Source organism: Streptomyces nanhaiensis (assembly GCF_046614825.1).
Lineage (GTDB): Bacteria > Actinomycetota > Actinomycetes > Streptomycetales > Streptomycetaceae > Streptomyces > Streptomyces radiopugnans.
This window is the reverse complement of sequence record NZ_JBKJFM010000036.1, coordinates 1-40,805: the sequence shown is the minus strand read 5'-3', so window position 1 is coordinate 40,805 and position 40,805 is coordinate 1. Positions and strand designations below refer to the sequence as shown.

Sequence of the window (40,805 nt, the reverse complement as noted above, 5' to 3'; positions counted from 1 at the left end):
GGGGACGCCCTCCGCGGGACGGACGGGCTGACCGGTGCGGGAAGGCTGACCGGGGCCGGAACGGCCGGGGGCGCCGAAGCCCCCGCCCGCGGGACCGCCTGCCGGGCCACCCGCCGCGGGACCGCCTGCCGGGCCGCCGGGGAGCGCGGCGCGCGAGGAGGAGCCGCCCTGGACCTGGTTGCGGGTGGGCAGCGCGCCGAGCCTGCTGGTACCGGCCGGCGCACCGCCGCCCTGCGGCTCGCGCCGCAGCGTGGCGGACGGACCGGCGCCCTGGCCGCCGTCGCCGGAGGGCCTCTTCTGCTGGCCGTTCTGCTGACCGTTCTGCTGGCCGCCGCGCTGGGTGACGTCGACCGGGAGCATGACCAGCGCGGTCGTACCGCCGGAGTCGGAGGGGCGCAGCTGGATGCGGATGCCGTGCCGCAGGGACAGGCGGCCGACCACGAACAGGCCCATGCGGCGGGAGACCGAGACGTCGACCGTCGGGGGGTTGGCGAGCCGCTCGTTGATCGCCGCGAGGTCCTCGGGCGACAGCCCGATGCCGGTGTCGTGGATCTCGACCAGCACCCGCCCGTCGGGCAGCGCGTGGCCGGTGACCTTGACCTTGGTCTGCGGCGAGGAGAACGAGGTGGCGTTCTCCAGCAGCTCGGCCAGCAGGTGCACCAGGTCGTTGACGACCCGGCCCGCGACCTCGGTGGTGGGAACGGCGTTCAGCTCGATGCGCTCGTACTGCTCCACCTCGGAGGCGGCGGCGCGCAGCACGTCCACCAGCGGCACCGGGCGGGTCCAGCGGCGGCCGGGCTCCTCGCCCGCGAGGACCAGCAGGTTCTCGCCGTTGCGGCGCATACGGGTCGCCAGGTGGTCCAGCTTGAACAGGGAGGAGAGCTGGTCCGGGTCGGCCTCGCGGGACTCCAGCTCGGAGATGAGCGAGAGCTGACGCTGGATCAGGCCCTGGCTGCGGCGCGAGAGGTTGGTGAACATCGCGTTGACGTTCCCCCGCAGCAGCGCCTGCTCGGCCGCGAGGCGGACCGCCTCGCGGTGGACGTCGTCGAACGCCGCGGCCACCCGGCCGATCTCGTCGCGGCTGTGGACGCCGACGGACTCCACGGAGGTGTCGACGTCCTGCGGGTCGGCCTCGGAGAGCTGCTTGACCAGCTCGGGCAGGCGGCGGTGGGCCACGTCCTGCGCGGTGTCCTGCAGCCGGCGCAGCGAGCGGATCATGGAGCGGGCCACGACGAACGCGCCGACCAGCGAGATACCGAGGACCAGCAGCACCAGGATGCCGTTGAAGAGGGCCGACTGCTGGGCCTCGGCCCGCAGCGTACGGGCCTGCTCGTCCATCTGCGTGAGCAGCGAGGCCTCGATCTTCCGCATCTGCTCGATCTTGACCTGGTCCTGGTCGAACCAGTCCAGGTAGGAGCGGTTCTCGCGGGAGATGCCCTTGGGGTCCTTCACCACACGCTCGGCGTACTCGTCGGCCGAGGTGATGTTGACGATGCCCTCGTCGAGCGGCTTGGTGAGCTCGGCCGCCTCGTTGTTGCCGTAGATGTCGTCGAAGCGCTTGCGGGCCGCGCTCTCGCTCTCCCAGGCGGTCCTGATGTACAGGTGGTCGTTGTCCGAGAGCTTGGGGCCGTCCTCGCGGGCCAGGCCGGCGCTGATGATCGCCCGCTGCATGGAGGCGTACTCCTTGGCGGAGGAGAACGCGGCCAGCGCACGGGTGCTCTGGATCATCTCAGGGTTGCTGGTGGCCTGCGCCATGTCCTGGGACAGGCTCAGCAGCGACTGGATCAGCTGGTTGTAGTCGTTGACCGTCTGCGAGATGTTGTCCGGGTTGTCGTACGCCCGCTCCCGGATGGTCTTGAGCCGGTTCAGCTGCCGGGTGATGTCCGTGATCGTGGCCCGGACGCCGGAGAGGAGCCCGGCGTCGGCCTCCTCGAGCGCGGGGGTGGCGTCGAAGAACGCCGCCTTGACCTGGTCGGTCTCCTCGCGGGGGCCGACGACCGCGTCGTCCTTGGGGTTGCCGGTGCCGGTCAGGGGGCCGGCCGAGCGGTCCCGCTCCTCCTGGAGCGCCGTCGCCAGCTCGGTGGCGCGCTCGGTCATCTCCGTGAGGAGCTTCATGTTGTCGAGCTGGTCGACCTCGGCGAGCGAGTTGTTGATGCTCAGCGCGCCAAGCGAGGTGGCCGTGACGACGGGAAGGGCCAGCAGCGAGACCAGCCGGGTGCTGATGCGCCAGTTGCGCAGGGCGAGGCGGGAGCCCGTCGCACCGGGCTCCTTGGGCTTCGGGGCGCCCTCGGCCTCGCCGTCCGGTCGCGCCTTGGCGCGCTTGCCCTTGTCGGCGTCGAGGGCCTGCTCCCGGCCACCGCTCTCCTGGGCGCGCTGTGGTGAGGAGCCGCGGTCGGTCGCACCGCGCAGCTCCGGGTCCCCCACAGCGCTGCCATCCCTCTTGAAACGTCCCTGCACTAGCGTCGCAACCTCTGGACCAGGCGTCCCCCCGCGAACGGCGGAACGGTATCGAGTCGGGAAGGCCCGAAGGACCCCCCTGACGGTCGTGAGTGACCGGCGCGCCCCCAAGTCTCCGCCACGCGGCGCTCCTGTGCGCCCCTTGCGCGCCGGGTCGTCTCCTGCGGCGGTCCGTGGAATTCCAGCACAGTGCCGGATCTCCAACAAGGTCCGTGGATAAGGCTGTGACATGCGTGACGCTACGCAGACACCCCGTGGCGCAGGGTGTAGGCGCATACGGCGCATCACGGACTTTTGGCAGTTGGCGCCACACGTGAGCCGCTACAGTGCCCACTGCCCCGGTAGCGACACCGGAGGGCGGATCGCCCGACATCGGGGCTTATGACCGTTTGGGCCACCACCCTTGACGGTCCGTTATGCGGCTTTTGCCCGCGGTTTCGTGAGTAAAATCACAGGCGGATCGTTATACGAGTCATCCCTGGAGGGGAATGGGGCCCCTTACGCTCAGCTTTACACAAGGCATGTAAACGACAAGAAGGCGAACGAGGCAGACTCGGTGAAGACCACGATGATCACGCGCAGTGTTGCCAACCCGCAGCGCACCACCCTGGCCCACCTCAGGGACGCCGGCGAACTGGCCCCGGCCGTCCCGGCCGAGGGTGCGGAGAACGGGGAGGGGACCGGGAGCCTTCCGGCCCAGACCGCCAACCCGCGCCGGACCGTCCTGGTTGACGCCCCCGTCGGCTGACCGGCTCCGCGACGACGGACCTCGTCGGCCCCGTACGCCTCGGGCGTACGGGGCCGAGCTGTGCCAGGGGGCGGTTCGCGCGGGACCGGCGACCGGTTCCGCTCCCGGTTCCCCGGCCTCCGGTCAGCCCTGCCAGCTGTGGGGGGCCCGGAAGCCGGAGGTGCGCTCCAGGCGGCGCCAGGGCGCGGTGCTGCGGCGCGGGCGGGAGGCGGCCGGGCCGGCCTGGTGGGCTGCTGCGCGGGCCATGAGCAGGGCGGTGACCGCGGCGAGCTCCTCCTCGCTGGCGTGACCCTTCTCCACACGGACCACGTCGGTGACGGCGGTGGCAGTGGCGGTGGCGGGAACGTTCACAGGGCTGGTCCTCACAGGTGTCACTGGGGCGGGTTGCCGTGCTTGCGGGCGGGCAGGTCGGCGTGCTTGGTACGGAGCATGGCCAGGGCGCCGATGAGGACACCGCGGGTGTCGGCGGGGTCGATGACGTCGTCGACCAGGCCGCGCTCGGCCGCGTAGTAGGGGTGCATCAGCTCTGCCTTGTACTCCTTGACCAGCTCCGCCCGGGTGGCCTCGGGGTCGTCGGCGGCGGCGATCTGCCGCCGGAAGATCACGCCCGCCGCGCCCTCGGCGCCCATCACCGCGATCTCGTTGGTCGGCCAGGCGTAGGTCAGGTCCGCGCCGATGGACTGGGAGTCCATCACGATGTACGCGCCGCCGTAGGCCTTGCGCAGCACCAGCGAGATCCGCGGCACGGTGGCGTTGCAGTACGCGTACAGCAGCTTCGCCCCGTGCCGGATGATCCCGCCGTGCTCCTGGTCCACCCCCGGCAGGAAGCCGGGCACGTCCAGCAGGGTGACGATGGGGATGTTGAACGCGTCGCACATCTGCACGAAGCGGGCGGCCTTCTCCGAGGCGTGGATGTCCAGCACCCCGGCCAAATGCTGGGGCTGGTTGGCCACCACGCCCACCACCTGCCCGTCCAGCCGGGCCAGCGCGCAGATGATGTTGGTGGCCCAGCGCTCGTGGACCTCCAGCATCTCCCCGTCGTCGACGATCTCCTCGATCACCGCCCGCATGTCGTAGGGGCGGTTGCCGTCGGCGGGGACGAGGTCGTACAGCACCTCGCTGCGCCGGTCGGCCGGGTCGGCGCACTCGGTGCGCGGCGGGTTCTCCCGGTTGTTGGACGGGAGCAGGGAGAGCAGGTAGCGGACCTCCTCCAGGCAGGTGGCCTCGTCGTCGTAGGCGAAGTGCGCCACCCCGGAGGTCGCGGCGTGCACGTCCGCCCCGCCCAGCCCGTTCTGGCTCACCTGCGCGCCGGTGACGGCCTGGACGACGTCGGGGCCGGTGATGAACATCTGCGAGGTCTCGCGGACCATGAACACGAAGTCGGTCAGCGCCGGGGAGTAGGCAGCCCCGCCCGCGCACGGACCCAGCATCACCGAGATCTGCGGGATGACGCCGGACGCCTTGGTGTTGCGCTGGAAGATGCCGCCGTAGCCGGCCAGCGCCACCACGCCCTCCTGGATGCGGGCGCCGGCCCCGTCGTTGAGGGAGACCAGCGGCGCACCGGCCGCGATGGCCATGTCCATGATCTTGTGGATCTTCTGTGCGTGGGCCTCGCCCAGCGCCCCGCCGAAGATCCGGAAGTCGTGGGCGTAGACGAAGACGGTGCGGCCCTCGACCGTTCCCCAGCCGGTGACCACCCCGTCGGTGTACGGCTTGCGGTCCTCCAGGCCGAAGCCGGTGGCGCGGTGCCGCCGCAGCGGCTCCACCTCCTGGAACGACCCCTCGTCCAGCAGCAGTTCGATCCGCTCACGCGCGGTCAGCTTGCCCTTCGCGTGCTGGGCCTCGGTGGCCCGCTCGCTCGGACCGCGCCGGACCTGCTCACGGATGGCGTGCAACTCCGCCACACGGCCACGGGCGTCACTCGCCGCGGGCGGCGTCTGGGACAGATCGGTCATGTTCAGACCCTACGAAACGGCCACGCTGTTCGCCGTCGTCGGATTCGTACAGTCTCAGCCCGCGATTCATGGCCACGCTGGACAGAACCATGCCCCTGACGCCTCTACACCAGGGAGGATCCCCAGTTTCCCCCGGTGTGGACTGTGGGAATCCCACAGTCCACACCGGGGGAGGCGTTCAGACCTGGGTGGGCGTGTCGTGACGGCCGGTCAGCCCTGGGGCTCGACGCCGGCGCGCAGCAGACCGTAGGTGTAGGCGTCGACGAGGGCCTGCCAGGAGGCAGCGATGACGTTGTCGGCCACTCCGACGGTGGACCACTCCCCGCCTCCGTCGCCGGTGGACACCAGCACCCGTGTGGTGGACTCCGTGCCGTGGGTGCCCGCCAGGATGCGGACCTTGTAGTCCACCAGCTCCATCTGGGCGAGTTCGGGGTAGATCCGCTCCAGGGCCAGCCGCAGCGCCCGGTCCAGGGCGTTGACGGGCCCGTTCCCCTCGGCGGTGGAGACGATGCGCTCGCCCTTGGCCCACAGCTTCACGGTCGCCTCGTTGGCGTGGGACCCGTCGGGGCGGTTCTCCACGATGGCGCGCCAGGACTCGGTGGTGAAGAAGTTCCGGGGACTCCCCTCCTCCCCGTCCCGCAGCAGCTCCTCCCGCAGCAGCAGCTCGAAGGAGGCGTCGGCGGCCTCGTAGCTGTAACCGCGCAGTTCGCGCTCCTTGACGCGCTCCACGATCCGGCCGACCAGCTCGCGGTCGCCGCCGAGGTCGATGCCCAGTTCCTGGCCCTTGAGCTCGATGGAGGCGCGGCCGGCCATGTCGGAGACCAGCATCCGCAGGCGGTTGCCGACCAGTTCGGGGTCGATGTGCTGGTAGAGGTCGGGATCCACCTTGATGGCGGAGGCGTGCAGTCCGGCCTTGTGGGCGAACGCCGAGACGCCCACGTACGGCTGGTGGGTGGAGGGCGTGAGGTTGACGACCTCGGCGATGGCGTGGGAGATCCTCGTCATCTCGCGCAGCGCGCCCTCGGGCAGGACCTTCATGCCGTACTTGAGCTGGAGGGCGGCGACCACCGAGAAGAGGTTGGCGTTGCCCACGCGCTCGCCGTAGCCGTTGGCGGTGCACTGCACATGGGTGGCGCCGGCGTCCACGGCGGCCAGGGTGTTGGCGACGGCGCAGCCGCTGTCGTCCTGGGCGTGGATGCCCAGGCGCGCGCCGGTGTCGGCGCGCACCGTCCGCACCACGGCCTGGACCTGGGCGGGGAGCATGCCGCCGTTGGTGTCGCACAGCACGACCACGTCGGCGCCGGCCTCGTACGCGGTGCGCACGACCTGCTTGGCGTACTCGGGATCGGCCAGGTATCCGTCGAAGAAGTGCTCGCAGTCGACGAAGACCCGCCGGCCCTGCTCCCGCAGGTGCTCCACCGTGTCGCGGACCATCGCCAGGTTCTCCTCCAGCGTGGTGCGCAGCGCCAGTTCGACGTGGCGGTCGTGTGCCTTGGCCACGATGGTGACCACCGGCGCCTGCGAGTCGACCAGCGCCCGCACCTGCGGGTCGTCGGCCGCCGCGACGCCCGCCCTGCGGGTGGCGCCGAACGCGACGAGCCGTGCGTGGCGGAAGTCGATCTCCTCGCGGGCGCGCCGGAAGAACTCGGTGTCCCGGGGGTTGGCACCGGGCCAGCCGCCCTCGATGAAGCCGACACCGAAGTCGTCCAGGTGACGGGCGATGGTCAGCTTGTCGGCGACGGAGAGGTTGATGCCCTCCCGCTGTGCCCCGTCGCGGAGCGTGGTGTCGAAGACGTGGAACGCGTCGCCGGGGGACGCGTCCCCCGGCTGCCGGGAGGCCGCGGCGTCGGTCATGCTGGTCTGGCTCCTGTCGATGGATGTAGGTCCGGAATGCTTGGCCCTACTTGTCCCCATCATCCCTCACGCCCTCGTTCCGGCCGGGTGGCGCCGGAAAACGAAAAGACCCCTCGCGGGTGCGAGAGGTCTGCGCGCGGGTCTGGGACACGGTGTCCGCCATCGCACCGGGTGTGTGCGTAGGCGGTCACTGCGGACCGGCGCGCCTGCTGCCGATAATCATGGCGAGGTGAGGCACGGGCACAGTCTGGCACGGATCCGCTCCGCGGATCGGGCGGTCTCACGATGTGGTCGGCCACGGTCGGCGGGGACCGGTGGAGGTGGGCGGTGGGAGGGGGCGGGACGGGAGGGCCGGGACGCTCGCGGCCCTCCCGCCCCGCCGGGCCGGACCCTCAGGCCAGCTTGTGCATCCAGCCGTGCGTGTCCTGCGCGCGGCCGGTCTGGACCGCCAGCAGCGCCTCGCGCAGCTCCATCGTGATCTCGCCCGGCTCGCCGTCGCCCACCGTCCAGTTCCCCGCGGCGGACTTCACCGCGCCGACCGGGGTGATGACGGCGGCGGTACCGCAGGCGAAAACCTCGGTGATCGAGCCGTCGGCGTTGCCCTCGCGCCAGTCGTCGACGGAGATGCGGGCCTCCTCGGTGCGGTAGCCCAGGTCGGAGGCGATCGTCAGCAGCGAGTCGCGGGTGATGCCCGGCAGCAGGGTGCCGGTCAGCCTGGGCGTGACGATGGTGGCGTCCCTGCCCGACCCCTTCACGAAGTACAGGTTCATGCCGCCCATCTCCTCGATCCAGCGGCGCTCGCCGGCGTCCAGCCAGACCACCTGGTCGCAGCCGTGCTCGGCGGCCTCGGCCTGGGCGACGAGGGAGGCCGCGTAGTTGCCGCCGGTCTTGGCCTCACCCGTTCCGCCGGGGGCGGCGCGCACGTACTCCTGCGACAGCCAGACCGAGACGGGCTTGACGCCGCGCGGGAAGTAGGCGCCCGCGGGCGAGGCGATCACCACGAACAGGTACTCGTTCGCGGGCTTGACGCCGAGCCCGACCTCCGCGGCGAACATGAAGGGACGCAGGTACAGGGACTGCTCGCCCTTGCCGGGCACCCACGCCCTGTCCTGCTGCACCAGCAGGTCGCACGCCTCGACGAAGGTCTCCACCGGCAGCTCGGGCATCGCCAGCCGGCGCGCGGAGCGCTGGAAGCGCCGGGCGTTGGCGTCCGGGCGGAAGACGGCGACCGAGCCGTCGGGCTGGCGGTACGCCTTCAGCCCCTCGAAGATCGTCTGGGCGTAGTGCAGCGTCATGTTCGCCGGGTCCATCTGGAACGGGGCGTACGGCTGGAGCTGCGCGTCGTGCCAGCCCCGGCCCTCGGTCCACCGGATGGTCACCATGTGGTCGGTGAAGTGCCGGCCGAAGCCGGGGTCGGCGAGCACCGCCTCGCGCTCCGCGGCGGACAGCAGCTGCGCGGAGGGCTTGAGGTCGAATTCGATACGGGGCGTCGTCATGGTGAGCGCGTCCTTCACTGGGTGTCGTGGTGGACCGCGCTCCCGTCGCCCCGGTCGGTACTAGGACGTCCGAGCTTCCCTGCGTACAGCGGCCCCATGTCCGATTATCGGGGGCAGCAGACCGCATGGGGTCACGGGTGGGCGGTCCTGGTGGTAGATGTTCGCACCCAACCGCCGAGTAGCCCAGCGGCCGGGCGCCTGCGGCCCGGCCGGACGGAGCGTACGGCCGGGCGTCAGCCGGCTACTCGCGCCGCGAGGGCGTCGCCGATCTCGTCGGTGGTGCGGGCGGCGGAGCGCTCCGCGAGGTCGGCCGAGACCGCGTCCTCGATGCGGGCCGCCTCGGGGTCGAGGCCCAGGTGCCGCAGCATCAGCGCGACGGACAGGATCGTCGCGGTGGGGTCGGCCTTGCCGGTGCCGGCGATGTCGGGCGCGGAGCCGTGGACCGGCTCGAACATCGACGGGAAGGCGCCGGTGGGGTTGATGTTCCCGGAGGCGGCCAGTCCGATGCCGCCGGTGACGGCGGCGGCGAGGTCGGTGAGGATGTCGCCGAAGAGGTTGTCGGTGACGATCACGTCGAAGCGCTCGGGCTGGGTGACGAAGAAGATCGTCGCGGCGTCCACGTGCAGGTAGTCGGTGGTGACCTCGGGGTACTCCTCGCCGACCCGGTCGAAGATGTTCTTCCACAGGTGGCCGGCGTGCACCAGGACGTTGTTCTTGTGGACCAGCGTGAGCTTCCTGCGCGGCCGGGCCTTCGCCCGCTCGTAGGCGTCCCGCACCACGCGCTCCACACCGTAGGCGGTGTTCACGCTGACCTCGGTGGCCACCTCGGCCGGGGTGCCGGTGCGCAGGGAGCCGCCGTTGCCGGTGTACGGGCCCTCGGTGCCCTCCCGGACGACGACGAAGTCGATGTCCGGGCGGCCCTCCAGCGGGGTCGCCGTGTTCGGGAAGAGCTTGGAGGGGCGCAGGTTGACGTAGTGGTCGAAGGCGAAGCGCAGCTTGAGCAGCAGTCCGCGCTCCAGCACTCCGGAGGGGACCGAGGGGTCGCCGATCGCGCCGAGCAGGATGGCGTCGTGCCCCTTGAGCCGCTCCAGCTCCGCGTCCGGCAGGGTCTCTCCGGTGGCGTGCCAGCGCTTCGCGCCGAGGTCGTACTCCCGTGTCTGCAGCTTCGCGTCCTGCGGGAGGACGGCGGACAGGACCTTCAGGCCCTGGGCCACGACTTCCCGGCCGATGCCGTCACCGGGGATCACTGCGAGGTCGATGCTGCGAGACATGGGAGGGACCATACCGCTCGTCCCAGGAGATGACACGCACTGTCCGCGATGCGGACCGGGTGCTCAGGCGCCGTACGAGTGCCGCCCGAGCATCGCCGTACCGCCGCACGAGCCGCGGCCGGGACCCTTCGGTTCCGGGCGCGGCCCGCACGGCGGCTCGTACGGCGGTGCGGCCTGGGGCGGCCCGCGTCCGGGCGGGCGTGGGCCGGAACGGGCGGCGGAGCCGGCCTCAGTGGCCGGTGGCGCCGCCGTTGTCCCGGCGGTCCAGCGCCCGCTGGAGGGCGGCGGCCGCGTTGCGGCGGTCGGCGTTGTCGTGGTGGTCGCGGGCGGTGTGGCGGGGGCGGCGGCGTGCGGTCGCGTCCATGGCGAACTCCCTGGGGGACGGAAGAACCGGAGGGTGGAAAGAGGAGGGATTCCCAAGCGCGCCGTAAGGGCGGGGGCGGCCGGTGCGGCAGGGGTCACCTGCGACGGGCACGGCGCCTCATCCGCCATTCGCTGATGGAGCGAGACGTTCGGCTCCTACCAAAGTAAGGGCTGAAAGCTGTAATGTCCCGCCGATTAGTTGGCCTTCCTACTATCTGAGACGGAACCTTCTCCGACCTGCGGTTTCGTCACTGTGACGCCGCACACTTCACCCGTTCGGGCGGGGGTTGGGGTCTTGTGGGCGCGCACGGGCGGACGGGCTCTAGCGTCACCGGCGTCGCACCCGTACCGCCGTACGCGCTGTACCGCGACGAAGAGCCCGCCCATACTTCAAGGAGGAGGTGCTACGCCATGACCGCTCTCACGCACGAGGCGCCCGAGGTCACCGAGGTCGACGAGACCGAGGAGGAGCCGGAGGCCCACGGAGGCCCGGAGGCCCCGCCCCGTGCCGATCTGGACGAGGCTCTGTGGCAGGCGTGGAAAACCTTGGAACTCCCCGAGGGCTTTCACGCCGAGATCGTCGAGGGGTCCATCGAAGTGTCTCCCACCGGCCGTCACTGCCACGGTCAGATCGTCAACCGCCTGCGCCGCGCCCTCGATAAGTTCCTCGACGGCGGCGACCACGCCGCCTACCAGGACATGAACGTCATCCACGAGCTGACGGCCTACGTCCCCGACCTGTTCGTCGCCCCCGAGGACGACGCCGAGCACGTCACCGAGGACGGGCTGGGGCTGAAGGCGTCCTGCGTGGAGATGGTCGTCGAGGTGGTCTCCCCCGGGCACCGCGCGATCGAGCGCGATCGCATCCACAAGCGCCGCGCGTACGCCCGCGCGGGGGTGCCGGTGTACGTCCTGATCGACGACCACGACGGCCACGGCACCGTCACCGTGCTGACCTCCCCCTCCCCCGGCGAGGCCGTCTACGCCGCCGAGACCCGCGTCCCGTACGGGACCGAGGTGGCGATCCCCGACGGCGCGGCGAAGGGCTTCGTGATCGGGGAGGCGATCACCGGCCCGCGCCGCAACGCCTGACACCGCCTGTCCCGCGCGCGGCGGCGCCCCCGTCCGGACGGATCCGGGCGGGGGCGCCGCTCATGGGCCGCTGAGGGAGGTCAGCCCATGTGGGGGTAGCGGTAGTCGGTCGGCGGGATCAGGTTCTCCTTGATGGAGCGGGTGGACGTCCAGCGCGTCAGGTTCTGCTTGGAGCCCGCCTTGTCGTTGGTGCCCGAGGCCCGGCCGCCGCCGAAGGGCTGCTGGCCGACGACGGCGCCGGTGGGCTTGTCGTTGATGTAGAAGTTGCCGGCGGCGAAGCGCAGCTTCTCGCAGGCGTGCGCGGCGGCGGCGCGGTCCTGGGCGATGACGCAGCCGGTCAGGCCGTAGGGGGCGACCGACTCCATCTGCTCCAGCACCGCCTCGTACTCCGCGTCCTCGTAGACGTGGACGGCCAGGATCGGGCCGAAGTACTCCTGCCGGAAGACCTCGCCGGCCGGGTCGGTGCAGGTGATGACGGTCGGGCGGACGAAGTAGCCGACGCTGTCGTCGCAGCTTCCGCCGGCGACGATCTCGCAGGCGGGGTCGGACTCCGCACGCTCGATGGCGGCCTTGTTCTTGGCGAAGGCGCGCTCGTCGATGACGGCGCCCATGAAGTTCGACAGGTCGGTGACGTCGCCCATGGTCAGGCCCTCGACCTCGGCCGTGAACTCCTCCTTGAAACCGCCCTCCCAGATGGAGCGCGGCACGTAGGCGCGCGAGGCGGCCGAGCACTTCTGGCCCTGGTACTCGAAGGCGCCGCGGGTCAGCGCGGTCCTGAGCACCGCCGGGTCGGCCGACGGGTGGGCGACGACGAAGTCCTTGCCGCCGGTCTCGCCGACCAGGCGCGGGTAGGTCTTGTAGTTCTCGATGTTGTTGCCGACCGTCTTCCACAGGTACTGGAAGGTCTTCGTCGAGCCGGTGAAGTGGATGCCGGCCAGGTCGGGGTGGGCCAGCGCCACCTCCGAGACCTCCTTGCCGTCACCGGTCAGCAGGTTGATGACGCCGTCCGGCAGCCCCGCCTCCTCCAGCAGGCGCATCAGCAGCACGGCGGCGTGCGTCTGGGTCGGGGACGGCTTCCAGATCACCGTGTTGCCCATCAGCGCCGGTGCGGTGGGGAGGTTGCCCGCGATGGCGGTGAAGTTGAAGGGCGTGATCGCGTAGACGAAGCCCTCCAGCGGACGGTGGTCCATGCGGTTCCACACGCCCGGGGAGTTGGCGACCGGCTGCTCGGCCAGGATCTGGCGGGCGTAGTGGACGTTGAAGCGCCAGAAGTCGATCAGTTCGCAGGGGGTGTCGATCTCCGCCTGCTGCGCCGTCTTGGACTGGCCGAGCATGGTGGAGGCGGCCATCGTCTCGCGCCAGGGACCGGCCAGCAGTTCGGCGGCCCGCAGGAAGACCGCGGCACGGTCGTCGAAGGAGAGCGAGCGCCACATCGGGGCGGCGGCCAGCGCCGCGTCGATGGCCTCCTGCGCGTCCTGCCGGGTGGCGTGGGCGGCGGTGCCCAGCACCGCCTTGTGGTTGTGGGGCTGTACGACGTCGAAGCGCTCGCCGCCGCCCAGCCGCCGCTTCCCGCCGATCGTCATCGTCAGGTCGATCGGGTTCTCGGCCAGCTCCCTGAGCCTGGTCTCGAGACGGGCGCGCTCCGGGGTGCCGGGTGCGTAGGTGTGCACCGGCTCGTTCACCGGCGTGGGGACCTGGGTCACAGCGTCCATGAGCCGTGCCTCCTTCGAGGGTTCGGTTCTGTCGTCGTGCGTCGGGGCCTTGCGCGGTCGCGCCCCGCTCAGCCTCTGGTGGCCAGCGAGCGCAGGAAGAACGCCAGGTTGGCGGGGCGCTCGGCCAGGCGCCGCATGAAGTACCCGTACCAGTCGGTGCCGTACGGGACGTACACGCGCATCCGGTGGCCGGCGCCGGCCAGCCGCTCCTGCTCGGCGGTGCGGATGCCGTACAGCATCTGGAACTCGTACTCGTCCGGCTTGCGGCCGGCGCGGCGGGCCAGTTCCTGGGCGATGGCCACCATCCGCGGGTCGTGGGAGCCGATCATCGGGTAGCCCTCGCCCGCCATCAGGATCCGCAGGCAGCGGACGTACGCCCGGTCGACCTCGTGCTTGTCCTGGAGGGCGACGGAGGCGGGCTCCTTGTAGGCGCCCTTGACCAGCCGGACGCGGGAACCCTCGCCGGCCAGGGCGCGGCAGTCGTCCTCGGTGCGGTACAGGTACGACTGGAGCACCGCGCCCGTGGCGGGGAAGCGCTCGCGCAGCTTCGCCAGGATGGCCAGCGTGGAGTCGACCGTGGTGTGGTCCTCCATGTCCAGGGTGACGGTCGTGCCCGCCTCGGCGGCGGCCTCCGCGACCCGCAGGACGCCCTCGTAGGCGATGTCGTCGCCGTCCGGCAGGGACTGCCCGAAGGCGGAGAGCTTCACCGACATCTCGGCCCGCACCCCGAGGCCGGCCTCCCGCAGCGCCTCGGCCAGGGCCAGGTAGGCGTCGCGGGCGCGCAGGGCCTCGGTGCGGTCGGTGACGTCCTCGCCCAGGTGGTCGAGGGTGACCTCCAGGCCCCGGCCGGTCAGGGAGCGGACGGTCTCCATGGCCTGGTCGAGGCGCTCTCCGGCGATGAAGCGGTCCACCACGGGACGGGTGACCGGTGCGGCCGACACGACGCGGCGGATGTTGTCGCTGCGCGCGGCCGCGAGGAGCACGGGACCCAGCACGGGGCACCTCCACGGGCGGTTCTCTGACGGTGTTCGAGCGGCTGGTGAGCCTCCGTCGAAACTAAGGATCGCTCCGCTTTCCCGCCATCGACAGCTGTCACGCTTCCGTGGCCCGGATCTCATACACCTGTATGACAATGGCGGTGTCCGCGGGTGTGCCGCGGGCGGTGTGCGAAAGGCGGCGCGGAACGGTGCGCGAGGACTACCAGGCGCTGATCGACGAGGTGACCGCTCTCCTCGGTACCCCCGCGACACTGGAGAACCGCGACTTCGGGCTGATCGCCTTCGGGGCACACGAGGGGGAGGGCGACGAGGAGGACGGCGCCCTTCTGATGGACCCGGTGCGCACCCGCTCGATCCTCCGGCGCCGCTCCACCGCCCGGGTGCGGGCGTGGTTCGAGAGTTTCGGCATCACCCGGGCGGTGGAGCCCGTACGGATTCCGCCGGACCCGTCGGCCGGGGTGCTGCGGGGCCGGATCTGCGTGCCGGTGCGGCACGGCGGTGTGGTGCTGGGCTACATCTGGCTGCTGGACGACGGTGCGCTGGAGCTGTCCGACCCCCGGCTGGCGGACGTACAGGCCGTCGCGCGCCGCATCGGCGCGCTGCTGGCCGACGAGTCCCGGGCGGGTGCGCGCCGGGGCGAGCTGCTGTGCGCCCTGCTCACCGCGGCGCCGGGGCACCGGGCGGCCGCGGAGCTCGCGGAGGCGGAACTGGCCGGGGAGCTGGGGCCGGTGGCGGCGGGGCCGCTGGCGGTGGTGGCCGTGGTGCCGTGGGAGGGCGAGGCGGAGACGGAGGACCGGTCGGCGGCGGCGCCCGGGATCCCCGGCGCGGTCGCGATGTGCGCGGTGCCGGGGGCGGGGGGACTGGCCGTGCTGGTGCGGCTGCGCACCCCCGGCGGCACGGATCCGGCCCGCACCGCCGCCGAACGGCTGCTGCGCTCACCGCGTGCCGGGGCTGCGGCGGGGATCGGCGAGCCCTGCACGGGGCTGCGCGGGGTGCCCGGCGCCTGGCGGCAGGCGCTGGCCGCGGCGCGGGCGGCACGGGCGGAGAGCAGGTTCGGACCGGTGGCGCGGTGGGACCGGATCGGGCCGTACCGGCTGCTGGCCCTGCTCGCCCGCCCGTCCGGCTCGCCGGCGGCCGGTGCGCCGGACCCGTCGGTGCGGGCGCTGCTGGAGCCAGGCAACCGGGAGATGGCCCGTACCGCAGAGGCGTTCCTGGACTGCGCGGGCCAGGCGGGCCGCACCGCGGCGCTGCTGGGCGTCCACCGGCAGACGCTGTACTACCGGCTGTCGCGGGTGGAGCAGCTCACCGGTCTCGACCTGGACGACGGCGAGGACCGGCTGCTGCTGCACATGGCGCTGAAGACGGCGCGGCTGCTGAGGGGCTGACGGGCCCGCCTCCACGGAGGTGCCGGCCCCGGCCGCGGCTCGGCGGAACGCCACGGCCCCGGCGCGGACGTCCGCGCCGGGGCCGTGGCGGTCTGCGGATCCCACCCCGGAAGTTCACCCGGGGGAGGGACCTGTGATCAGTCCTCCAGGTTGACGTTGCGGGCCGAGGTGGCGCCGATCTCCTGGGCGATCTCACCCATCACCGGAGCCGGGATGGGGCCGTCCACGGTGAGGGCGACCAGTGCCTCACCGCCCTCCTCGGCGCGGGAGACCTGCATGCCGGCGATGTTGATACCGGCCTCGCCCAGGATGCGGCCGACGGTGCCGACCACGCCGGGACGGTCCGCGTACCGCAGGAAGGCCATGTGCTCGGCCAGCGCCAGGTCGACGTCGTACTCGCCGACGGCGACGATCTTCTGGACGTGCTTGGGACCGGAGAGGGTGCCCGAGACCGAGACCTCCTGGCCGTCGGCCAGGGTGCCGCGCACGGTCACCACGTTGCGGTGCTCCGGGGACTCCGAGCTGGTGGTCAGCCGGACCTCCACCCCGCGCTCCTGCGCGAACAGCGGCGCGTTGACGTAGCTGACCGTCTCGTCGACGACGTCCTCGAAGACGCCCTTGAGCGCGGAGAGTTCGAGCACCTTGACGTCGTGCTGGGTGATCTCGCCGTAGACCTCGACATCGAGCCGGACGGCGACCTCGCCCGCCAGCGCGGTGAAGATCCGCCCCAGCCGCTCGGCCAGGGGCAGCCCGGGCCGGACGTCCTCGGCGATCACGCCGCCCTGGACGTTGACCGCGTCCGGGACCAGCTCGCCGGCCAGCGCCAGCCGCACCGAGCGGGCTACCGCGATGCCCGCCTTCTCCTGGGCCTCACCGGTGGAGGCGCCCAGGTGCGGGGTGCACACGACGTTGTCGAAGGCGAACAGCGGGGAGTCGGTGCACGGCTCGGTGGCGTACACGTCCAGGCCCGCACCCGCGACCCGGCCCTCCTTCAGCGCCGACAGCAGCGCCGCCTCGTCCACGATGCCGCCGCGCGCGGCGTTGACGATCCGCACGCCCGGCTTGACCTTGTGGAGCGCCTCGTCGCCGATCAGCCCCAGCGTCTCGGGGGTCTTGGGCAGGTGGACGGTGATGAAGTCGGCGGTCTCCAGCAGCTCGTCCAGGGAGAGCAGCTTGACGCCCATCTGCGCGGCCCGGGCGGGCTGCACATAGGGGTCGTAGGCGACGACCTTCATGCCGAAGGCGGACATCCGCTGGGCGACCAGGACGCCGATCCGGCCGAGGCCGACGACGCCGAGGGTCTTCTCCGACAGCTCCACGCCGGTGTACTTGCTGCGCTTCCACTCGCCGTTCTTCAGGGCGGTGTTGGCCTGCGGGATGTTGCGGGCGGTGGCGATGAGCAGGCCGCAGGCCAGCTCGGCCGCGGTGACGATGTTGGAGGTCGGCGCGTTGACGACCATCACGCCGGCCTTGGTGGCGGCGGAGACGTCGACGTTGTCCAGGCCGACTCCCGCCCGGGCGACGACCTTCAGCCGCCGGGCCGCGGCGATGGCCTCGGCGTCGACCTTGGTGGCGCTGCGCACCAGGATCGCGTCGACGTCGGCGATGGCGGTCAGGAGCTCGGCTCGGTCGGCTCCGTTGCAGTGCCGGATCTCGAAGTCCGGGCCGAGGGCGTCGACCGTGGCCGGGGAGAGTTCTTCGGCGATGAGTACTACGGGTTTGCTCACTTCGGTCTTCAGTCCTCACTGGTCCGTGCCGGCGGCCGCGTCCCGACGGCCGAGGGCGGTGGAGGTGGGCAGCCGCGTGGAGACGCACGACGCTGTGAGCCTGTGACGCGCTTGTGTGTGCAGTGTATCGGCGGAGGGGCGGCCCCGGTGGCCGATCACCGGGGCCGCCCCGTCCCGTCGCGGGCCGCGGCGTCCACCTGCGGGCGGGTCGGGCGGCGCCGGGCCGTCCGCGACGGCCCGGCGGTCCGCTCAGTTCTCGTCGTCGACCCAGCTCATGAGCTTGCGCAGCTCACGGCCGGTGGTCTCCAGCAGGTGGTCGCCGTCGGCCTTCTTGTACTCGTTGTACTTGGGCAGGCCGGCGTTGTACTCGGCCATCCAGTTCCTGGCGAAGGTGCCGTCCTGGATCTCGGCCAGGACCTTCTTCATCTCGGCCTTGGTGTTCTCGTTGATGATCCGCGGGCCGGTGACGTAGTCGCCCCACTCGGCGGTCTCGGAGACCGACCAGCGCATCTTCTCCAGGCCGCCCTCGTACATCAGGTCCACGATCAGCTTCAGCTCGTGGAGGCACTCGAAGTACGCGATCTCGGGCTGGTAGCCGGCCTCGACCAGGGTCTCGAAGCCCGCCTTGACCAGGGCCGAGGCGCCGCCGCACAGCACGGCCTGCTCACCGAACAGGTCGGTCTCGGTCTCCTCGGTGAAGGTGGTCTTGATGACGCCGGCGCGGGTGCCGCCGATGCCCTTGGCGTAGGACAGGGCCAGCTGGAAGGCGCCGCCGGTGGCGTCCTGCTCGACGGCCGCGATGCAGGGGACGCCGCGGCCCTCCTCGAACTGGCGGCGCACCAGGTGGCCCGGGCCCTTGGGCGCGACCATGCAGACGTCCACGCCGGCCGGGGGCTTGATGAAGTCGAAGCGGATGTTGAAGCCGTGGCCGAAGAAGAGGGCGTCGCCGTCCTTGAGGTTCGGGGCGATGGACTCCTCGTAGACCTTGGCCTGGATCGGGTCCGGCACCAGGACCATGATCACGTCGGCCTCGGCGGCGGCCTCCGCCGGGGTGACCACGCGCAGTCCCTGCTCCTCGGCCTTCGCCCGGGACTTGGAGCCCTCCGGGAGGCCGACTCGGACGTCGACGCCCGAGTCGCGCAGGGACAGGGCGTGGGCGTGGCCCTGGCTGCCGTAACCGAGGACCGCGACCTTGCGGCCCTGGATGATGGACAGGTCGGCGTCGTCGTCGTAGAACAGCTCGGCCACTTGGGATATCTCCTTGTTGTTCTTGCCGCACCGGCGGTCTCGCCGTACGGGTCGGGGGTGCGGGGCCCGTCCCCGCAGCCGCCGCCTGAGCCACCGTATGCCGGTGCGGGCGGGGACGGGCTGGGGTCTCGCTATGCGGTCCGGTCGAGCGCGCGCAGCGAACGGTCGGTGATCGACCTCGCTCCGCGGCCGATCGCGATCGTGCCGGACTGGACCAGTTCCTTGATGCCGAACTGCTCCAGCATCTTGAGCATGGCCTCCAGCTTGTCACTGCTGCCGGTCGCCTCGATGGTGACGGCCTCCGGGGAGACGTCGACGGTCTTGGCGCGGAAGAGCTGGACGATCTCGACGATCTGCGAGCGCGTCTCGTTGTCGGCGCGGACCTTCACCAGGACGAGTTCGCGCTGGACGGCGGACCCCGGCTCCAGTTCGACGATCTTCAGCACGCTGACGAGCTTGTTGAGCTGCTTGGTCACCTGCTCCAGCGGGAGGTCCTCGACGTTGACCACGATGGTGATGCGGGAGATGTCGGGGTGCTCGGTGACGCCGACGGCGAGCGAGTCGATGTTGAAACCGCGACGGGAGAACAGGGAGGCGATCCGGGCGAGGATGCCGGGGGTGTTCTCCACCAGGACGGAGAGCGTGTGCTTGGACATCGGGCTGGGTGCTCCGTTCCTCTGGGTACTCAGTCGTCGCTGTCGCCGAAGTCGGGGCGGACGCCGCGCGCCGCCATGACCTCGTCGTTGGAGGTGCCGGCCGCGACCATCGGCCAGACCATGGCGTCCTCGTGGACGATGAAGTCCACGACCACGGGGCGGTCGTTGATGGAGTTGGCCTTCTCGATCACCGCGTCGAGCTGCGCGGGGTCCTCGCAGCGGATGCCGACGCAGCCCATGGCCTCCGCCAGCTTCACGAAGTCCGGGACGCGGGTGCCCCTGTTCTCGGGGCTGACGGCGTCCGGGCCGCTGTGCAGCACGGTGTTGGAGTAGCGCTGGTTGTAGAAGAGGGTCTGCCACTGGCGGACCATTCCCAGGGCGCCGTTGTTGATGATCGCGACCTTGATCGGGATGCCGTTGAGCGCGGCGGTCACCAGTTCCTGGTTGGTCATCTGGAAGCAGCCGTCGCCGTCGATCGCCCAGACGGTGCGGTCCGGGACGCCGGCCTTCGCTCCCAGCGCCGCCGGGACGGCGTAGCCCATGGTGCCCAGGCCGCCGGAGTTGAGCCAGGTGGCGGGCTTCTCGTACTTGATGAAGTGGGCGGCCCACATCTGGTGCTGGCCCACGCCGGCGGCGAAGACCGTGCCCTCGGGGGCCAGCGCGCCGATGCGCTCGATGACCTGCTGCGGGGCCAGGGAGCCGTCCTCGGGGTGGTCGTAGCCCAGCGGGTACGTCTCGCGCCAGCGGTTCAGCTGCTGCCACCACTCGGTGTGGTCGCCGGTGTTGCCCGCCTCCTGCTCGGCGCGCACGGCCACGATCAGATCGGCGATGACCTCGCGGGCGTCGCCGACGATCGGGACGTCGGCGGTGCGGTTCTTGCCGATCTCGGCCGGGTCGATGTCGGCGTGCACGATCTTCGCGTACGGCGCGAAGGAGTCCAGTCTGCCGGTGACGCGGTCGTCGAAGCGGGCACCGAGCGCGACGATCAGATCGGCCTTCTGCAGGGCGGTGACGGCCGCGACTGTGCCGTGCATGCCGGGCATGCCCAGGTGCTGCGGATGGCTGTCGGGGAAGGCGCCCAGCGCCATCAGGGTGGTGGTCACGGGGGCGCCGGTCAGCTCGGCCAGCACCTTCAGCTCGGTGGTGGCCCCGGCCTTCAGGACGCCGCCGCCCACGTACAGCACCGGGCGGGCGGCCTCGGTGATCAGCCGGGCGGCCTCGCGGATCTGCTTGGCGTGCGGCTTGGTCACCGGGCGGTAGCCGGGCAGGTCCGTGGCGGGGGGCCAGGAGAAGGTCGTCCGCGCCTGGAGGGCGTCCTTGGCGATGTCCACCAGGACCGGGCCCGGTCGGCCGGTGGAGGCGATGTGGAACGCCTCGGCGATCACCCGCGGGATGTCAGCCGGGTCGGTGACCAGGTAGTTGTGCTTGGTGACCGGCATGGTGATGCCGCAGATGTCGGCTTCCTGGAAGGCGTCGGTGCCGATCGCCTTGGAGGCCACCTGGCCGGTGATCGCGACCAGCGGGACGGAGTCCATGTGCGCGTCGGCGATCGGGGTGACCAGGTTGGTGGCGCCGGGGCCGGAGGTGGCCATGCAGACGCCGACCTTTCCGGTGGCCTGGGCGTAGCCGGTGGCGGCGTGGCCCGCGCCCTGCTCGTGGCGGACCAGGACGTGGCGCACCCGGGAGGAGTCCATCATCGGGTCGTAGGCGGGCAGGATGGCGCCCCCCGGAATGCCGAATACCGTGTCGGCGCCGACTTCCTCGAGAGAACGGATGAGGGACTGGGCTCCCGTGACGTGCTCGACGGTGGCGGGCTGCGGCTGCGCTCCGCCGGTACGGGCCCGCGGCTGCGGGCGGGGGGCCCCGGTGGCCTGCTCGGTCATCACTTGTCTCTTCTCGGAGAGTTGAGGGTTTGACGCTCGTTGTAGATGGCTGTGGGTGGGTCGCGCTCGAGTGCCGCTGGCACCGGTGCAACAAAAAACCCCTCGTGCCGTCAGGCAAGCGAGGGGAGCGCGTCGATGTCGTCCACAGGGCGGGCGTGCCCTGTGTCAGTCGACGCGCTTTCCAAGTACGAGAATTCGGGTGCGCATGGCACTGACCTTCCTCCCGTGGTGCCTGAGGTGTCAAGTGGGTGGGACGGACGTCTCACTATTTGAGCGCAATGGGGGATGTGCCGCCGGGCCGTGCACGGCCGGTCCGCTCCTGCGCGCGGGCAGCGAACCGGCGACCACCACCGAGCGGCCGACCCCGGAGAGACGCTGCTCCTCACCGGAGACGGGGTAGCTCCCGCGGGCCAGTGCACGCCTGAGCCGGTGCTCGTCCAGGGGCTTGGAGAAGGCGGCCCCCTGGGCGTGGGTGCAGCCCAGGGCGCGCAGGGCCGCGGCCTGCTCGGGCAGGTCCACGCCGTCGGCGACGGAGAGCATCCCGAGGTCGTCGGCGATCCGCAGCAGCCCGGTGGTGATTTTCCGCACCCTGGGTGAGTCCAGCACGCCGTCGACCAGGGCGCGGTCCAGCCTGAGCGTGTCGGCGGGGAGCCTGCGGAGCGCGGCGAGGCCGGAGTGGGCGCCGCCGAAGCCCTCCAGGGTGATGCCGACCCCGATCCGCCGCAGCGCGGTGACCCACAGCTCCAGTTCGTCCAGGGAGACGCGGGGGTCGGTGTCGGCCAGCTCGACGACGAGGGCGTCGGGCGGCAGTCCGTGCCGGGACAGCAGCGCCTCGACGGTGGCCGGGGTCGTCGAGCGGTCGGTGAGGCGGCGCGCGTCCAGCCGTACGGACACCGGTACGCGGTAGCCCGCGTGGTGCCGTTCGGCGGCCTGCTCGACGGCCCTGCGCAGCAGCCACCGGCCCGCGTCCGCGCCGCCGTCACCGCGGGCGTCCGCGGCGGGGACGTGCGGGGGCTGCGGGCCGTACTGCCCCGGCGGCGCGGGCTGGGCCTGGAGGGCGGGCTGGGGCCCGCCCGGCGGGAACAGCACGCCCCGGGCGGAGCGCCTGCGGGCCTGGGCCGCGACCGCGGTGATCTTCCCGCTGGAGAGTTCGACCACGGGCTGGTGGAGCAGCGCGAACTCGCTCTCGGCCAGCACTCCGCGCAGCCGGTCGGTGGTCAGCTCCGCCCGGCGGACGGCCTCGGCCTGCGGCTGCGAGGCGTACAGCTCGACCCGGTTCTTGCCCGCCTGCTTGGCGCGGTACATCGCCAGGTCGGCGTGGCGCATCAGCACGGCCGGGGTCACTCCGGGCTCGGCGAAGGCCACTCCGATGGAGGCGGCGACCCGCGCCTCGCCGCCCTCGACCCGGTAGGGCCGGGAGAGGGTGGTGCGCAGCCGCTCGGCGATCTCCAGGACGCGGTACTCGCGCTCGGCCCGGTCGCACTTCCCGTCGCCGACGATGAGCGCGGCGAACTCGTCGCCGCCGAGCCGGGCCGCGGTGTCCCCCGCGCGTACGGCCTCCCGCAGCCGGCGGGCCGCCTGGACCAGCAGCTCGTCCCCCGCCTGGTGTCCGATGGTGTCGTTGACGGCCTTGAAGCCGTCGAGGTCGATGTAGAGCACCGCCGTGTGGCCCGCCCCGGCGTCGCCCCTGCGCCGGCCGCCGAGCGCCTGGCGGACGCGCTCGGTGAACAGCGAGCGGTTGGGCAGGTCGGTCAGCGGGTCGTGGGAGGCGTTGTGCTGGAGCTGGGCCTGGAGCCGCACCCGCTCGGTCACGTCGCGGCTGTTGAAGATCAGGCCGCCCTGGTAGCGGTTGACCGTGGACTCCACGTTGAGCCAGCGGCCCGAGGCGTGCCGGATGCGGCACTCGATGCGGGTGGAGGGCTCCTCCCGGGGCGGGGTGGCCAGGAAGCGGCGCAACTCGTGCAGGACCCGGCCGAGGTCCTCGGGGTGGATGAGGGAGGCCAGTTCGGAGCCGACCAGCTTGTCCGGCTCGCGGCCGTAGACACCGGCGGCGGCCGGGGAGACGTAGCGCAGCATCCCGGCCGGCGAGGCGATCATGATGACGTCGCTGGACCCCTGCACCAGTGACCTGAAGTGGTTCTCCTTCTGGGCCAGTTCCTGGGTGAGGCGGATGTTCTCCATCAGCATGATGCCCTGCCGGAGCACCAGGGCCAGGACGACGGTGCAGCCGGTGAGCAGCACCACCGGGTCGATGGCCCCGCCGCCGCGGACGTTGTAGAGGATCCCCAGGGTGCAGACGGCGGCCGCCAGGTACGGCGCCAGAGCGGCCAGCGATCCGGCCACCGCTCCGTTCACCGGCGCGGGCGTGCGGGCGGCCCGCCCCGGGGGCGCGGACCGCCCGCCGCTCCCCTCCCGGGCCCCGACCCAGGGGGCGTACGCGAGCAGCAGCGAGCCGGCGAACCAGCCGGCGTCGAGGATCTGGCCGGAGGAGTAGTTCTCCCGCAGCAGGGGCGAGGTGAACAGGGCGTCGCAGAGCACGGTGAGGGCGAGGGCCCCGATGACGGTGTTGACCGCGGACCGGTGGGCGGACGAGCGGCGGAAGTGGAGTGCGAGGACCATGCTGATCAGCACGATGTCCATCAGGGGGTAGGCCAGCGAGAGCGCCACCAGGGAGAGGGACTCGCCCCGCCAGTACGAGGGGTGGTCCAGCGCCAGGCTCCAGGAGAGGGTGAGCAGCGAGCCGCCGACCAGCCAGGTGTCCAGGACCAGGCGCGTCCAGCCCGCCCGGGTGACCGGCCGTTTGGCGAGGACCAGCAGTCCGACGATGGCCGGGGGCGCGAACAGCAGGAAGCAGAAGTCCGCAGCCGAGGGGCTGGGCACGGGAACGCCCAGCACGACCTCGTACCAGCCCCAGATCCCGTTGCCGAGCCCGGCCATGGCCGAGGAGATCCCGAACAGCGTCCAGGCGGGCCGGAACGGCGTGTCCGGGTGGGTGCGGGCGTAGTGCACACACGATCCCGCGGCCGTGAAGGCCGCGGCGCTCAGCCCGAAGTCGCCCATGAACAGCGCCACCGCAGGCGATCCCCAGCCCAGCGCCGCGCCAACCGCGTACGCGCCGCACACGGCGGCCAGCAGCAGTCGCGGGAACGCCCGCCCCTCCCCGGCGCCCGCCCCGCCGTGCGGGCGGGCCGTGCGGGGCAGCCGCGGGAAGCGCGGCTGTTCCGCCCCCCGGGCGCTCATCGCGCCGCCTCCGGGTGCGGCAGGCCCTCTCCCGGCCCGGGACCCACGGGCCGGGGCCGTGTCCAACACCGTTCGTGCGTCCGGTGGTTCGTCCGGTGGCCGTGCATGTCGCCCGTCCCCCCTCACTGGTCTGGTACACCCCCGGATCGGACGATACACCAGGTCGGTCACTCAGGGACATAGGTCTTCTACACAGCGTGACGGATGGATGAATTGCCGATACAATCCGCAGCCACTCGTATCCGGAGCGTGCGGGTGACGGTGTGGGCGGTCCTCCGCGCCTACACCACCCGCCTCACGCCCCGCCCCCTCCGCCGCCCGGCCGGTCGCCCGCCCGTCCGGCCGGCTGCCCGGACGGGCCGTCACCCGGCCGCCGCGACGACGTTCTCCGGCTCCTCCCCGGCCGCGAAACGCCGCAGCTGAGTACGGAGCAGCCGCTTGGCGCGCGGCATGAACGCGGACGTCGGACCCCCCACGTGCGGCGTGATCAGGGTGCCGGGCGCCTTCCACAGCGGGTGGTCGCCGGGCAGCGGTTCGGGGTCGGTGACGTCGAGCGCCGCCCTCAGCCTCCCGGACTCCAGCTCCGCCAGCAGCGCGCCGGTGTCCACGACGGCGCCGCGTGCGACGTTCACCAGCAGCGCTCCGTCCTTCATGCGGGCCAGGAAGTCCGCGTCCACCAGACCGCGGGTGGCGTCGGTGAGCGGGGTGGCCAGGAAGACCACGTCGGTCCCGGGCAGCAGCCGGGGCAGGTCGGCGAGGGTGTGCACCGGGCCGCGCGGAGTGGTGCGGGCGGTCCGGGCCACCCGGTGCACCGCCTCCGGTTCGAAGGGCTCCAGCCGGTCCTCGATGGCGGCCCCGATGGAGCCGTAGCCGACGATCAGCGCCGTCCGGTCGGCGAGGGAGGGCCTGAAGGCCTGACTCCACCGGCCGGCGTCCTGGGCGCGGACGAAGGAGGGGATGCCGCGCAGCGAGGCGAGGGCGAGGGTGAGCGCGAGTTCGGCGGTGCTCGCGTCGTGGACGCCGCGGGCGTTGCACAGCAGCGTGCCACGGGGCAGTTGCGGTACGGCGGACTCCACGTGGTCGATGCCGGCGGTGAGCGTCTGCACCACCCGCACGTTCGGCATGTGCGCCAGCGGGCGTACGGCGACGGCCGGACCCTTCAGATAGGGAACGGCGTAGAAGACGCAGTCCGCCGGGTCCGCCGGGAACTCCTCCTCCCCGTCCCAGTGGACGTAGCGGAACGACTCGGGCAGTCCGTCCATCTCGGCGGGCGGAACGGGCAGCCAGACATCTGCGGAAGCCATGGCCAGAGGCTATCCGGAGGCTGTGCGGAAGCGCCGGGAGGCACCCGTTAGGTTGGGAGCGCCCTACGGGGGCGACCCCGCGGGGGCGAGGAGGGAGCACGTCCAGGTGGAGCGCAGGACAATCGGTGCGGGGGCACTGGAGGTGGGTGCCATCGGGCTCGGCTGCATGCCGATGAGCTGGGCCTACACCGCGTCCGAGCGGGACGGCGAGTCCTCGCTGCGCACGGCGCACGCGGCCCTGGACAGCGGGGTGACGCTGCTGGACACCGCCGACATGTACGGGCCGTTCACCAACGAGCTGCTGCTGGGCCGGGTACTGCGGCGGCGCCGCGCGGACGTGTTCGTCTCCACCAAGTGCGGCCTCCTCGTCGGCGAGCAGCACATCGTCGCCAACGGGCGCCCCGGCTACGTGAAGCGCGCCTGCGACGCCTCGCTGCGCCGGCTGCAGACCGATGTGATCGACCTCTACCAGCTCCACCGCGCCGACCCCGAGGTACCGGTGGAGGAGACCTGGGGCGCGATGGCCGAACTGGTCGCGGCCGGCAAGGTGCGCTCCCTGGGGCTGTGCGCGGTGGGCGCGCAGGAGCGGCGCCGCGGCTCCGGCGCGCCGCCCGCGTACGCCGGAACGATCCGGCAGCTGGAGCGGATCCAGCAGGTCTTCCCGGTCGGTTGCGTGGAGGCGGAGCTGTCGGTGTGGTCCCCCGAGGCCCTGGTGTCGCTGCTGCCGTGGTGCGAGGCGCGCGGGATCGGCCTCCTGGCGGCGATGCCGCTGGGCAGCGGCTTCCTGACCGGCACCCTCACTCCGGGCGGCGGCTTCGAACGCGACGACGTACGCGCCCGGCATCCGCGGTTCACGGCCGAGATGATGGCCGCCAACCAGCCGATCGTCGCCGGGCTGCGGCGCGTCGCCGCCCGGCACGGCGACGCCACCCCGGCGCAGGTGGCCCTGGCCTGGCTGCTGGCCCAGGGGCGGCACGTGGTGCCGGTGCCGGGCGCCAAGAAGGAGCGCTGGGCGGTGGAGAACGCGGCGGCGGCGCGCCTGGAGCTGACCGCGCGGGACCTGGCGGAGATCGCGGCGCTGCCCCCCGCACAGGGGTCCTGGGACTGAGACGGGCACACCCGGCGCCTTTCCGTCGTACGGTCGGGTGTACGGGCCGGCCGCGCGCACCGCGCACGACCGGACCGTGCACCGCCGGCCGAGAGCTGCCCGTAGTCGAAAGGCGCACCGATGCTGCGAAGCCGTCCCCTGCCCGTACACCCGCACCCGCGGCCGCCGCTGCGCAAGGCCGCCGCCGCCCTCGCCGGGCTCGCCCTGCTCGCGGCGGGCTGCTCGGACGGCGGGTCCGGTGACGGTGCCCCGGACCGCACCGGCGCCACCTCCTCCCCCTCGCCCGGCGAGTCCCGCTCCCCCGGCTCCTCGGCAGCGCCCGCCGAGGGTTCGGCCGAGGTCACCGGCACCGTGGCGGAGAACCTGGACTCCCCCTGGGGTCTCGCTCCGCTGCCCGACGGCGGCCTGCTGGTCTCCTCTCGGGACGAGGGCACGATCTCGCTGATCGACCCGGAGAGCGGGAAGGCCACCGAGCTGGGCTCGGTGCCCGGGGTCGAGCCGGGCGGCGAGGGCGGCCTGCTGGGCATCGCCGTGTCACCGGACTTCGCCGAGGACCGCTACGTCTACGCGTACTTCACCAGCGCCTCCGACAACCGGGTCGTGCGCATGCTCTACGACGCCGGCAAGGAGGAGGGCAACCGGCTCGGCGCGCCCAGCACGGTCCTGCGCGGCATCCCCAAGGGGATGGTCCACAACGGCGGCCGGATCGCCTTCGGCCCGGACCGGATGCTCTACGTGGGCACCGGCGACTCCGGCGACCAGGGCCTCGCCCAGGACAGGGAGTCCCTCGGCGGCAAGATCCTTCGCATGACACCGGAGGGCGAACCTCCCGGCCGCGGCAACCCCGAGGCGGACTCGGTCGTCTACTCCTGGGGCCACCGCAACGTCCAGGGGCTGGCCTGGGACGCGGAAGGGCGGCTGTGGGCCGCGGAGTTCGGCCAGAACACCTGGGACGAGCTCAACCTGATCCGGCCCGGCGGCAACTACGGCTGGCCCGAGGTGGAGGGCGAGGCCGGCGAGGAGGGCTTCGTCGACCCCGTGGCGCAGTGGAGGCCAGCCGACGCCTCCCCAAGCGGCATCGCCGTCGCGAAGGGGTCGGTGTGGATGGCGTCGCTGCGGGGGGAGCGGCTGTGGCGCGTTCCCTTGGACGGCGCGAAAAAGGTGGCGGAGCCGCAGGCGTTCCTGGAAGGTGAGTACGGGCGGTTGCGGACGGTCGTCTCCGACGGCGGCGACGGGCTGTGGCTGGTGACCAGTGAGACCGACTCGCGCGGTACGCCCGCCGAGGACGACGACCGCATCCTGAAACTGGAGGTCAGTTGATGTTCAACCTGATCGAGGAGCTGTTCAGCCCAGGGCGCCGCCACGCCGACGACGAGCGCAGGCGGCTGGAGAACACCCGGGTGGAAGAGGGCAGCCACGATCCGGGGCGCGGCCCGATCGACCTCTCCTCCGGGCACGTCCTGATCAGGACCCGCGGTTCCGCACCGAAGTCGGCCTGACCCTGGCACCGGTGCCGGGCACCTGCCCCGGACACCGCTCCCGGGTGCCGACCTCCGACACCGGCCCCGGACACGGCGGACGGCCCGGCCCCCGCGCTCCCGGACGGGGAGCGCGGGGGCCGGGCCGCTGCGGCCGGGCGGGCGTCAGCCCTGTACGCCCAGCTTCTCCAGGATGAGTTCGCGCACCCGGGCTGCGTCCGCCTGACCGCGGGTGGCCTTCATGACGGCACCGACGAGGGCGCCCGCCGCGGCCACCTTGCCGCCGCGGATCTTCTCGGCGATCGCCTCGTTGGCGGCGATCGCCTCGTCAACGGCCGCGCTCAGCGCACCGGTGTCCGAGACGACCTTCAGACCGCGCTTCTCCACGACCTCGTCCGGCTCGCCCTCGCCGGCGAGGACTCCCTCGATGACCTGGCGGGCCAGCTTGTCGTTGAGCGAGCCGTCGGCGACCAGCCCGCACACCCGGGCGACCTGCGCCGGGGTGATCGGCAGGGCGGACAGCTCGGTGCCCTGCTCGTTCGCCCGGCGGGCCAGCTCGCCCATCCACCACTTGCGCGCCTGGTCGGCCGGGGCCCCGGCGTCGATGGTGGCGGTGATCAGGTCGATGGCGCCGGCGTTGAGGACGGACTGCATCTCGTGCTCGGAGATGCCCCACTCCTCGCGCAGCCGGTTGCGGCGCAGGCGCGGCAGCTCGGGCAGTCCGGACCGCAGCTCCTCCACCCACTCGCGCGCGGGCGCGACGGGCACCAGGTCCGGCTCGGGGAAGTAGCGGTAGTCCTCCGCCTCCTCCTTGACCCGGCCGGAGGTGGTGGAGCCGTCGTCCTCGTGGAAGTGGCGGGTCTCCTGGACGATCGTGCCGCCCGAGCCCAGCACCGCGGCGTGGCGCTGGATCTCGAAGCGGGTGGCCCGCTCCACGCTGCGCAGCGAGTTGACGTTCTTGGTCTCCGAACGGGTGCCGAACGTCTCGGTGCCGTGCGGCCGCAGCGACAGGTTGACGTCGCAGCGCATCTGGCCCATCTCCATCCGGGCCTCGGACACCCCGAGGGCCCGGATGAGCTCGCGCAGCTCGGCGACGTACGCCTTGGCCACCTCCGGCGCGCGCTCGCCGGCGCCGGTGATCGGCTTGGTGACGATCTCGATCAGGGGGATGCCGGCGCGGTTGTAGTCCAGCAGCGAGTGCACGGCGCCGTGGATGCGGCCGGTGGCACCGCCGATGTGGGTGGACTTGCCGGTGTCCTCCTCCATGTGGGCGCGCTCGATCCCGACGCGGAAGACCTCCCCGTCCTCCAGCTGGACGTCCAGGTAGCCGTCGAAGGCGATCGGCTCGTCGTACTGGGAGATCTGGAAGTTCTTCGGCATGTCCGGATAGAAGTAGTTCTTCCGGGCGAAGCGGCACCACTGGGCGATCTCGCAGTTCAGCGCGAGGCCGATGCGCACGGCGGACTCCACCGCGGTGGCGTTGACCACCGGCAGCGAGCCGGGCAGTCCGAGGCAGACGGGGCAGGTCTGCGTGTTGGGCTCGGCGCCAAGCGCGGTGGAGCAGCCGCAGAACATCTTGGTCCTGGTGCCCAGTTCGACATGGACCTCAAGGCCCATGACGGGGTCGTAGGAGGCCAGCGCGTCCTCGTACGACACCAGTTCGGTGACAGTCACGAAAGTCAAACCTTTCAGGCGCTGCGGTCAGTCGTCGGCGAGGACGTCGTCGATGTCCAGGCGCCGCACCTCGCGGACGAGGATGGCGACGCTGGTCAGGATCGCGGCGCCGGAGACGATGGCGTCCAGGAGCTGGAGCTTGTCGTCCTCCCGCCGGGCGAGCTGCATCTGCTTGACGACGCCGACGGCGCCGAAGAGCGAGGTGCCGATGGACAGGTACAGGCCGGGCCGGGACTTCTTGAAGCCCTTGGCCTTCTTCAGCGCGCTCACAGCCTGTCTCCGTTCGCTTCTCCGCCCGCGCGGCGCGGAAGTACGGCTCCGAATGTCCTCTGCGGCCCGGCGGCCGCGCGTGCGACGCTCACAGCCTGCCTCCGTTCGCTTCTCCGCCCGCGCGGCGCGGAAGTACGGCTCCGAATGTCCTCTGCGGCCCGGCGGCCGCGCGTGCGACGCTCACAGCGAGGGTGCCTCCTCCAGCAGCGGGTGCCCCCAGCGTGCGTGGTACGCGGCCTCGACCGCCGCTCCGACACGGTAGAGCCGGTCGTCGGCCATGGCGGGGGCGATGATCTGCAGGCCCACCGGGAGCCCGTCCTCGGGGGCCAGGCCGCACGGCAGCGACATGGCCGCGTTGCCCGCCAGGTTGGACGGGATGGTGCACAGGTCCGCCAGGTACATGGCCATCGGGTCGTCGGCCCGCTCGCCGATGGGGAACGCGGTGGTCGGCGTGGTCGGTGAGACCAGCACGTCCACCCGCTCGAAGGCGGCGTCGAAGTCGCGCTTGATCAGGGTGCGCACCTTCTGGGCGGAGCCGTAGTAGGCGTCGTAGTAGCCGGAGGACAGCGCGTAGGTGCCCAGCATGATGCGGCGCTTGACCTCGGGGCCGAAGCCGGCCTCGCGGGTGAGGGAGGTGACCTCCTCCGCCGAGCGGGTGCCGTCGTCGCCGGCGCGCAGGCCGTAGCGCATGGCGTCGAAGCGGGCCAGGTTGGAGGAGCACTCCGACGGCGCGATCAGGTAGTAGGCCGCCAGCGCCTTGTCGAAGGACGGGCAGGAGATCTCGACGATCTCGGCGCCCAGCTCGCGCAGCAGCTCCACCGACTCGTTGAAGCGCTGCATGACCCCGGCCTGGTAGCCCTCGCCCGCGAACTCCTTGACCACGCCGACGCGCAGGCCCTTGACGTTCCCGTTGCGGGCGGCCTCGACCACCGGCGGGACGGGGGCGTCGATGGAGGTGGAGTCCAGCGGGTCGTGCCCGGCGATCGCCTCGTGCAGCAGCGCCGCGTCCAGGACGGTGCGGGCGCAGGGCCCGCCCTGGTCGAGGGAGGAGGAGAAGGCGACCATGCCGTAGCGGGAGACGGCGCCGTAGGTCGGCTTGACGCCGACGGTGCCGGTGACGGCCGCCGGCTGGCGGATGGAGCCGCCGGTGTCGGTGCCGATGGCCAGCGGTGCCTGGTAGGAGGCGAGCGCCGCCGAGGAGCCGCCGCCGGAGCCGCCCGGGATGCGGGTGAGGTCCCACGGGTTGCCGGTCGGGCCGTAGGCGCTGTTCTCCGTGGAGGAGCCCATGGCGAACTCGTCCATGTTGGTCTTGCCCAGGATCACCACGTCGGCGGCCTTGAGCCGCTTGGTGAGCGTGGCGTCGTACGGCGGGATCCAGCCCTCGAGGATCTTCGAGCCGACCGTGGTGGGCACGCCCTCGGTGGTGAAGATGTCCTTGAGCGCGAGCGGGACGCCGGCCAGGGGGCCGAGCCTCTCGCCGCGGGAACGCTTGGCGTCCACGGTGCGGGCGCGGGCCAGCGCGCCCTCGCGGTCCACGTGGAGGAAGGCGTGCACCTTCTCGTCCACGGCCTCGATGCGGGCGAGGTGTGCCTCGGCCACCTCGACGGCGCTCGCCTGGCCGGAGGCGATCCTCGCGGCGGTCTCGGCCGCGGTGAGCCTGGTCAGATCGCTCGAATGCGTCACGGTGTTCACTCCTCCCCCAGGATCTGCGGCACCTTGAAACGCTGCTGCTCCTGCGCGGGGGCGCCGGAGAGCGCCTGCTCCGGGGTCAGCGACGGACGGACCTCGTCCGGGCGCATGACGTTGGTCAGCGGCAGCGGGTGGGAGGTCGGCGGTACGTCCTCGTCGGCGACGTCGGAGACGCGGGCGACCGCGCCGATGATGTCGTCGAGCTGTCCGGCGAAGTGGTCGAGCTCTTCGTCCTTCAGCTCCAGACGTGCCAGCCGGGCGAGGTGGGCGACCTCCTCGCGCGTGATGCCAGGCATGCTGCGATTCCTCGGGGTGAGTGGTGGATCGTTCGGGGCTTGGCGGACTCTTCCCGCCGTCCGCCCCGATCCTGTGACTCCTCCGTCTCCTGAGCGGGACGGCTTCCCCCCCGGCCTTCCGGCCGGGGCGCGGCCAAGTCCTGACCGCTGCCCGGAGGGCAGAACAGCATGCTAACAGTTTGGCCGCGGCGCACGGCGGTGCCGGGACGGGGGCGGAGGCCGCCTCCGCCCCCGTCCCGGTGCCCGGGCGCGGTGCCGCGCGCCTACCGCGCGGGCTGTCCTCGGTGTCCCGGGGCGGGCCTGCCGGCCGGTCCCGGCAGCGCGGGGTGCGCCGCCTCGACCGGGGGCGGCGCCCCGTCGCGCGCCCGCAGCCAGGCGGTCGCCTCGGACGGGGGCATCGCGGCCGACACCAGCCAGCCCTGCACGGCGTCGCAGCCCAGGTCGCGCAGGCGCTCCCAGGTCTCGTCGTCCTCCACGCCCTCGGCGACGACGAGCAGGCCGAGGGAGTGCGCGAGGTCCACCGTGCAGCGCACGATCTCGGCGTCCTCGGCGTCCACCGCCAGGCGTGCCACGAAGGAGCGGTCGATCTTCAGCTCGCTCACCGGCAGCCTCCGCAGGTGCACCAGGGAGGAGTAGCCGGTGCCGAAGTCGTCCAGGGACATCCGCACGCCGTGGCCGGTGAGCGCGGCGAGGGTGTCGGCGGCCTGCTGCGGGTCCTCCAGCAGGACGTGCTCGGTGATCTCCAGCTGGAGCGCCCCGGCCGGGACGCCGTGCCGGGCCAGCCGGGCGGCCACCGATCCGGCGAAGCCGGGGCTGTGGACGTCGCGGGGCGAGACGTTGACGGCGACCGGCACGGTCAGGCCCCGGGAGCGCCAGCGTGCGACCTGGGCGAGTGCGGTCTCCAGCACGTAGTCGGTCAGGCGCGGCATCAGGCCGGAGGACTCGGCGATGGCGATGAACTCGTCCGGGGGCACCCTGCCCCGCTCCGGGTGCACCCAGCGCACCAGTGCCTCCAGGCCGCAGACGGAGCCGTCGAAGGCGACCTTGGGCTGGTAGTGCAGCTCGACCTCGCCCGCGTCCAGGGCGCGGCGCAGATCGCCCAGCAGGCCCAGCCGGTCGGGTGTGTTGCCGTCGCGGGTGGCCTCGTAGACCTCCACCCCGCTGCGGTCGCGCTTGGCCTGGTACATCGCGACGTCGGCGCGGCGCAGCAGGCCCTCGGCCTCTCCGGCGTGGTCGGGGAAGACCGCGACCCCCGCGCTGGCCTCCAGTTCCAGGGTCAGCCCGTCCAGGTCCAGCGGCGAGCCGAGGACGCCGACGAGCGCGCGGGCGACGCGCTGGGCGCTGGTGGGCGAGTCGGCGAACGGGAGCAGTACGGCGAACTCGTCGCCGCCGAGCCGGGCCACCTCGGCGCCGCGGGGCAGCGCCGTCCGCAGCCGGTCCGCGATCTGCAGCAGCAGCCGGTCGCCCGCAAGGTGGCCGAGGGTGTCGTTGACCGACCGGAAGCGGTCGAGGTCGATGAGGACGAGGGCGGAGCGGGCTCCCAGCCGGTCGGCCTCGTCCAGGGCGGACCAGGTGCGCTCCAGCAGCCACTGGCGGTTGGCGAGCCCGGTGAGGGGGTCGCGCAACTGCTCCTCGGCGCGGGCCCGGGCGATCCACAGGGCGGAGTCCAGGGCGATCAGCGGTACCGAGAACAGCGGCAGCAGCAGCGGCATGTGGACGGCGACCACGACGATCAGCGGGGAGATGGCCAGCAGGGCGAGGGCGACCAGCCCCTGCCGCGCCAGGGCGGTGCGGGCGACGGTGGGCAGCCCTCCCTGGCGCGGGGCCAGGATGTACCACAGCAGTGTCCGGGTGACCAGCAGGTAGGCGGCGGCGGCCAGGAGGACCTCGGGGAGCGCGTACAGGCTCCAGGCGGCCGGGCGCCAGGGCTCCTCCACCGAGGGGTGCACGCCGAAGGCCGCCAGGCACAGCGCCGCGGCGCCGATGCCGAGGATGTCCACCGCGCCGTGCCGCAGCGCCTGGCGCCAGCGGTGCCGCCTGGCCGCGCCGACCAGGACCACCACCGCGAGGCTGACCAGGGTGGCCGGGATCCAGCCGTACAGCAGCAGGATGGCCAGGGTGAGGGCGGCGCCGGAGCCGGTGCCGCCCCACCAGCGGTCGCGGCCGAGGGCGACCAGGTGTCCGACGATCAGGCCGGTGAGGACGGCGAAGGCCCAGCCCGCCGTGCCGCTGGGGAAGAGGGCGTGCCCCCCGGAGACCACTTGGTGGATCCCGGCGGCCAGCGCGACGGCGGCGGTCGCGACGACCGTGCGGGAGAGCCAGGGCACCTCCAGGGAGGCGACGCGCTGCAGCTTCGGCGCGCCGTCGGGGCTCTCGCCCGGTGGCGCGGTGACCGGCCGGGGCCGCCCGTGGCGGAGCCACTGCTGTCCCCGGTCCCGGGGTTTGTGCTGCATGCGCGTCCCTCTCACAGCCGTCGGTGCCCACGCCACGGCAGGCGCACCCCGTCAACAGTAGGGCGCGGACGGCCGGCTGGGCAGTGATCGTTCGGGGTTGCCCGGATGCAGACCGGTCGATCGCGTCCGTCTGATAAGCGCCGCGCGGCCCCTCCTCATCACTCAGTCAACGGCATTGTCCGAAAAGGGATTTGGCGGCGGTGGCACCACCGCCGCCGATGCACCGTCACTGTGCGGGCTGCTCCGCGGCGGGCTCGACGGGGACGACGGCGGCCTCCCGTGCGGCGTCGGGCCCCTGCTCCAGCAGGACGGCGAAACCGTCGTCGTCCAGGATCGGGACCTTCAACTGCACGGCCTTGTCATATTTCGATCCGGGGCTGTCGCCCGCCACAACAAAACCGGTCTTCTTTGAAACAGAACCGGTCACTTTCGCTCCCAGGCTCTGCAGCGCCTCTTTTGCGCCATCCCGCGTGTACGACCGCAGGGTCCCGGTGACCACCACGGTGACCCCCTCCAGCGGACGCGGCCCCTCCTCGGCGCCGCCCTCCTCCTCCATCCGCACGCCGGCCGCCCGCCACTTCTCGACGATCTCGCGGTGCCAGTCCTCGGCGAACCAGGCCTTGAGCGAGGCGGCGATGGTCGGGCCGACCCCCTCGGTGGCCGCCAGCTCCTCCTCGGAAGCCTCGGCGATCCGGTCCAGCGAGCGGAACTCCCTGGCCAGCGCCTCGGCCGCGACCGGGCCGACATGGCGGATCGACAGTCCCGCGATGATCCTGGCCAGCGGGCGCTCCTTGGCCGCCCGGATGTTCTCCAGCATCGCCAGGGTGTTCTTCTTCGGCTCGCCCCTGAGGTTGGCGAAGAAGGTGACGACCTTCTCCTCCCCCGTCTTCGGGTCCCGCTTGGGCAGGCCGCTGTCCTGGTCCAGCACCAGGGACTTGATGGGCAGCAACTGCTCGACGGTGAGGTCGAACAGATCCCCCTCGTCCCGCAGCGGCGGTGTGGCCGGCTCCAGCGGCTGCGTCAGCGCGGTGGCCGCCACGTACCCGAAGTGCTCGATGTCCAGGCACTTGCGCCCCGCCAGGTAGTAGAGCCGCTCGCGCAACTGGCCCGGGCAGGAGCGGGCGTTGGGGCAGCGCAGATCGACGTCCCCCTCCTTGGCCGGCTTCAGCCCGGTGCCGCACTCGGGGCACTCGGCGGGCATCACGAACTCCCGCTCGCCGCCGTCCCGCAGATCCACCACGGGGCCCAGGATCTCGGGGATGACGTCGCCCGCCTTGCGCAGCGCGACGGTGTCCCCGATCAGCACGCCCTTGGCCCTGACCACGTCCTGGTTGTGCAAGGTGGCGAACTCCACCTCCGAGCCGGCCACCGTCACCGGCTCCACCACGGCGAACGGCGTGGCCCGCCCGGTGCGGCCGATGCTCACCTTGATGTCCAGCAGTTTGGTGTTGACCTCCTCGGGCGGGTACTTCCAGGCGATCGCCCAGCGCGGCGCCCGCGAGGTGGAGCCCAGCCGCCCCTGGAGGGGGATCTCGTCCAGCTTGACGACGACCCCGTCGATCTCGTGCTCCACCGAGTGGCGGTTGGCGCCGTAGTACGCGATGAACTCCCGCACCTCCCCGACGGAGCCGACCACCCTGTTGTGCGCGGCGGTCGGCAGGCCCCACTCGCGCAGCAGCCCGTAGGCGTGCGACAGCCGGTCGATGTCGAAGCCCTCGCGGGCGCCGATGCCGTGCACCACCATGTGCAGCGGGCGCTCCGCGGTGACCTTGGGGTCCTTCTGCCGCAGCGAACCGGCCGCCGCGTTGCGGGGGTTGGCGAACGCCGGCTTGCCCCCCTCGACCAGCCGCGCGTTCAGCTCCTCGAAGCGCTCCATGGGGATGAACACCTCGCCGCGGATCTCCACCAGATCCGGGATGCGCTCCCCCTTCAGCCGCTCGGGGATCTGCGCGATGGTGCGGACGTTGGGCGTGATGTCCTCCCCGGTGCGCCCGTCGCCGCGGGTGGCGGCGCGCACCAGCCTGCCGTGCTCGTACGTCAGGTTGACCGCGAGGCCGTCCACCTTCAGCTCGCACAGGAAGTGGTAGGGCACACCGTCCAGTTCGCGTGCGATCCGGTCGGCCCAGGATTCCAGCTCCTCGTCGTCGAAGGCGTTGTCCAGGGACAGCATCCGCTCGCGGTGCTGTACGGCGGTGAACTCCGTCTCGTAGGAGCCGGCCACCTTCTGGGTCGGCGAGTCGGGCGTGACCAGCTCCGGGTACCTGGCCTCCAGCTCCTGGAGCTCGCGCATCAGGGCGTCGAACTCGGCGTCGCTGACGACCGGCGTCGTCACGTAGTACCGGAAGCGGTGCTCGTCGACCTCCCTGGCCAGCCGTGCGTGCCTCTCGCGCGCCTCGCTGTCCGGACTCACCGTCTCCATGTATCCAAGCCTCCCGTTACTCAGGGTCGTTTGCGAGCGAGCGTGCGGCCCGGACACAGTGCGCGAGCGCGGCCCGCGCGTGGGCGGGCGAGGCGCCCGCCAGACCGCAGGCGGGCGTGACGACCACCGATCGCGCCAGCAGCTTCGGAGACAGCCCCAGCCTGCGCCACAGCGTCCTGACCCCCATGACGCTACCGGCAGGGTCCGACAGTGCCCTCGAGTCCGGCTCCACCGCCGGGACCGCCCCGGCGAACAGCGCCGTGCCCGCCTCGACCGCCTCCCCGACCGCCTCGTCGTCACGTTCGGTGAGCAGCGAGAGGTCGAAGGAGATCCCGGCGGCGCCCGCCCTGCGCAGCAGTGCGAAGGGCACCCCCGGAGCGCAGGAGTGCACCACCACGGGGATCTCCCGCTCCGGCTCCGGGCCCCCCGCCGCGTCCCGAGCCGCCTCGACCACCTGCCGCAGCGCGCCCTCGGCCACGCCGCGGTCCACGGCCGGATGGGTGCGGTACCCGCTGGCGGTGGGCACCCTGCCCAGCAGCACCGCCGTAAGCGACGGCTCGTCGAGCTGGAGGACCAGCCTGGCCCCCGGCACCCTGCGCCGCACCTCGGCGAGATGGGCCCGCAGCCCCTCGGCCAGGGACTCGGCCAGGTAGCGGCAGGCGCCGGCGTCGCCGAGCATCGCCTCGCCGCCGCGGCGCTCCAGCGAGGCCGCCAGCGTCCAGGGCCCGACGGCGGAGACCTTCAGCGCGCCGGTGTGGCCCTGGGTGAACTCCTCCAGCGCGTCCAGGTCCTCCCCCATCCAGGACCGGGCCCGCCGGGTGTCGCGCCCGGGGGCGTCGCCGACCCGCCAGCCGCTGGGCTCCAGGCGGGCGTACAGCTCCACCAGCAGCCCGGCCGTCCGCCCGATCATGTCGGCGCCGGGCCCGCGCGCGGGCAGCTCCGGCAGGTACGGGAAGTGCTCGAGGCTGCCGGTGACGGTCCTGGCCGCCTCACGGGCGTCGGTGCCGGGCATCGACCCGACGCCGGTCGCCGCCCCCTCACCCCACACGTGCTCCCTCACGCCGACGGCCTCACCCTCAGGTCGGTGATCTCCGAGCCCGCCGGCAGGTCGAGTGCGGTGAGGACGGCGGTCGCCACCGCGGACGGGGGGATCCAGCGCGCCGGGTCGTACTCCTTCCCCTCCTGCCGGTGCACCTTGGCCTGCATCGGCGTGGCGGTGCGCCCCGGGTAGACGGAGGTCACCCGCACCCCGGCGCCGCCCTCCTCCGCGCGCAGCGAGTCGGCGAGCGCCTTCAGCCCGTGCTTGCTGGCCGCGTACGCGCCCCAGTCGGCGTTGGCGTTCAGGCCCGCGCCGGAGTTGACGAAGACGACGTGGCCGTGCGCCAGGCGGATCTGCGGCAGCAGCAGCCGGGTCAGCTCGGCGGGGCCGACGAGGTTGACCGCGAGGGTGGCGTTCCAGACCTTCGGCGTCAGCTCCCCGACCTTCCCCAGGTCCACCACCCCGGCGACGTGCAGCAGCGAGTCCACCCGCTCAGGCAGCTCCTGGTGGGACAGCGCCCACGACAGCCTGTCGGGCTCGGCCAGGTCCCCGACGAGGGTGCGGGCGCCGGGGAAGCGCTCGGCCAGTTCCCTGGCGCGGCCCGCGTCCCGCGCCAGCAGCCACAGCTCCTCGCCCCGCTCCCGCAGGCGCTCGGCGATCTCGGCTCCGATGCCGGAGCCCGCCCCGGTGATCACATGCGTTCCCATGGGCCCATCGTCCCATCCGGCGGGCCGCCCGACGGGCACCGCACCCGTCACCGGCGGGCAACGCGTCCGTCAGTAGAGTCCCAGCGTGCGAGCGGTGTCCTCGCCGCGCCGCATGTGCTCCTGGGCCGCCTCGCCCAGCGCGCCGAGCACCCCGGTGACCACGGCCTCGGTGACGGCCAGGGCGGGCACGAGGCTGTCGTACGGCGTGGTGGCCGGGGCCTGGCAGGGCAGCACCACGTCGGCGACGGCCGAGATCGGCGACAGCCAGCCGTCGGTCACCAGCACGACCTTCCCTCCCCGGCCGGCCACCAGCCTCGCAGGCTCCAGCAGGGCGGGCTCGTAGCGCCGGAAGTCGAAGACGGCGAGCACGTCGCGGCGCCCGCCCCGGGCGAGGGCGGCGGTTCGCTCGACCGCGCCCTCGGGCAGCAGTTCCACGTCGTCGCGGATCTGGACCAGGTGCAGGCCCAGGTAGCGGGCGTGCAGCCCGCTGAACCGGCCGCCGGTCAGCAGCACTCGGCGCCTGGGGTCGGCGAGCAGGTCGACGGCGCCCTGGAGGTCCTCGGGGGGCAGCGCGGCGCAGGTGGCGCGCAGGGCGGCGGTGAGGGAGGCGACGGAGGACTCCAGGAGCTCCGCCGCGGGGGAGCCGCCGCGCTCGGCGAAGCCGGTGGCGGTGTAGAGGGCGACCGGGGACGCCTCGCGCTGTTCCAGCTCGTCGCGGAGCGCCCGCTGGAAGTCGGGGAAGCCCCGGTAGCCGAGGCGGTGGGCGAAGCGGATGACGGTGGGCGCGCTGACCCCGGCCCGCTCGGCGACGCGGGCGACGGTCTCGAAACCGGCCGACGGATAGGCGGCCAGCAGGACGCGGGCGACCTTGCGTTCGGCCGGTGTGCACTCGCCGAGCCGCCGCCGGATGGACTCGGCCACCCCGCCGGGCGCCGTACGCCCCGCGGTGTCCGCGCCGGATGCCTCGCCTTCGGCGGCCACTGTGCCTCCTCGCTGATCGGGCCCGGGGCGCCTCCGCGCCCCGGGCCCGAGCCTATCCGGCGCCGGTCAGGGGGCGTACACCTCGATCTCCATGCCCGTCAGGGTGGAGGCGGTGCGGCCGTCGGCCGTCCATGCGGTGTATCCGGAGGCGGGCTTGCGGAACCCGACCGCGAACTCCGGTCCGGTCTCGTAGGTGTAGTCGGTGGTGCGCGTGGACCGTCCGCTGCCGGCGAGGTCGAGGGCGGTCCCGGCGAAGCGGTACGGACCGAAGACGTCGTAGCCCGGCCGCTGGGCGGTCCGGTTGCGCGGCACCAGTCCGGTGCGGCCGGCGGCGGGCAGGGCGCGGCGGGCGTACGGGTCGTAGCCGTCGCCCGCGGTGAGGCGGTCGTAGCGGACGCCCTCGACGGACCACTGGCCGTTGTACGTTCCCGCCGTGGCGCCGGTGAGGTCCAGCACCGTCACCGCGTGCTCGCCCAGGACGCGCAGGCGCTCGTTCCCGGTGCCGACGCCGGTGACCTCCAGGGCGGTGTTCTCGTCGACGCCGAAGACCAGGTCGTGCCCGGTGTCGGCGGCCAGGCGCAGGGACCGGCCCTCCCTGCCGCGGGCGGAGAAGTGGGTGTCGACCAGGCCGTGGGTGAAGAACCCGAAGCCGCCGGTCTCCAGATAGCCGAGCCGGGCGGCGTCCTCGAAGTAGCCGGGCGAGGAGCCGTCGCGCAGCGCCTCGTAGCTCTCCCCGCCGGTGATCATGTCGGCGCCCGCCTGGATCTGGGCGCCGGCGCTGGTGCCCGCGACGACCGCGCCCTCGGCGAGCCGCTGCCGGACGGCCGCGAGCACGGCCGAGTCCCGGGTGCCGCCGTCGCGCAGGAGGGTGGTGACGTAGCGGTACTGGTCGCCGCCGCCGATGAAGAAGCCGGTCATGGCCGAGACGCGCCCGGCCAGTTCGGGGTCGTCGGCCGCCGCCACCCGGTCGAGGTCGACGGGGATCCACTCGGCGGACCCGGCGCCGTGGCTCTCCAGGAGGTCGGCGTAGTAGGCGCCGTTGGCCTCGCTGTTGCGCGCCTGCGGCGTGCCCGCGTCCGGGTCCTGGGAGGGCGGTACGGAACCGGCGGTGAGGACGCCGATGCGGGCGGCCGGACCGCCCGCGCGGTCGACGATCTCGCCGTACACCTCGGTGTTGCGGTCGTCCAGTGCGCCGCCGACCATCAGGAGTGTGCCGCCGGAGGCCTGCGCGGGCGCCGGTGCGGGCCCGGTCGCGGGTGCCGCGGCGGCAGCGGCGGCGGGCAGCAGCAGGGCGAGCGCGGC

Annotated in this window: 31 protein-coding genes; 6 read left to right on the top strand and 25 right to left on the bottom strand. The window is 72.7% G+C overall.

Features of this window, described 5'->3' with window-relative positions; genetic code table 11:
• Positions 1-2,457: sensor histidine kinase (locus ACLIYP_RS11440; RefSeq protein ID WP_412713021.1), on the bottom strand; the 2,457-nt coding region annotated here is incomplete at its 3' end.
• Between the two features lie 556 nt (positions 2,458-3,013).
• Here ACLIYP_RS11440 and ACLIYP_RS11435 point away from each other — a divergent pair.
• Entirely contained in the window at positions 3,014-3,205 is a 192-nt protein-coding gene (locus ACLIYP_RS11435) for a hypothetical protein (RefSeq protein ID WP_412713020.1), read from the top strand.
• 123 nt (positions 3,206-3,328) lie between these two features.
• Here the strand turns inward: ACLIYP_RS11435 and ACLIYP_RS11430 are convergent, their stop codons facing one another.
• The 6 genes from ACLIYP_RS11430 to ACLIYP_RS11405 form a co-directional block, all read right to left on the bottom strand.
• Positions 3,329-3,556 carry an acyl-CoA carboxylase subunit epsilon gene (locus ACLIYP_RS11430; protein ID WP_412713019.1) on the bottom strand — a complete coding sequence of 76 codons (228 nt, stop codon included), beginning with the start codon at positions 3,554-3,556 and terminating at the stop codon, positions 3,329-3,331.
• Between the two features lie 20 nt (positions 3,557-3,576).
• Complete coding sequence (locus ACLIYP_RS11425) at positions 3,577-5,160, bottom strand: acyl-CoA carboxylase subunit beta (protein WP_412713018.1); 1,584 nt, start codon at positions 5,158-5,160, stop codon at positions 3,577-3,579.
• Between the two features lie 210 nt (positions 5,161-5,370).
• Positions 5,371-7,014: a citramalate synthase gene (gene cimA, locus ACLIYP_RS11420; protein ID WP_412713017.1), complete on the bottom strand. Its 1,644-nt coding sequence runs from the start codon at positions 7,012-7,014 to the stop codon at positions 5,371-5,373.
• Positions 7,015-7,406: 392 nt separating this feature from the next.
• Entirely contained in the window at positions 7,407-8,510 is a 1,104-nt protein-coding gene (locus tag ACLIYP_RS11415) for a branched-chain amino acid aminotransferase (protein ID WP_412713016.1), read from the bottom strand.
• Between the two features lie 233 nt (positions 8,511-8,743).
• Positions 8,744-9,781: a 3-isopropylmalate dehydrogenase gene (locus ACLIYP_RS11410; RefSeq protein ID WP_410536280.1), complete on the bottom strand. Its 1,038-nt coding sequence runs from the start codon at positions 9,779-9,781 to the stop codon at positions 8,744-8,746.
• A 229-nt stretch (positions 9,782-10,010) separates the two neighbouring features.
• A complete protein-coding gene (locus tag ACLIYP_RS11405) occupies positions 10,011-10,145 on the bottom strand; it encodes a hypothetical protein (RefSeq protein WP_093663306.1) in 135 nt (44 codons plus the stop codon).
• A gap of 410 nt (positions 10,146-10,555) precedes the next feature.
• Here ACLIYP_RS11405 and ACLIYP_RS11400 point away from each other — a divergent pair, with 410 nt between their 5' ends.
• Positions 10,556-11,236, top strand: a complete 681-nt coding sequence (locus ACLIYP_RS11400; RefSeq protein WP_412713015.1) for a Uma2 family endonuclease — start codon at positions 10,556-10,558, stop codon at positions 11,234-11,236.
• Between the two features lie 80 nt (positions 11,237-11,316).
• On the opposite strand, the gene pruA is transcribed toward ACLIYP_RS11400, so the two are convergent.
• Positions 11,317-12,948: an L-glutamate gamma-semialdehyde dehydrogenase gene (pruA, locus tag ACLIYP_RS11395; RefSeq protein WP_412713014.1), complete on the bottom strand. Its 1,632-nt coding sequence runs from the start codon at positions 12,946-12,948 to the stop codon at positions 11,317-11,319.
• Positions 12,949-13,016: 68 nt separating this feature from the next.
• Positions 13,017-13,943 carry a proline dehydrogenase family protein gene (locus ACLIYP_RS11390; protein WP_093663303.1) on the bottom strand — a complete coding sequence of 309 codons (927 nt, stop codon included), beginning with the start codon at positions 13,941-13,943 and terminating at the stop codon, positions 13,017-13,019.
• 191 nt (positions 13,944-14,134) lie between these two features.
• Here ACLIYP_RS11390 and ACLIYP_RS11385 point away from each other — a divergent pair, with 191 nt between their 5' ends.
• Positions 14,135-15,331, top strand: coding sequence for a PucR family transcriptional regulator (locus ACLIYP_RS11385; RefSeq protein WP_412713013.1), 1,197 nt, complete (start codon positions 14,135-14,137; stop codon positions 15,329-15,331).
• 137 nt (positions 15,332-15,468) lie between these two features.
• On the opposite strand, the gene serA is transcribed toward ACLIYP_RS11385, so the two are convergent.
• The 6 genes from serA to ACLIYP_RS11355 all read right to left on the bottom strand — a co-directional run bounded on the left by serA (position 15,469) and on the right by ACLIYP_RS11355 (position 25,389).
• Entirely contained in the window at positions 15,469-17,058 is a 1,590-nt protein-coding gene (gene serA / locus ACLIYP_RS11380; RefSeq protein WP_412713012.1) for a phosphoglycerate dehydrogenase, read from the bottom strand.
• A 249-nt stretch (positions 17,059-17,307) separates the two neighbouring features.
• Positions 17,308-18,306, bottom strand: a complete 999-nt coding sequence (gene ilvC / locus ACLIYP_RS11375) for a ketol-acid reductoisomerase (RefSeq protein WP_412713011.1) — start codon at positions 18,304-18,306, stop codon at positions 17,308-17,310.
• Positions 18,307-18,437: 131 nt separating this feature from the next.
• Positions 18,438-18,962, bottom strand: a complete 525-nt coding sequence (gene ilvN / locus ACLIYP_RS11370) for an acetolactate synthase small subunit (protein ID WP_101254885.1) — start codon at positions 18,960-18,962, stop codon at positions 18,438-18,440.
• A 29-nt stretch (positions 18,963-18,991) separates the two neighbouring features.
• Positions 18,992-20,845, bottom strand: a complete 1,854-nt coding sequence (locus ACLIYP_RS11365) for an acetolactate synthase large subunit (RefSeq protein WP_412713010.1) — start codon at positions 20,843-20,845, stop codon at positions 18,992-18,994.
• Between the two features lie 240 nt (positions 20,846-21,085).
• Positions 21,086-24,085, bottom strand: coding sequence for a putative bifunctional diguanylate cyclase/phosphodiesterase (locus ACLIYP_RS11360; protein WP_412713009.1), 3,000 nt, complete (start codon positions 24,083-24,085; stop codon positions 21,086-21,088).
• 362 nt (positions 24,086-24,447) lie between these two features.
• The gene (locus ACLIYP_RS11355; RefSeq protein ID WP_412713008.1) at positions 24,448-25,389 is read right to left on the bottom strand and encodes a 2-hydroxyacid dehydrogenase; all 942 of its coding nucleotides are present in this window, start codon (positions 25,387-25,389) and stop codon (positions 24,448-24,450) included.
• A gap of 106 nt (positions 25,390-25,495) precedes the next feature.
• Here ACLIYP_RS11355 and ACLIYP_RS11350 point away from each other — a divergent pair, with 106 nt between their 5' ends.
• The 3 genes from ACLIYP_RS11350 (at position 25,496) to ACLIYP_RS11340 (ending at position 27,996) form a co-directional block, all read left to right on the top strand.
• A complete protein-coding gene (locus ACLIYP_RS11350; protein ID WP_412713007.1) occupies positions 25,496-26,497 on the top strand; it encodes an aldo/keto reductase in 1,002 nt (333 codons plus the stop codon).
• A 120-nt stretch (positions 26,498-26,617) separates the two neighbouring features.
• Positions 26,618-27,817 carry a PQQ-dependent sugar dehydrogenase gene (locus tag ACLIYP_RS11345; RefSeq protein WP_412713006.1) on the top strand — a complete coding sequence of 400 codons (1,200 nt, stop codon included), beginning with the start codon at positions 26,618-26,620 and terminating at the stop codon, positions 27,815-27,817.
• Positions 27,817-27,996, top strand: a complete 180-nt coding sequence (locus ACLIYP_RS11340) for a DUF6191 domain-containing protein (RefSeq protein WP_093663295.1) — start codon at positions 27,817-27,819, stop codon at positions 27,994-27,996. Before ACLIYP_RS11345 ends, ACLIYP_RS11340 begins: the two co-directional genes overlap by 1 nt.
• A 144-nt stretch (positions 27,997-28,140) precedes the next feature.
• On the opposite strand, the gene gatB is transcribed toward ACLIYP_RS11340, so the two are convergent.
• The 10 genes from gatB to ACLIYP_RS11290 form a co-directional block, all read right to left on the bottom strand.
• Positions 28,141-29,649 (bottom strand): Asp-tRNA(Asn)/Glu-tRNA(Gln) amidotransferase subunit GatB, encoded by a 1,509-nt coding sequence (gene gatB / locus ACLIYP_RS11335; RefSeq protein ID WP_412713005.1) that lies wholly within the window; start codon positions 29,647-29,649, stop codon positions 28,141-28,143.
• Positions 29,650-29,676: 27 nt separating this feature from the next.
• The gene (locus ACLIYP_RS11330) at positions 29,677-29,919 is read right to left on the bottom strand and encodes a hypothetical protein (protein ID WP_410536300.1); all 243 of its coding nucleotides are present in this window, start codon (positions 29,917-29,919) and stop codon (positions 29,677-29,679) included.
• A 180-nt stretch (positions 29,920-30,099) separates the two neighbouring features.
• Positions 30,100-31,602: an Asp-tRNA(Asn)/Glu-tRNA(Gln) amidotransferase subunit GatA gene (gene gatA / locus ACLIYP_RS11325; RefSeq protein ID WP_412713004.1), complete on the bottom strand. Its 1,503-nt coding sequence runs from the start codon at positions 31,600-31,602 to the stop codon at positions 30,100-30,102.
• 5 nt (positions 31,603-31,607) lie between these two features.
• Positions 31,608-31,904, bottom strand: a complete 297-nt coding sequence (gatC, locus tag ACLIYP_RS11320; protein WP_031505700.1) for an Asp-tRNA(Asn)/Glu-tRNA(Gln) amidotransferase subunit GatC — start codon at positions 31,902-31,904, stop codon at positions 31,608-31,610.
• A gap of 263 nt (positions 31,905-32,167) precedes the next feature.
• On the bottom strand, positions 32,168-34,357 hold the full coding sequence (locus ACLIYP_RS11315) for a putative bifunctional diguanylate cyclase/phosphodiesterase (RefSeq protein WP_412713003.1): 2,190 nt from the start codon (positions 34,355-34,357) through the stop codon (positions 32,168-32,170).
• 226 nt (positions 34,358-34,583) lie between these two features.
• Entirely contained in the window at positions 34,584-36,776 is a 2,193-nt protein-coding gene (gene ligA / locus ACLIYP_RS11310) for an NAD-dependent DNA ligase LigA (RefSeq protein WP_412713002.1), read from the bottom strand.
• Positions 36,777-36,792: 16 nt separating this feature from the next.
• Positions 36,793-37,836 carry a methionine synthase gene (locus tag ACLIYP_RS11305; RefSeq protein ID WP_412713001.1) on the bottom strand — a complete coding sequence of 348 codons (1,044 nt, stop codon included), beginning with the start codon at positions 37,834-37,836 and terminating at the stop codon, positions 36,793-36,795.
• Positions 37,833-38,522 carry an SDR family oxidoreductase gene (locus tag ACLIYP_RS11300; RefSeq protein ID WP_412713000.1) on the bottom strand — a complete coding sequence of 230 codons (690 nt, stop codon included), beginning with the start codon at positions 38,520-38,522 and terminating at the stop codon, positions 37,833-37,835. The genes ACLIYP_RS11305 and ACLIYP_RS11300 overlap by 4 nt, the downstream gene beginning before the upstream one ends.
• Before the next feature lie 69 nt (positions 38,523-38,591).
• The gene (locus ACLIYP_RS11295) at positions 38,592-39,503 is read right to left on the bottom strand and encodes a MurR/RpiR family transcriptional regulator (protein WP_412712999.1); all 912 of its coding nucleotides are present in this window, start codon (positions 39,501-39,503) and stop codon (positions 38,592-38,594) included.
• Between the two features lie 66 nt (positions 39,504-39,569).
• Positions 39,570-40,805, bottom strand: a 1,236-nt coding sequence (locus ACLIYP_RS11290) for a cyanophycinase (protein WP_412712998.1), incomplete at its 5' end; no start/stop codon positions are given.

Coding starts and splice junctions, on each gene's coding strand:
- cimA (WP_412713017.1), bottom strand. CDS start 7,014: ATGACCGACGCCGCGGCCTCCCGGCAGCCGGGGGACGCGTCCCCCGGC.
- ACLIYP_RS11360 (WP_412713009.1), bottom strand. CDS start 24,085: ATGAGCGCCCGGGGGGCGGAACAGCCGCGCTTCCCGCGGCTGCCCCGC.
- ACLIYP_RS11425 (WP_412713018.1), bottom strand. CDS start 5,160: ATGACCGATCTGTCCCAGACGCCGCCCGCGGCGAGTGACGCCCGTGGC.
- ACLIYP_RS11405 (WP_093663306.1), bottom strand. CDS start 10,145: ATGGACGCGACCGCACGCCGCCGCCCCCGCCACACCGCCCGCGACCAC.
- ACLIYP_RS11415 (WP_412713016.1), bottom strand. CDS start 8,510: ATGACGACGCCCCGTATCGAATTCGACCTCAAGCCCTCCGCGCAGCTG.
- ACLIYP_RS11410 (WP_410536280.1), bottom strand. CDS start 9,781: ATGTCTCGCAGCATCGACCTCGCAGTGATCCCCGGTGACGGCATCGGC.
- ACLIYP_RS11300 (WP_412713000.1), bottom strand. CDS start 38,522: ATGGGAACGCATGTGATCACCGGGGCGGGCTCCGGCATCGGAGCCGAG.
- ligA (WP_412713002.1), bottom strand. CDS start 36,776: ATGGAGACGGTGAGTCCGGACAGCGAGGCGCGCGAGAGGCACGCACGG.
- ACLIYP_RS11365 (WP_412713010.1), bottom strand. CDS start 20,845: ATGACCGAGCAGGCCACCGGGGCCCCCCGCCCGCAGCCGCGGGCCCGT.
- ACLIYP_RS11355 (WP_412713008.1), bottom strand. CDS start 25,389: ATGGCTTCCGCAGATGTCTGGCTGCCCGTTCCGCCCGCCGAGATGGAC.
- pruA (WP_412713014.1), bottom strand. CDS start 12,948: ATGGACGCTGTGACCCAGGTCCCCACGCCGGTGAACGAGCCGGTGCAC.
- ACLIYP_RS11315 (WP_412713003.1), bottom strand. CDS start 34,357: ATGCAGCACAAACCCCGGGACCGGGGACAGCAGTGGCTCCGCCACGGG.
- ACLIYP_RS11345 (WP_412713006.1), top strand. CDS start 26,618: ATGCTGCGAAGCCGTCCCCTGCCCGTACACCCGCACCCGCGGCCGCCG.
- ACLIYP_RS11340 (WP_093663295.1), top strand. CDS start 27,817: ATGTTCAACCTGATCGAGGAGCTGTTCAGCCCAGGGCGCCGCCACGCC.
- ACLIYP_RS11400 (WP_412713015.1), top strand. CDS start 10,556: ATGACCGCTCTCACGCACGAGGCGCCCGAGGTCACCGAGGTCGACGAG.
- gatC (WP_031505700.1), bottom strand. CDS start 31,904: ATGCCTGGCATCACGCGCGAGGAGGTCGCCCACCTCGCCCGGCTGGCA.
- ilvN (WP_101254885.1), bottom strand. CDS start 18,962: ATGTCCAAGCACACGCTCTCCGTCCTGGTGGAGAACACCCCCGGCATC.